The organism is Microcoleus sp. B3-D7 (assembly GCF_036705305.1).
Classification (GTDB): domain Bacteria; phylum Cyanobacteriota; class Cyanobacteriia; order Cyanobacteriales; family Microcoleaceae; genus Microcoleus.
The window spans coordinates 1-54,176 of record NZ_JAUBUE010000016.1 but is presented as its reverse complement, the minus strand read 5'-3'; the positions used below and the strand labels follow the sequence as shown (position 1 = coordinate 54,176).

Annotated in this window: 64 protein-coding genes and 1 tRNA gene; 28 read left to right on the top strand and 37 right to left on the bottom strand. The window is 46.0% G+C overall.

Going from position 1 to position 54,176, the window contains the following annotated elements:
* Nucleotides 1-112: 112 nt before the first annotated feature.
* Nucleotides 113-268 carry a hypothetical protein gene (locus QUB25_RS13585; protein WP_333183726.1) on the bottom strand — a complete coding sequence of 52 codons (156 nt, stop codon included), beginning with the start codon at nucleotides 266-268 and terminating at the stop codon, nucleotides 113-115.
* A gap of 77 nt (nucleotides 269-345) precedes the next feature.
* Here QUB25_RS13585 and QUB25_RS13580 point away from each other — a divergent pair, with 77 nt between their 5' ends.
* The 6 genes from QUB25_RS13580 (at nucleotide 346) to QUB25_RS13555 (ending at nucleotide 4,883) form a co-directional block, all read left to right on the top strand.
* A complete protein-coding gene (locus QUB25_RS13580; RefSeq protein ID WP_333183725.1) occupies nucleotides 346-666 on the top strand; it encodes a hypothetical protein in 321 nt (106 codons plus the stop codon).
* Nucleotides 667-749: 83 nt separating this feature from the next.
* Nucleotides 750-3,578 (top strand): DUF3987 domain-containing protein, encoded by a 2,829-nt coding sequence (locus QUB25_RS13575; RefSeq protein WP_333183724.1) that lies wholly within the window; start codon nucleotides 750-752, stop codon nucleotides 3,576-3,578.
* A 3-nt stretch (nucleotides 3,579-3,581) separates the two neighbouring features.
* Entirely contained in the window at nucleotides 3,582-3,947 is a 366-nt protein-coding gene (locus QUB25_RS13570) for a hypothetical protein (RefSeq protein ID WP_333183723.1), read from the top strand.
* A complete protein-coding gene (locus tag QUB25_RS13565; protein WP_333183722.1) occupies nucleotides 3,948-4,154 on the top strand; it encodes an NblA/ycf18 family protein in 207 nt (68 codons plus the stop codon).
* Nucleotides 4,138-4,602, top strand: a complete 465-nt coding sequence (locus QUB25_RS13560) for a hypothetical protein (RefSeq protein WP_333183721.1) — start codon at nucleotides 4,138-4,140, stop codon at nucleotides 4,600-4,602. The genes QUB25_RS13565 and QUB25_RS13560 overlap by 17 nt, the downstream gene beginning before the upstream one ends.
* Entirely contained in the window at nucleotides 4,599-4,883 is a 285-nt protein-coding gene (locus QUB25_RS13555; protein WP_333183720.1) for a hypothetical protein, read from the top strand. Before QUB25_RS13560 ends, QUB25_RS13555 begins: the two co-directional genes overlap by 4 nt.
* A 141-nt stretch (nucleotides 4,884-5,024) precedes the next feature.
* Here QUB25_RS13555 and QUB25_RS13550 read toward each other — a convergent pair whose 3' ends face one another.
* The gene (locus QUB25_RS13550; RefSeq protein ID WP_333183719.1) at nucleotides 5,025-5,282 is read right to left on the bottom strand and encodes a hypothetical protein; all 258 of its coding nucleotides are present in this window, start codon (nucleotides 5,280-5,282) and stop codon (nucleotides 5,025-5,027) included.
* Nucleotides 5,283-5,476: 194 nt separating this feature from the next.
* Nucleotides 5,477-5,830: a hypothetical protein gene (locus tag QUB25_RS13545; RefSeq protein ID WP_333183718.1), complete on the bottom strand. Its 354-nt coding sequence runs from the start codon at nucleotides 5,828-5,830 to the stop codon at nucleotides 5,477-5,479.
* A gap of 229 nt (nucleotides 5,831-6,059) precedes the next feature.
* On the opposite strand from QUB25_RS13545, the gene QUB25_RS13540 reads away from it, so the two are divergent.
* Together QUB25_RS13540 and QUB25_RS13535 are read left to right on the top strand one after the other, a co-directional pair.
* Nucleotides 6,060-6,686 carry a hypothetical protein gene (locus tag QUB25_RS13540; RefSeq protein ID WP_333183717.1) on the top strand — a complete coding sequence of 209 codons (627 nt, stop codon included), beginning with the start codon at nucleotides 6,060-6,062 and terminating at the stop codon, nucleotides 6,684-6,686.
* Between the two features lie 70 nt (nucleotides 6,687-6,756).
* The gene (locus QUB25_RS13535; protein ID WP_333183716.1) at nucleotides 6,757-7,035 is read left to right on the top strand and encodes a hypothetical protein; all 279 of its coding nucleotides are present in this window, start codon (nucleotides 6,757-6,759) and stop codon (nucleotides 7,033-7,035) included.
* Between the two features lie 114 nt (nucleotides 7,036-7,149).
* On the opposite strand, the gene QUB25_RS13530 is transcribed toward QUB25_RS13535, so the two are convergent.
* The 5 genes from QUB25_RS13530 to alr form a co-directional block, all read right to left on the bottom strand.
* Nucleotides 7,150-8,238: a hypothetical protein gene (locus QUB25_RS13530; protein ID WP_333183715.1), complete on the bottom strand. Its 1,089-nt coding sequence runs from the start codon at nucleotides 8,236-8,238 to the stop codon at nucleotides 7,150-7,152.
* A 76-nt stretch (nucleotides 8,239-8,314) separates the two neighbouring features.
* Nucleotides 8,315-8,403: transfer RNA gene (locus QUB25_RS13525), tRNA-Ser, on the bottom strand.
* A gap of 97 nt (nucleotides 8,404-8,500) precedes the next feature.
* Nucleotides 8,501-9,640: a patatin-like phospholipase family protein gene (locus QUB25_RS13520; protein ID WP_333183714.1), complete on the bottom strand. Its 1,140-nt coding sequence runs from the start codon at nucleotides 9,638-9,640 to the stop codon at nucleotides 8,501-8,503.
* 47 nt (nucleotides 9,641-9,687) lie between these two features.
* Nucleotides 9,688-10,536 carry a mechanosensitive ion channel family protein gene (locus QUB25_RS13515; protein ID WP_333183713.1) on the bottom strand — a complete coding sequence of 283 codons (849 nt, stop codon included), beginning with the start codon at nucleotides 10,534-10,536 and terminating at the stop codon, nucleotides 9,688-9,690.
* A gap of 209 nt (nucleotides 10,537-10,745) precedes the next feature.
* Nucleotides 10,746-11,948, bottom strand: coding sequence for an alanine racemase (alr, locus tag QUB25_RS13510; RefSeq protein WP_333183712.1), 1,203 nt, complete (start codon nucleotides 11,946-11,948; stop codon nucleotides 10,746-10,748).
* 134 nt (nucleotides 11,949-12,082) lie between these two features.
* Here alr and QUB25_RS13505 point away from each other — a divergent pair, with 134 nt between their 5' ends.
* A complete protein-coding gene (locus QUB25_RS13505) occupies nucleotides 12,083-13,663 on the top strand; it encodes a peptidoglycan-binding protein (RefSeq protein WP_333183711.1) in 1,581 nt (526 codons plus the stop codon).
* 95 nt (nucleotides 13,664-13,758) lie between these two features.
* Here QUB25_RS13505 and QUB25_RS13500 read toward each other — a convergent pair whose 3' ends face one another.
* The 4 genes from QUB25_RS13500 to QUB25_RS13485 form a co-directional block, all read right to left on the bottom strand.
* On the bottom strand, nucleotides 13,759-14,778 hold the full coding sequence (locus QUB25_RS13500; RefSeq protein WP_333183710.1) for an S-layer homology domain-containing protein: 1,020 nt from the start codon (nucleotides 14,776-14,778) through the stop codon (nucleotides 13,759-13,761).
* 182 nt (nucleotides 14,779-14,960) lie between these two features.
* Entirely contained in the window at nucleotides 14,961-15,842 is an 882-nt protein-coding gene (locus QUB25_RS13495) for a hypothetical protein (protein ID WP_333183709.1), read from the bottom strand.
* Nucleotides 15,843-15,974: 132 nt separating this feature from the next.
* Complete coding sequence (locus QUB25_RS13490; protein WP_333059882.1) at nucleotides 15,975-16,580, bottom strand: DUF1517 domain-containing protein; 606 nt, start codon at nucleotides 16,578-16,580, stop codon at nucleotides 15,975-15,977.
* Nucleotides 16,581-17,047: 467 nt separating this feature from the next.
* On the bottom strand, nucleotides 17,048-17,593 hold the full coding sequence (locus QUB25_RS13485; protein WP_333183708.1) for a hypothetical protein: 546 nt from the start codon (nucleotides 17,591-17,593) through the stop codon (nucleotides 17,048-17,050).
* Between the two features lie 357 nt (nucleotides 17,594-17,950).
* Here QUB25_RS13485 and rfbB point away from each other — a divergent pair, with 357 nt between their 5' ends.
* The 4 genes from rfbB (at nucleotide 17,951) to hpsJ-A (ending at nucleotide 21,822) form a co-directional block, all read left to right on the top strand.
* Nucleotides 17,951-19,057 carry a dTDP-glucose 4,6-dehydratase gene (gene rfbB / locus QUB25_RS13480; RefSeq protein WP_333037318.1) on the top strand — a complete coding sequence of 369 codons (1,107 nt, stop codon included), beginning with the start codon at nucleotides 17,951-17,953 and terminating at the stop codon, nucleotides 19,055-19,057.
* A 386-nt stretch (nucleotides 19,058-19,443) separates the two neighbouring features.
* Nucleotides 19,444-20,295, top strand: coding sequence for a cyanoexosortase A (crtA, locus tag QUB25_RS13475; protein ID WP_333183707.1), 852 nt, complete (start codon nucleotides 19,444-19,446; stop codon nucleotides 20,293-20,295).
* Nucleotides 20,295-20,963, top strand: coding sequence for a cyanoexosortase A system-associated protein (locus tag QUB25_RS13470; RefSeq protein WP_333059886.1), 669 nt, complete (start codon nucleotides 20,295-20,297; stop codon nucleotides 20,961-20,963). The genes crtA and QUB25_RS13470 overlap by 1 nt, the downstream gene beginning before the upstream one ends.
* A gap of 178 nt (nucleotides 20,964-21,141) precedes the next feature.
* Nucleotides 21,142-21,822, top strand: coding sequence for an HpsJ-like protein, cyanoexosortase A-associated (gene hpsJ-A, locus QUB25_RS13465; protein ID WP_333037321.1), 681 nt, complete (start codon nucleotides 21,142-21,144; stop codon nucleotides 21,820-21,822).
* Between the two features lie 578 nt (nucleotides 21,823-22,400).
* Here hpsJ-A and QUB25_RS13460 read toward each other — a convergent pair.
* Complete coding sequence (locus QUB25_RS13460) at nucleotides 22,401-23,048, bottom strand: cofactor assembly of complex C subunit B (RefSeq protein ID WP_333183706.1); 648 nt, start codon at nucleotides 23,046-23,048, stop codon at nucleotides 22,401-22,403.
* 97 nt (nucleotides 23,049-23,145) lie between these two features.
* A complete protein-coding gene (gene rpaB, locus QUB25_RS13455; RefSeq protein WP_071587789.1) occupies nucleotides 23,146-23,877 on the bottom strand; it encodes a response regulator transcription factor RpaB in 732 nt (243 codons plus the stop codon).
* 164 nt (nucleotides 23,878-24,041) lie between these two features.
* Here rpaB and radA point away from each other — a divergent pair, with 164 nt between their 5' ends.
* The 4 genes from radA to QUB25_RS13435 all read left to right on the top strand — a co-directional run bounded on the left by radA (nucleotide 24,042) and on the right by QUB25_RS13435 (nucleotide 27,760).
* Complete coding sequence (radA, locus tag QUB25_RS13450) at nucleotides 24,042-25,577, top strand: DNA repair protein RadA (protein WP_333183705.1); 1,536 nt, start codon at nucleotides 24,042-24,044, stop codon at nucleotides 25,575-25,577.
* An 84-nt stretch (nucleotides 25,578-25,661) separates the two neighbouring features.
* Nucleotides 25,662-25,835, top strand: coding sequence for a type II toxin-antitoxin system prevent-host-death family antitoxin (locus QUB25_RS13445; protein WP_333183704.1), 174 nt, complete (start codon nucleotides 25,662-25,664; stop codon nucleotides 25,833-25,835).
* Between the two features lie 669 nt (nucleotides 25,836-26,504).
* On the top strand, nucleotides 26,505-27,359 hold the full coding sequence (locus tag QUB25_RS13440; RefSeq protein ID WP_333183703.1) for a TIGR02587 family membrane protein: 855 nt from the start codon (nucleotides 26,505-26,507) through the stop codon (nucleotides 27,357-27,359).
* Nucleotides 27,356-27,760, top strand: a complete 405-nt coding sequence (locus QUB25_RS13435; protein WP_333183702.1) for a TIGR02588 family protein — start codon at nucleotides 27,356-27,358, stop codon at nucleotides 27,758-27,760. The genes QUB25_RS13440 and QUB25_RS13435 overlap by 4 nt, the downstream gene beginning before the upstream one ends.
* Before the next feature lie 344 nt (nucleotides 27,761-28,104).
* Here the strand turns inward: QUB25_RS13435 and QUB25_RS13430 are convergent, their stop codons facing one another.
* The 9 genes from QUB25_RS13430 to QUB25_RS13390 form a co-directional block, all read right to left on the bottom strand.
* A complete protein-coding gene (locus QUB25_RS13430) occupies nucleotides 28,105-28,698 on the bottom strand; it encodes a CPBP family intramembrane glutamic endopeptidase (RefSeq protein ID WP_333183701.1) in 594 nt (197 codons plus the stop codon).
* Between the two features lie 31 nt (nucleotides 28,699-28,729).
* Nucleotides 28,730-29,812 (bottom strand): DUF3326 domain-containing protein, encoded by a 1,083-nt coding sequence (locus QUB25_RS13425; RefSeq protein WP_333183700.1) that lies wholly within the window; start codon nucleotides 29,810-29,812, stop codon nucleotides 28,730-28,732.
* Complete coding sequence (locus tag QUB25_RS13420) at nucleotides 29,809-30,000, bottom strand: hypothetical protein (RefSeq protein ID WP_015175652.1); 192 nt, start codon at nucleotides 29,998-30,000, stop codon at nucleotides 29,809-29,811. Before QUB25_RS13420 ends, QUB25_RS13425 begins: the two co-directional genes overlap by 4 nt.
* A gap of 57 nt (nucleotides 30,001-30,057) precedes the next feature.
* On the bottom strand, nucleotides 30,058-30,375 hold the full coding sequence (locus QUB25_RS13415) for a 2Fe-2S iron-sulfur cluster-binding protein (protein WP_333059899.1): 318 nt from the start codon (nucleotides 30,373-30,375) through the stop codon (nucleotides 30,058-30,060).
* 245 nt (nucleotides 30,376-30,620) lie between these two features.
* Entirely contained in the window at nucleotides 30,621-31,166 is a 546-nt protein-coding gene (locus QUB25_RS13410) for a Uma2 family endonuclease (protein ID WP_333183699.1), read from the bottom strand.
* 147 nt (nucleotides 31,167-31,313) lie between these two features.
* Nucleotides 31,314-32,495, bottom strand: coding sequence for a GTPase (locus tag QUB25_RS13405; protein WP_333183698.1), 1,182 nt, complete (start codon nucleotides 32,493-32,495; stop codon nucleotides 31,314-31,316).
* Nucleotides 32,496-32,690: 195 nt separating this feature from the next.
* The gene (locus tag QUB25_RS13400) at nucleotides 32,691-33,230 is read right to left on the bottom strand and encodes a Uma2 family endonuclease (RefSeq protein WP_333183697.1); all 540 of its coding nucleotides are present in this window, start codon (nucleotides 33,228-33,230) and stop codon (nucleotides 32,691-32,693) included.
* Between the two features lie 196 nt (nucleotides 33,231-33,426).
* On the bottom strand, nucleotides 33,427-33,852 hold the full coding sequence (locus tag QUB25_RS13395) for a hypothetical protein (protein WP_333183696.1): 426 nt from the start codon (nucleotides 33,850-33,852) through the stop codon (nucleotides 33,427-33,429).
* Between the two features lie 45 nt (nucleotides 33,853-33,897).
* Nucleotides 33,898-34,341: a hypothetical protein gene (locus QUB25_RS13390; protein ID WP_333183695.1), complete on the bottom strand. Its 444-nt coding sequence runs from the start codon at nucleotides 34,339-34,341 to the stop codon at nucleotides 33,898-33,900.
* A gap of 202 nt (nucleotides 34,342-34,543) precedes the next feature.
* On the opposite strand from QUB25_RS13390, the gene QUB25_RS13385 reads away from it, so the two are divergent.
* Nucleotides 34,544-34,756, top strand: coding sequence for a helix-turn-helix transcriptional regulator (locus tag QUB25_RS13385; protein ID WP_332958465.1), 213 nt, complete (start codon nucleotides 34,544-34,546; stop codon nucleotides 34,754-34,756).
* 78 nt (nucleotides 34,757-34,834) lie between these two features.
* The gene (locus QUB25_RS13380) at nucleotides 34,835-35,092 is read left to right on the top strand and encodes a DUF2442 domain-containing protein (protein WP_333183694.1); all 258 of its coding nucleotides are present in this window, start codon (nucleotides 34,835-34,837) and stop codon (nucleotides 35,090-35,092) included.
* 149 nt (nucleotides 35,093-35,241) lie between these two features.
* On the opposite strand, the gene QUB25_RS13375 is transcribed toward QUB25_RS13380, so the two are convergent.
* The 9 genes from QUB25_RS13375 to QUB25_RS13335 form a co-directional block, all read right to left on the bottom strand.
* Nucleotides 35,242-36,192, bottom strand: a complete 951-nt coding sequence (locus tag QUB25_RS13375; RefSeq protein ID WP_006631110.1) for a F0F1 ATP synthase subunit gamma — start codon at nucleotides 36,190-36,192, stop codon at nucleotides 35,242-35,244.
* Nucleotides 36,193-36,323: 131 nt separating this feature from the next.
* A complete protein-coding gene (gene atpA, locus QUB25_RS13370; RefSeq protein WP_333037344.1) occupies nucleotides 36,324-37,841 on the bottom strand; it encodes a F0F1 ATP synthase subunit alpha in 1,518 nt (505 codons plus the stop codon).
* Nucleotides 37,842-38,032: 191 nt separating this feature from the next.
* On the bottom strand, nucleotides 38,033-38,578 hold the full coding sequence (atpH, locus tag QUB25_RS13365; RefSeq protein ID WP_333183693.1) for an ATP synthase F1 subunit delta: 546 nt from the start codon (nucleotides 38,576-38,578) through the stop codon (nucleotides 38,033-38,035).
* 3 nt (nucleotides 38,579-38,581) lie between these two features.
* Nucleotides 38,582-39,109 (bottom strand): F0F1 ATP synthase subunit B, encoded by a 528-nt coding sequence (locus QUB25_RS13360; RefSeq protein ID WP_006631107.1) that lies wholly within the window; start codon nucleotides 39,107-39,109, stop codon nucleotides 38,582-38,584.
* An 87-nt stretch (nucleotides 39,110-39,196) separates the two neighbouring features.
* On the bottom strand, nucleotides 39,197-39,682 hold the full coding sequence (locus tag QUB25_RS13355; protein WP_006631106.1) for a F0F1 ATP synthase subunit B': 486 nt from the start codon (nucleotides 39,680-39,682) through the stop codon (nucleotides 39,197-39,199).
* A 97-nt stretch (nucleotides 39,683-39,779) separates the two neighbouring features.
* On the bottom strand, nucleotides 39,780-40,025 hold the full coding sequence (atpE, locus tag QUB25_RS13350; RefSeq protein WP_006631105.1) for an ATP synthase F0 subunit C: 246 nt from the start codon (nucleotides 40,023-40,025) through the stop codon (nucleotides 39,780-39,782).
* A 128-nt stretch (nucleotides 40,026-40,153) separates the two neighbouring features.
* Nucleotides 40,154-40,912 (bottom strand): F0F1 ATP synthase subunit A, encoded by a 759-nt coding sequence (gene atpB / locus QUB25_RS13345; RefSeq protein ID WP_333071398.1) that lies wholly within the window; start codon nucleotides 40,910-40,912, stop codon nucleotides 40,154-40,156.
* A gap of 55 nt (nucleotides 40,913-40,967) precedes the next feature.
* Nucleotides 40,968-41,429, bottom strand: coding sequence for an ATP synthase subunit I (locus tag QUB25_RS13340; protein ID WP_006631103.1), 462 nt, complete (start codon nucleotides 41,427-41,429; stop codon nucleotides 40,968-40,970).
* 329 nt (nucleotides 41,430-41,758) lie between these two features.
* Complete coding sequence (locus QUB25_RS13335; protein WP_333183692.1) at nucleotides 41,759-42,211, bottom strand: nitrate reductase associated protein; 453 nt, start codon at nucleotides 42,209-42,211, stop codon at nucleotides 41,759-41,761.
* Nucleotides 42,212-42,376: 165 nt separating this feature from the next.
* On the opposite strand from QUB25_RS13335, the gene moaA reads away from it, so the two are divergent.
* Nucleotides 42,377-43,366, top strand: a complete 990-nt coding sequence (moaA, locus tag QUB25_RS13330) for a GTP 3',8-cyclase MoaA (RefSeq protein WP_333183691.1) — start codon at nucleotides 42,377-42,379, stop codon at nucleotides 43,364-43,366.
* Entirely contained in the window at nucleotides 43,363-44,016 is a 654-nt protein-coding gene (locus QUB25_RS13325; protein ID WP_333183690.1) for a hypothetical protein, read from the top strand. Before moaA ends, QUB25_RS13325 begins: the two co-directional genes overlap by 4 nt.
* On the opposite strand, the gene QUB25_RS13320 is transcribed toward QUB25_RS13325, so the two are convergent.
* Both QUB25_RS13320 and QUB25_RS13315 read right to left on the bottom strand, forming a co-directional pair.
* Nucleotides 43,998-44,171 carry a type II toxin-antitoxin system HicB family antitoxin gene (locus tag QUB25_RS13320; RefSeq protein WP_333154057.1) on the bottom strand — a complete coding sequence of 58 codons (174 nt, stop codon included), beginning with the start codon at nucleotides 44,169-44,171 and terminating at the stop codon, nucleotides 43,998-44,000. The two genes, QUB25_RS13325 and QUB25_RS13320, sit on opposite strands and share 19 nt — an antisense overlap.
* Before the next feature lie 154 nt (nucleotides 44,172-44,325).
* Nucleotides 44,326-44,691 (bottom strand): DOPA 4,5-dioxygenase family protein, encoded by a 366-nt coding sequence (locus QUB25_RS13315; RefSeq protein WP_333183689.1) that lies wholly within the window; start codon nucleotides 44,689-44,691, stop codon nucleotides 44,326-44,328.
* Between the two features lie 768 nt (nucleotides 44,692-45,459).
* Between QUB25_RS13315 and QUB25_RS13310 the strand changes: the two genes are divergently transcribed.
* The 3 genes from QUB25_RS13310 (at nucleotide 45,460) to QUB25_RS13300 (ending at nucleotide 47,543) form a co-directional block, all read left to right on the top strand.
* Nucleotides 45,460-46,401 (top strand): hypothetical protein, encoded by a 942-nt coding sequence (locus tag QUB25_RS13310; protein ID WP_333183688.1) that lies wholly within the window; start codon nucleotides 45,460-45,462, stop codon nucleotides 46,399-46,401.
* A gap of 63 nt (nucleotides 46,402-46,464) precedes the next feature.
* Complete coding sequence (locus tag QUB25_RS13305) at nucleotides 46,465-46,893, top strand: hypothetical protein (RefSeq protein ID WP_333183687.1); 429 nt, start codon at nucleotides 46,465-46,467, stop codon at nucleotides 46,891-46,893.
* Nucleotides 46,894-47,105: 212 nt separating this feature from the next.
* A complete protein-coding gene (locus QUB25_RS13300) occupies nucleotides 47,106-47,543 on the top strand; it encodes a hypothetical protein (protein WP_333183686.1) in 438 nt (145 codons plus the stop codon).
* 288 nt (nucleotides 47,544-47,831) lie between these two features.
* Here the strand turns inward: QUB25_RS13300 and QUB25_RS13295 are convergent, their stop codons facing one another.
* Nucleotides 47,832-48,077: a hypothetical protein gene (locus QUB25_RS13295; RefSeq protein WP_333183685.1), complete on the bottom strand. Its 246-nt coding sequence runs from the start codon at nucleotides 48,075-48,077 to the stop codon at nucleotides 47,832-47,834.
* Between the two features lie 88 nt (nucleotides 48,078-48,165).
* Between QUB25_RS13295 and QUB25_RS13290 the strand changes: the two genes are divergently transcribed.
* Nucleotides 48,166-48,309 carry a hypothetical protein gene (locus tag QUB25_RS13290; protein ID WP_333183684.1) on the top strand — a complete coding sequence of 48 codons (144 nt, stop codon included), beginning with the start codon at nucleotides 48,166-48,168 and terminating at the stop codon, nucleotides 48,307-48,309.
* A gap of 186 nt (nucleotides 48,310-48,495) precedes the next feature.
* Here the strand turns inward: QUB25_RS13290 and QUB25_RS13285 are convergent, their stop codons facing one another.
* Both QUB25_RS13285 and QUB25_RS13280 read right to left on the bottom strand, forming a co-directional pair.
* Nucleotides 48,496-49,677, bottom strand: a complete 1,182-nt coding sequence (locus QUB25_RS13285; protein WP_333183683.1) for a class I SAM-dependent methyltransferase — start codon at nucleotides 49,675-49,677, stop codon at nucleotides 48,496-48,498.
* A 60-nt stretch (nucleotides 49,678-49,737) separates the two neighbouring features.
* Nucleotides 49,738-49,893, bottom strand: a complete 156-nt coding sequence (locus tag QUB25_RS13280; RefSeq protein WP_333183682.1) for a hypothetical protein — start codon at nucleotides 49,891-49,893, stop codon at nucleotides 49,738-49,740.
* Between the two features lie 467 nt (nucleotides 49,894-50,360).
* On the opposite strand from QUB25_RS13280, the gene QUB25_RS13275 reads away from it, so the two are divergent.
* The 3 genes from QUB25_RS13275 to arr all read left to right on the top strand — a co-directional run bounded on the left by QUB25_RS13275 (nucleotide 50,361) and on the right by arr (nucleotide 53,872).
* On the top strand, nucleotides 50,361-53,129 hold the full coding sequence (locus QUB25_RS13275; protein WP_333183681.1) for a phycobilisome rod-core linker polypeptide: 2,769 nt from the start codon (nucleotides 50,361-50,363) through the stop codon (nucleotides 53,127-53,129).
* A gap of 78 nt (nucleotides 53,130-53,207) precedes the next feature.
* Nucleotides 53,208-53,402 (top strand): hypothetical protein, encoded by a 195-nt coding sequence (locus QUB25_RS13270; protein ID WP_333183680.1) that lies wholly within the window; start codon nucleotides 53,208-53,210, stop codon nucleotides 53,400-53,402.
* A gap of 35 nt (nucleotides 53,403-53,437) precedes the next feature.
* Nucleotides 53,438-53,872, top strand: a complete 435-nt coding sequence (arr, locus tag QUB25_RS13265; RefSeq protein WP_333063817.1) for an NAD(+)--rifampin ADP-ribosyltransferase — start codon at nucleotides 53,438-53,440, stop codon at nucleotides 53,870-53,872.
* Nucleotides 53,873-54,176 lie beyond the last annotated feature (304 nt).

The following is a 54,176-nucleotide window of genomic DNA, read 5'->3' as shown; positions in this document are numbered from 1 at the left end:
CATATGTACCGAAAAAATCCCAAGCCAACTCCCTACCGAGGTAGCGGCCGATAACAAGTTTTTCACCCCACCACTGGAGATGCCTATGAAACAGTAAAACCATCACACAGCCTTATCTCATATCTTCGCTTTTAGCGATCGCCCTCACCCAGCGATCGCTTTCTCCCCCCCTAGAAATCCGCCACCACCGAGAAGCGGTCGGCGGGATGCCCATTTCGCTCAGGAGGTGATTGCTATGTAAAACACCTAGACGCGCTGAGATTTTCATTGCATTTGACTAATGGTTTTTGCGGTCGCGTTACAGAGGCGCGATCGCTTTTCTCCCCACTCACCCCAGGACAAAAAATGCACACTAACCCGACTGCCAACACAGAAAACAACGACCTCGCCGATCGGATCGTTCAAGAGCGCGCCTCACTCAGCCACCTCCGGGTTTTACTCAAAGGCTTGAGCTGGCCTCAAAAAATTGCTGTAGCTCAAATTGCCTGCAATCAAATCGGCGCTCGCGAATCCACTCAACTGATCAAACTCCATCCCTTTGCCGAAAGATTTGACGATCAACTTCAGGCCGCCATCATCCTAATGGGTTCGCTATCAGCCGACGCACTCGCAGACATTGGAATTGAAATCCTAGTAACGCTCATTGATGGCTCAAACGACGCTTAACGCCACCCCAAGTCCATCATTTACATCAATTTCCGGATTCCAGCGCCACAAAAATTTAGAGAATTTATCGCACAGGTAGGGCCATGTCACCACACAATCCAGCAGCCAATGCTGCCTCAAGCCAAAAACTTACCAACAGCAGCAAATCTAACCCTTGTCCTGTGTGCGGACGCACTAAGGATGGTGATTGTCGCATCAGCCACGACGGCAAGATGGTTTTGTGCCATCAAAACTTTGACCACGCCAAGACTCAACAGCCCGATGTTTGGCACTTTGATGGCGCAAGCTCAGACAATCGCTGCGGTGTCTATGTTTTCAAGGAACCAACCACTAAAAGCATCCGTCCCAAACAAACCCGTTATTGGGAATATCCGGCTCGCGACGGCTCGCGACTGGTACGGGTTGGTCGTCAAGACGACGGTGCTGGCAAGAAGAGAATCTGGCAAGAACGCTGGGACAACAAGACGCAAAAGTGGGTGAGCGGGTTAGGTGAAAAAGATGACCCAAATAGGGTCAATCGTGCCGATATTCCGATTTACCGTTACGCCGAAGTCAGAGAGGCGATCGCAAAAGGTGAACTCCCTTACATAGTCGAAGGGGAACCGTGCGCCGACATTTTCTGGAAGCTTGGACTTCCCGCAACTACTAATATTGGTGGCGGTGGCAAGTTCACTCAAAGCGATGCCCAGGATTTGCAGGGTGCAAAAGTTGTTGTAATAGTTCCCGACAGAGATAAAAAAGGAATTGAACACGCCGAAAAAGTTGCTGGATACTTCCCTGACACCCTTTGGCTTTACCCATACCCAGAATCAAAAGTTTGGGGAAATTTACCCTCAGACCATGGCTTAGACGTTGCCGACTGGGTAGAACAGTACAAGTTATCGGCAGACGATATCGCAGCGGCGATCGGAGAGAAGAGATTTTTGCAAAGCGTGAAGATTGAGTCAGCCTCAACACTTCAAGAAGCTGCCACTGCAACACTAGATTCAATTGAAGAAGCGATCGACTTTGAGATTAAGTCCGGCGTTACCGGGTCAAGGCTGTCGGTTGGATTGAATAAAATAGCAGCTTTTTCGGGATTCGGAATCCGAGAAATCCGGCAGATTTATACAGAGAGAGTTGGCGAACAGCAGCAAGCGGACTCTCGTGCAGACACAGCCGTTGAACTGAAGCAGTTGCTTGCGTCCAAGTCGGCGAAACTTAGTCTTTTGGAAATATTGCCTAAGTCGTTGGCAGAGCCGATCGAAAAGCTGGCAAAGACATTAAATCTAAGAGCTGAAGGTTATTTGTTAGCGCTTTTAGTTCAGTCGGGCGCTTTGTTAAAAAACGGTACTAGCACAATGCTGTACCCTCAAAGTCAGTTTAAGTGTCGCCCAAACTATTTTGGAGCCCTAGTGGCCGAAAGCTCCCAAAAGAAAACGCCTGTCATTCGAGCAATAATAACAGACCCCATGGAGAGGCTTTTAGCCCGTAGCGAAGCTGAATATAAATTTGCCAAGGAAAACTACGAAGCTAAATTACAGGCATGGTTGAAAGCAAAGGACTCGGATGAACCAAAGCCAGAGGAACCTACTGAGAAAACCTATATTTTTACCAAAGCTACAGGAGAAGGCATTGTTTCTCAAGCTCAAAAAATCCCCGAACAGGGAATGCTTTATCTTTGCGATGAACTCGCCGGAGCATTCAAGTCAGCAAATCAGTATCGCGGGGGAAAAGGAAGTGACGAGGAGGATTTACTCGAATACTGGAGCGGTGGTGGCGCGATCGTGCTTCGTGTTGGTGGCTTATCAGCCAATGTCCGCAATCTAAGTCTTTCAATTTTTGGCAACATTCAACCAAAAGTTCTCGCTGGATTTGTCGGGGATGGTTCCGATGCCAACGGTAAATTTGCAAGATTTGATTTCGTGCAGCAACCGCTTTCAGCAACAAAGCTTCACGAAAATGCACCGTTTATCAGTCTGACCCCCATGCTAACAGCGCTTTATGAAAATTTAGATGCGCTACCAGCAATGCAGTTTGAACTCGATCGAGAAGCGCGAAAACTTTTTATCAATTTTTACAATCACTGCGAAGAGGAAAGGGTAGCGCATCCTAAACAAGGGATGAGGGCAATGCTAGGAAAAGCGGCTGAAAAAGTTGGAAAGCTGGCGACGATTTTGCATTGCATTAATGCTGCACACAACAGCACAGAACCTTTACAAAATATCTCGGCTGATTGTGTTCGGGCTGCAATTAAGTTTGTGATGTTCACAACAGATCAAGCTTTGAGCTTGAACATGGAATCTTGCGAACCAGAAACACTTGCTCCCAATTTAGTCAAAATATTAGACCTGGCAGAAAGAAAAGGAGGTACGGTTTCTTTGCGAGATGTCGGTCAAGTCTTTGGGCAAAAGTATAGACCGACAAGTCAACAAATACAAGAGTGGTTTATTGAATTGGTTGAGCTGCAATACGGAGAGATTGAAAAGAAAGGTCGGAGCATTAGCTTCATGCTTCGCCCACAACCCACAACGCCCACATTAGCCTCAAACCCCCTTCCAGTAAGAAATACAACCGCCCTCAATGATATACCTGCACACCCACAAACACCCACAACAACAACTTCGGCAATCCCCTCTAATGTGGGCGACTGCGGTAATGAGGGTGTTATTGAGGGCGACACCGCCCACACGCTCAAACCCTTGACGGATGAGGGTTTCGACTTCAATGTGGGCGATGTGGGTGAAAATCCTACAGATTTAGATCAATTAGTTTTCAGAGTTCAGTCGGCCCAGACATGGGCAGAGGTTGAGGCAGTCTGGAACGGCAATGAGGAACTGAAAGCCCAGATCAAGGCGGCACTTACTCGCGAAGAACTTGCGAGGATTGGACGACTGTATAAAGCAGCTAACCCTAGTAATAGTGAGGAGTAAAAAATGGAAAAAACCCCTGGCCTTAAAACAATTCTTTCTTTGGTAAAACCAAAAATAAAGTGCATTCATTGCGGAGAAGAATGCCCGCCGACAGACACCGTTTATTCAAATTGGTGTGATGAGTGTTTTCTTAACCCGCCGCTTGGTCATCGGTTCCGGAAAGCCACGCCCGAAGATATTGCACAAATGCTGGATTATCAGGAAAAAAGTAAGGCATCTTTGGCTGCTAAAAAAGCAAAGAAAACTGCTTTTGCAGCAACTAACAATACCATCAGTCAACAACAGGGTACAGGTAAAAAACGGACTAAGACTGTAGACAACAACGATTTAAGCAGTGACGATGATTTAATTTTTAACTGTCAGGATTGAATGAAAGGAGGAATAATGCTACCAAAATTAAACCTTGAGCTGACAATTGAACAAGAATTTAAGCTGCAAGTTTACCAAAAGCAAATCGCAAATCTTTCGACAGAGGAGTGCTGTAAATTGTTGCTCGAAATAATTACTCAAAACATGATCAAAGATAATCTGATTAAAAATTTGTTGAGGTCTGGATCTAATGGAGACATTAAATAATTCAGAACTGTCGATTTCAATAAGTCGCAGCGATAAAAATCAACTGCGTTGGATTGCCTCACAACCAATAGAAGAGGCTCAGAAATTATTATTTGCTTACACAGAAGAACCCCTGTTGTTTCCCGGTCGAAAGTACGATCGCGCAACAGTCGAACTTTGGGCCCAATCTGAACCGCCTGAAATACGCGACACTATCCTCAAACTTTACCGCCACCAGTTTGATGACTGCGAACTGGATTTGGTTGAGTTTGTGCGCGGGGCGATCGCTAGCGGTGATACCGAGACTGCCAAGCAAATTCAAGCAATCCTCAAGGAAGTTTGCAGCAGCGGTCATGCCGATCGGCGCAAAGTGTGGGCAGCGCTGAGCCAGTCGGAGCAATCGGCATTTAAGGCGTTGCTCGCGATCAACTCTAAACCTGATTCAACAAATAAAAGTGTTTTAAAATGAAAAATCCAGAAATTGAACAACTAACCCGCCGTGTCGAAACGCTTGAAGCAATTATCAGAAACTACGGGTTAATGCAGGAATTTCAACCGCTAAAGCTGGCAGCAGTGGCTCTCAACCAATCTGAACCAAAATTGAGAAAAGTTGTGAGTGCTGCTAGGTTAAACCCGCGCAATCATCGAGCTAAAGCTGGTGTTCATTTTAAATTTAACGGTCATCGAATATTAATTAATGTAGTGGCATGGGAAAGGGATATCGACTCTGTTGCACCGGAAAATCGGTGACTTCAGCGATCGCTCTAACTCCCCAGCCGTTACACTAAGATTAATTGGGGTAGCACCCGTTGCCAATTACCAATTATTCATTACCCTTCATTGAAAAACCCCCGGTGCAAGTCGGGGGCTTTTGTTTGGGGAACGATCGACCTAATCCTCCTCTTTTTCCAGAAACTTCCTCAGCGCGGGTATTATCCGCTTAGGCCACTTTGTATCTGGGGGGAGTGATTGTTTCAAGAAATTTACAATTTCCCCCACTTGTTCCGGTAGGTCGATTGCGGGTGCTGGCTGCTGTTCCGGTACTGGCGGTTTAGATTCTAGATTTTGGATTGTAGATTTTAGTTGCTCTATTTCAGTGTCGCGTTCTGCTAGTTGCGATCGCGCTTCCTCTATTTGCTGGTTTAGCACTTTATCTATCACCACAAGAGTCTGGTAGTTCTTTTTTTCCTTAGCTACCTCCTTTTGTAATCGCTCCTTCTCTGCCTGCACTATCGCCAATTGTGATTGCGCTTCTGTTAGTTCGTTTTGGGCTGTGGTTAAGTCTTTTTCGGCTTTGTCTATTTTTTTGTGCCTGAGCGATTCGTCTTCGTTGCGATCGGCGCTCAGGCGGCCACCTCCCCCAGCTCAGCCCTCAGTTGCTCGATCGCGCTTGCTTGTGATGCCTTGATATTTGCTATCTCCGACAACAGAGGCTCGGTCTTACTCTCAATAATTTCTGCAATACGTTGTTCCCAGTTATCTGGTGTGTCACTTGGTCTGGTGTTTGATGTGGTACTAGGTAGTTTATTTGGTGTGGTGCTTTCTACCTCGAAAAATTGTGCCAGCGCTTTGTTTACCGCCGCCGAATACATCAGCCCTTTTTTAGATTCTAAGCCGTGTGTGGTGCAAAACTCAACTAGCGCTTGCTCTACAGCGGAGTCAAGGTATACGGCGATGTGTTTTTTATTGGTTGCCATAGTCTGTTATTCCCTCAGTCGGTACAATATCAATATACCATACCTGATAGTAGAGTAACAGACTATAAGTTATTTAATATGCTTTAGTATCATACTATAAGCTATCTGTATGTTACTGGTATTGTACATGGTATTGTATTGAGCTATGATGGTAGCATACTAAGAAAACAAAGCCACCGCCCAAAGTTTCTCAGGCCTAAGCGGTGGCTGAATCCCAAAGGATCTAATCATGAAAGTAACACAATCTACACCGACGATCGACAACACTACCGCACCCGCAACCTTCACCTGTGCCGAGTGTCCGTTTGCCAGACATATAGATGGAAACCGCTACTGCTGCCAAGTCTCCCAAACCGCCAGCGACGTAAAACGCGGCCACTGGGAAGCGACTGTATCCTGCTACGAAGCACTAGCAGCAGCCGAAGCAGAGAAAGTCACCGCCGAAACTGAAGCGCCGATCGCCCCAGCACCGACTGAAACCGCACCCGCATTGGTAGCAACACCCGCAGCACCCGCACCAATCGCCGCTGGCATTGATGAAGAGCCACCCATCCGAGGTGATGGACGCGGGCGAGTGCAGCCAGCCAAACCGCACGATCGAACCACAGCCCAACTGGCAATTATTCGGGAAGAACTGGCGGCGATTGGTATCAAATTCGGCAAGCTAATCAAGAGCCGGGAAGATATCAAAGGTTGGCGGCTCGACTGGGACGGCGACAAGGCCGGGCTGTACTGGACGATCGGCAACGGCTGGGAAATTGCCTCGCTCAAGTATGAAGACGAGCTGACCGGGAACTGGGAGGGCTTCGACTTGATGGAACACCTCGACTGCAACGGGATAGAGCTTCCCGAATAGTCGATCGCGCTTGGGACTCGCATCCTTCAATCGAGACCCGCAACCAACCAAACACACACAGGACAAAATTATGCAAGCTAAATCACAAAAGGGCTGGGACAAATATCTCGATTGCAAAGCAGCCGAATTCCTTGCAGCCAAACAGATTATCAAATCTCACCCCGTCCCGGGAGACGGCGCTCAAGCCTCCGGATTTGTAACCCTCCGGCAGTGGGGCCAGCAGTACGCAACCCATTTCTACAACGCACAGGATGGTGGCTTCCACCACGGGCATTACTTCCCTAACCTCTCTCAAGCCGAAACCGACTTCGCCTGCCGCGTGAACGGTTACGCACCCATCACCAACTAGACCCGCGCTTTTTGCCCCACTCCAAAACAGTGGGGTTTCTCAAGGTTCTCAAATTTAAAATAATGTAATTAATTTTGATTAGCTATTTATTACCTCAATCCCTCCTGAAAAAGTTTAGTGTCGGGTCGCCCGCTTCCAAGCTTCCTCAAAATCCCGTTTGCTGATGTGCTGGTGATATTTGTCAAAATGAATTTTGAGTGAATGCCCCATCCACCGAGAAACGATCGCCGGATCGATTCCGAGCACAGATCCGCGAACGGCGTAAGCATCGCGCAAGTGGTAAGCCGTCAAATCAATGCCTTGTCCCCGCAAACCGGGAGTAACTTTTGCACCAATATTTTGGTTAGTTCTGCCTTCAGTTTGCGTGTTTGGCAAAACCCCGTTCCAGAGTTGCCACTCCGATCGCCATTTCGGCATCAGCGGCAAAATCAACCGCTCTTTAGTTTTGGTGTCGGGCAACACGCGCAACCATCCCGGTTCTGCGTTTACCTCGGAGCAATCGAGCTTAAAAATTTCGTGAGGTCGCAAACCGTAAGCCGCCAGCATTCCAAAAACCCACTGCCAAGCGGGGTTGCCAATCGATTCGCGCATCGCTTCAATTTCCAAATCCGACGGCAGATCACGCTGAATTTTTGCACCGCACCCCGCTGCTAACTCCGCAAATTTATTCTCAATTCCTGCAAATCTGGCGATCGCCCCGTAAGCAAAACACAATTTTTGCCGGGTGCGGGTTTCGGGTTTCGATTTCAAAATTTCGGTTTTTAGCAATTCTTCTGTCAGCGGTTTGCTCGGATTGAGCCGATCGAACGCTTCTTTGTAGGACGCTTCCCACGTAGAGAGTTTTGCCAGCGATCGCTCCCGCGACTCCCAGTAGTTATTTTCAAACTTGCTCACCCATTCACCGACAGTCTCCGCCGGCTTGTGCTTTCCTTTGAGCCAAGGCGTCCAGTCAAACTTTTCTCGAATTAGCTGCCCTTCAATTTCCAAGGCCTTGGCTTTGGCAAATCTCAATCCTTCGGCGTGCGCTCCGTACCCGGTACTCAGTTCGCAGCGCTTGGGCTTGTCCCCGTCGCCCGGTTTTGGCGGCAAGGTAGCTCGCAAGTACAGCCGATCGCCCTTCTGTCGGATCTGCACTCGATCGAGCGCGGCGTTTGCTTTCCCCAGTGCTTCCCCAAAATTGTGCATACGGTATATCAAATTCATCACGATTCTTTGATATATGGTATGCAATAGGCAAGAGTAAAATCAGTCAAAAACTTGTTGAAAGCCTTATTTAGAACGGAGAGGGAGGGATTTGAACCCTCGAAGGATGTTAACACCCTTAACAGATTAGCAATCTGCCGCTTTCGACCACTCAGCCACCTCTCCAAGATGACAGTAACTAACTATAGCACACACATCTTATTTTTGCCAACCCCTAAGTTAAAAATTCCTCAATCCCTTACTCTGTATACTTTTGGCGACCTCAACCGCCAGCCTCGGCCCCAAAGCCCCTAGCCTTCAAGTGCTTCTCCCAACTAAAATTGGAACTCAAAAAGAACCTCTTAGTATACAAATACCCCAAGCGGTACAGGTTAGCCTTGCGATCGCCATCGAGATTAAAGTCCGTCGTCGTCACCCCAGCTTCAGTCACATCAATATTAATCACTCTGCCCTTATCCATTTCTCGCTGGTGATAGCGGTCTCTTGCTTTCATCATCGTTCTGAACATCGCCGCCAGCATCGACAGGGGAGTATCAATCTTAGCTTTAGTCTCAATTCCGGTATCGACTAATCGAAACCCAAAGGTAAACCAGCGCGGCGTCGCAGGAGTCGAACCGACGGATTGTTTGTCATAAATCCACAGGGGGAAATTGCTCAAAATTCCGCCATCTACAATTAAGTCATCGCCTAGTTTTCCTGGTTCAAAAAATAGGGGAATACTCATCGACAACCGAACGGCTTCAGCCACGCTAAAATGTTCAGCGCTTTGGAGTCGCAACTGCGCGTACAAAGGATCGGAATCCGTCGATTCGCGTCGGTGTAAATCGTCGGGCAGCACCAACATTTCACCGCGAGTGAGGTTAGATATTACTACTTTTAATTCCCGGTCTTTTACGATTTGTTTGACATCGGCAAAAGTGTGCAAGTTACCTCGACCGAGCATTGCTTCCAGCCACTGCCGGAACGGCTGCGCCGAATATTCTCCCATCTGACGGCTAACTGTTAGGAAAAGCAGCGTCCAAGCAGGAGATTGCAAGTCGTCGGCGGGGTCGCCGTTTAAAATTAGAGGACTGTTTTTTTGAGTTAAAAATATGCTGTAATCGAGCTGTCCTAAAATTTCCTCTAAATCATCTATTGACAAGTCGGTTGCCAATACTGCAGCAGTAATTGCACCTGCCGAAGTGCCGGCCAATTTTCGCCACTGGATGCCCAAATCGCTACAGCACCTGAGTGCTCCTAAAAACGCAACTCCGCGCACGCCGCCGCCTTCAAAAACGCCGTCGGCATATATTTGACCGTTTTCGTCGGGAGGCGGAAATTTGCTGAGAATTGTTTGTTTCTCGGTGGCGGTGATTCTGACACCGGGTTCTTGCAAAATTTGCTGCGGATACCACTTGCTCATGCGAAATACCTCCGATCAATTTTGGGTTTTAGATTTTAGATTTATATCTATTGTTCTTGATTGTTGTCGGCATCCATTGCCTCTTTGACGTATTGTTGAACTTGCGATCGCACTTGTTCGTAGGCCACCGACGCGCACCAAGGTCGGAGAGATAAAATAGTTGTATCGGGAGTAATCTCGGCTACCAAACAAGTCGGGGGCGGATTCTCCAGCACCAGCGGGTGAGAGTGGGCAATTTCTAATAACTCAGCTACAGTTGGACGAATTGGCCGATCGCCAATATCAATCTTCAAGTCTACTCGCCTCGTTCCCATTGCCGTTGTATTTTTCAATGTACCGTTAAACAACTGATTGTTCGGGACAATAATTTTTATCCGATCGTCTGTCACCACGGTTGTTGAAAAAATCCCGATACTGTCCACCACTCCCTTAACATCCCCAGCTTCGATCCCATCTCCGACTTCAAAGGGGCGCAAACTAATCAACATTACCCCAGCAGCAAAGTGCGACAAAGTATTTTGCCACGCCAAACCAATGGCCAAACCCGCGGCACCCACCACCGCAACCACACTGGTAGTTTGAATTCCCAACTGACTCAAAGCGGCGACTACTCCCACTACCAAAATCGTAATTTCAGCAGCTTGAACTAAGAATTTCCGCAGCGTGGCTTCGGTGCGACTCAGTGCTCGGCGAGTCACGCGGCCCGCAAAGCCGATCGCAAATCGCGTAATTAACAAAATGCCGATCGCCCACAGCAGTTGAGGTACAATTTTAAACCCCAATTCTACGAATTTTTTCGAGAATTCTTGGGCTACTTCCAAGGCTTGTGTTCTTTCTGCATTTAGCTGAGAATAGAAGGTTTGAGCTATGGGTAAAAACTTCTGAATAACTGTCATATCAATTGGGAATTGGGAATTGGAAATTGAGAATTGCAGTATCAGTCTTATCGCTTATTACGAGAGTCCGACGGGGGTTGAAAACCCCTGTCTCATAGCGGAAGTCCTCTAAAAGAGGACTAAAATCGATAATTTTATCCTTCAAACTCTTGAGTCGGTTTAAACTACTTTTGCTATGAGGCAGGGGTTTAAACCCTGCCGGACTACTGTTAATAGTGTACTGCTACGCGGGGCAATCGGTGTTTAAAACTGCAGAGAATTTCCCACGAAATAGTTCCTAAAATTGCCGCCCAATCGTCAGCAGTAATTTTATTTTCGCCATCTTTGCCCAACAGCGTCACCACTTCGCCGACTTCTAAATTGGGAATATCGGTTACATCCAGCATTAACTGATCCATCGTCACGGCTCCCACTTGCCGCACGAACTGACCCCGGACTAAAACCTGCATTTTATTAGAAAGATTGCGCGGAATGCCATCTGCATAGCCGATACCAATTACGGCAATCTGTGTCTGGCGCTGAGCTATAAATTGATAGCCGTAACTGACGCCGGTTCCTGCTTCAATTGTTTTCACCTGCGTTACCCTAGCTTTTACCTGCATTGCGGGCTTCAAGTTGGCGATCGGCTGCAAGTGAGGTGCTGGATAAAGACCGTAGGTAGCTAAACCGACTCGCACTAAATCGTAGTGCAAAGCCGGGTCAGCGAGGGCGGCAGCAGAGTTTGCCAAGTGGAGGCGAGGGGGGGTAATTCCTGCTATTTTAATTTGCTCGATCGCCTGTTGAAACCGCTGGTGCTGCTCTCTCATAACTGCGGGGTCGGGACTATCTGCTGTCGCTAAGTGAGAGTAAATACTGGCTAATTTTAAATTGGGAAACCGCTTGACTAATTGCACAAATTCTGTAGCTTCCTGCCAGGGCGTACCCAAACGAGACATTCCCGTATCTAACTTAGCGTGAACCGGCAAAGATTGATTAAGATCGGCGAGAACTTCCGAAAAAATTAGGGCTTGTTTGGCAGTACAAATAGTGGGCTGCAAGTGCCAATGGGCGATCGCCTTTACCTGTTGGGCTGTATGGGTTGCCCCCAACAGCAAAATCGGCGCTTCTATTCCAGCTTCTCGCAATTCTATTCCTTCGGGAATTGTCGCCACTCCCAGCCAACTAGCACCTGCTTGCAATGCTGTTTGACTGACTGCAACAGCACCGTGACCGTAAGCATCCGCTTTCACAACTGCCATCAGTTCTGTGTGGGGAGATAAGAGCTTTTTAAGCTGTTTTACATTGTGAGTTAAAGCTGCTAAATCGATTTCTACCCAAGCCCGCTGGCAAAGCCCCCCGTTATCGTCCCACAGCAACGTCTGGCGGGATTCTTTTGTCGTTGATTCTGCGGTTGTTTGTTCCCCACTCCACATTGTCGATCGCTCCTACTTGCTTGCACCATTAAAAACTGCTTGGAGATTTTACGCTAAGTTTGATTATAATAAGATTCTCTCTTTCATCAAAGTTAACTGGTGTATCATAGCACCAAAAATACCCGGTAAAAACTATGGACGGACTGGCCTACCTACATTTAGCTGAAACTTGGGAAACGGCTGCGGGTCAAACTCGATCGACCCACTCAAAAATGCACCGCTATTTAGCCTCTGCTCCTTTACTTTTCTTTACGATCGCTCTCACAATTGTCAATTTAGTCAATCCCGCACTCGCCATCAAAAAAGGTGATTCAGGCCCGGAAGTAGCCGAACTTCAGAAAACTCTACAAAACGCAGGCTATTTTAGCGGTAAGGCTACAGGATTTTACGGTTCTCTCACCCAGGCTGCTGTGAAAAAGTTTCAAGCAGAGAACAACCTGAAAGTTGACGGAATTGTTGGCCCTAAAACCTTGTCAGCACTGAAAGGTAAGCCGGAAGACGCCAGCCTGGAAGCTGCGGAAAAAATCTCGCCAAATGTCGATCGATCTTCGCCATCTCCTAGCGCCACAGAAAACACAAACGAACTCGAAGATCAAACTCAAACTCAGACCCAAGAACCTCTATTTCAAGAACCTTCTTTGCCGCCATTTAAAACTGAAAATTCCGAGGATAAAGAAATTGAGTTACCACCCACAAGGCTCGTAAATCCTCCCGACAATACTCAAGGAAAAATGACCTTAAAAAAAACCATTTACGGTAACATATCGCCCAAATCAATAGTTTATTCGGGAGCGGGTTTGTTTTTTGCTCAAAACATGATGTACCGCCACACAATCACAGTTTACGACAGGAACTTTAAATTAGTCAAGACTATTCCCGATACAGTAAACTTGTCGAAGTTCGGCTTTTCTAAATTCAAAGGCAATTATAAAGGCTCTCCCGTAGAAGCGGCTTTTTCAACCGATGGAAAATATGCCTACGTCTCCAACTACAAAATGTACGGTTCCGGGTTTAGAAATCCGGGAACGGACAGGTGTTCTCCAGCGGCAAAACACGACCAAAGTTTTCTGTACCGCATAAATACCCAAACTTTGACAATAGAAAAGGTAATTCCTGTAGGTGCAGTTCCGAAATTCAATGCTGTTTCGCCTGACAATCGCTTCGCGCTCGCTAGCAATTGGTGCAGTTGGGATTTGAGCGTAGTTGATATCAATAAAAATATCGAAATCGAGCGAGTGAAACTGGGTGCATATCCTCGGGGTATTGTTGTTACTCCCGACTCAAAAAATGCCTATGTTGCTATCATGGGTTCTTCCGATATTGCGAAAGTGAATCTCATCGACTTTTCGCTAGAATGGCTGAAGAATATTGGCAATGCGCCGCGTCATTTGACGATCGAGCCCAATGGAAAGTATCTTTATGCCACTTTAAATGGTGAAGGAAATGTGGCAAAAATTGACCTAAAAACGGGTAAAGTAGTAGACAAAGTTTCTACAGGAAAAGCACCTCGCAGCATGACAATTTCCGATCAGGGAAAACTGCTTTATGTGGTCAACTATTTCTCGAATACTGTTAGCAAAGTTAGGACGAGCGATATGAAAGTGCTGCAAACAGTGAAGGTTAATTCAAGTCCGATCGGGATTACTTACGATCCGGAAACTAATCAGGTTTGGGTAGCTTGCTATTCGGGCAGTATTATGGTGTTTCAAGATTAATTTAGCTGCTTCGTAGTGAAGGCTTGAGTCCTGACTACAAACAAGAGCGATTAAATGTTATTGTGGGGCGGGCTAGGAGCAACGCCCCTAAAATATTATTTGGGCAACTTTAAAGGCTTCACAACATACTCTGAAGACTTAGCAGGGACTTTGCCTTTTTTAGCCATAGCTTGGTAAATCATGGCTGCTACTTCAGCACGAGTTGCTGTTCTATTAGGCTGCAAAAGTGTGCGCTTCGGGTGGTTGACAACAATCCCAGCTTCTGTGGCTGATGCTACTTTGTTAGCTGCCCATTTCGGCACTTTTGCCCTGTCTGTATAAACTTGTAAAGTTTTGGTTGCTTTTGTGGATGGTTTCAGGCTCAAACCGCTGGCTAAAGCTGCGATGACTTCGACACGCGGAATCTGTTTTTCGGGACGGAACTCATTGTTTGGGTATCCTTTAAGATATCCAGTTGTGACGGTGTGGTCGATCGCAGGAGCTACAGGACTCTTGTCTTTTACGTCTTTAAAATCAATTGGTTTTCGGATCGGCTCTTTGTCGTCGGACATTCGTTGAATTAAGCGCGCTAGTTCGGCTCGCGTCATCGATTCCTCGGGACGAAATTTGCTGTCGGTGGGCTCAGCAAAAATTTTCCGATCGACTAAGGCTAAAATGAACGGACGCGCCCAATATTTGTCTGGAACATCGGAGAATCTAACGGGCCCAACTTTGGGTTTATCGCCTTTCGGTTTGGTAATTGCTGGAGCGGGAGTCGATCGCGCAATGGGCTTGGGAGGAACAACGATTACACCCACCGGAGGATTTTGCGGTAAAACCGGCCCTAAAGGTCCCACAGGTGCGGCATCCGGTTCTGAGGGAACGAGCGTTTTAGCGGGCGATCGCAAATCGGAACTTGGCGATTCGGGTGTTAATATTCCCGGACTCGCGGGCGTAACAGCAGGTTGAGAAAAAACGGCTGGAAATTGCCAATTTCTGGCATTCAATCGATCGGGATTTTTACCTGTTACCCAAAATAAAATTGCTCCCATCGTGCCGAAGGCAACCAAGATCGCAATCAATTCATCCAATCCTAGAGGATTTCTTTCCCCTGACGGGGGTTGTGAAGAAGACATATTGTCACCTACATACCAATGTAGAAATTAAATCACATATTTTTTGGGTCTGGGGGAAACAGAGAAAACTAAATCAATTATTCCAAAGTTTTCATTCTCTCTACCTGCAGCTGCGTGACATCGGGAGAATATATAAAATCAACTTTTACCGATGTCAGTTGCTGATTTTTGCCATCTTCAACTCAGCGCCTTCTACTCCCGAAAGAGCGAGTCCGACTCGGTGGACGAGAATTCCTGCCACTACCAAAACTCGGCTGCCGCTTGTATTGATTTTGACGTTGCTGCGGCGATCGCCTCAAAGTGCTGCCACCGTAACCCGAACCGGTCGATCGATTGCCATTTGGCCGTACTGAGGGTCTTACTGGCTGGTTATAGGTGGGCGATCGCAAGCGGCCGGTTGTCCTTAAAACTTGACGGTTTCTCACAGCCGGAGGCGGAGTTCGATACCGAGTTTGATACTGCTGAACAGCTTGGCCGTAAGTATTACCATACCCGCCATATCCTGTCATAATCCCTGGCTGATAGACTGGCGGCATATAATATCGCGGTCTAAATAACAAACTGCCGATCGCCTGACCGGCTATAGCCCCAGCAAACGGTGCCCAGAAGCCTGATTGCTGTCTCACTACTACGGTTTGGGGCTGACCTGTTTGAGGGTTATTGACAGTTTCAGTCACGTTGTGAACGTACTCAATTTTAAAATCTTCTGTCAAATGCAAAACCGCTTGATTGTTATCCAGACTTAGATAACTTTTCTTGCCTGCCGATATTTCTTCATCCGTTAAACGAGCCATTTGCAAATCCGTAGTGCGGTAAACTGGGGGACTGCCGGGGGGAGTATTCAGCAACATTAAACTGTATTCGCCACCCGCATCGTCGTAGGTAGCTTGCTGTACAGGATATTGACCTTCTCTCAAGTTATTATTTGGTGCAGGACGCACTGTGTTAATATTTGGATTGCCAGCAGGATTTGTCGAAGTTTGTCTGCTAGGAGAACCGCAAGCGGTTGCCGTCCATAAAAAAGTTAAAGCCATGAAATAAATTGTCAGTCTTCGCAGCATCATAAGTAGTAATTTTTAATTTTTAATTTGTAATTGGGCATGGGTTGTTTTATAATTGCTCCTTCTTCCTTCTTCCCGACATCAGTTACATCAATTACACCCGTTACTGAATCCGTTGCCGAACTTCTTCCTTCCTTAAATGGGAATAAGTTCGGGGAAATTGACTAACACTTGGTCGTTGGTAAGTTCGTCTCCCAACTGTGCGGGAGAAAAGTGAACTTGCACAGCTCGGAGCCTTTCTTGGTAATGTAAATTAATCAGGGCTTTTAAACCGACTTTCAGCGTGCTGATGTCAGCGAGGTCAGTTTCTAGGGCAGGAACTTCCCCTTCATACGCAACTGTCAGCATCACTACGATATTTCTAGTTATCGGCAAAGACAAGGGGGACTTTTGATCGTAAACAGATGTGCTGTATTGAGGCTCACTGAGATAGCGCTCGGCTGAATCCGTGAAAAGTTCATCCACATAATCGCCGGCTTCCCCTTCATTCCAAAAAACATCGCCTTCATTGGCGGCCGATTGCCAGTAGGTGTCGTATTGCAACAGGTGATTGCAAATTTCTACAAGACCTTCTCCTAAAACTGCTATGTCGCCATCGGCATCAATTGCTTTTCTAGCGGTGCGGTTGAGAACTCCTAACAGCGGTGCAACTTCTTCGCCTGTTAGGTGAACGAACACCCGGCAAACTGCCAATCTAGTTTTACCTGTAAATTGATTGAATCGATCGCGCCAAGCATTCATAATAACCTATAGTTGTCATCTGTAGGGCTATATTTCCCACCATAGCAGGGGATTTGAACTCTTGCCGTCTACCCTCAGATTGATCTGGAGAGTATTTTTAGCGATCGCCTAGGCAGCGTACTGTCTCGCTTTGACTCATCTAATTTTATAGCAGTTTTCAATCGGATCAAATACAGTTAAATTACAGTAGGAAAACCGCACAGCCTTGTCCTGACTGGGAGCAGCGATTTTTAATAATTGCTATGAGATTGATGATGGTAGCAAGAGTTTTTTTAATTGATATTAATTCAGCGCTCGTTTGCTTAGCCGGAATATGATATTGTGTGCTATCGATTCATCTGTCTATTGTTGGCAGTGCTTCGCGATCGCCATGACAAGAAATTGTAGGGGTAGATAATTTCAACTCAAAAAACCTCCAATCTTGCAAGATTGGAGGTGCGCTAAGCGAATACGTTGGTTTGAGATAACTATTTGACGATCGCGCTTTGGACTTGTTCGATCGCAATTTCAGAACTCAACTCGGCAACTGGCGAAACTGGCAAATCCAGCTCACCGCCAGGAGCTTCTGGGTGTTCGCGAACGGCTGCAACCGCATCTGCTGACTCAGCTACAGCACCCGCCGCCGCCAAATCGAGCAACGCCGGAACTTCCATGTGTCCAGAAACACCTGCATCTGCGATCGGATCGAGCGACTCTTCAAAAACTTCAAAATTATCGGTCATCGCAGCGCAAGCAGCAGAAGCGCGCTTGCCGGCACGGTAGCTCATGTAGGCCGCACCTGCGCCCCCAAGTCCAGCCAAACCGAGGAAACCGAGAGCTGCTGTTTTGTAAGATTTCCACGGATTCATGCGCTCCGAGCCGCCGGAACCTAGGATTGTTGTCGCAGAACCAGATTTAGCCGCCCCAGATTTGCTGTAGGAACAGGGGAAAGCAGATGCAGCGTCACAAACAGCGATACTGCTTGCGATCGCGACGACGGAAGCAATGCCAGCTAACACTTGAAACTTCTTCATGGTGCTCTGGAGATTGTAAAGGATAATTAAAAAATTAATGGTAACAGCTCTTTACAAATGTATCAACTCTGTGCGCCGCCCATATCGCGGATCGATCGCAAAAGTCAGCTATAGCCTCACGCCATTCAAATTTAAAATTGCCAGCTTAAACAGATGAAATGCTTACTGTGTAAGCGTTTTAGCTAACCGATCGGTAGAATTTCAAGTTTTGTGAACCAATACTTTGATCGCGCCCAAATTAGAAAATCTGAGGTGAGACAGTAGAAAATTTAGTTACAGACTGGCAAACAGTTGGTGACAAACTACTTTTAAGGCTACTTTTGTAAAGGCTTAGTTATTGGAATAACTCTTATTTTTATGACAGACAACGCGAATCAAGGCATTGAGCGATTCCCTCGCCGATTGTTGGTGACGGGCGGGGCTGGATTTATCGGCTCGAATTTTGTGCATCACTGGTGCAGCAGCTATCCGGGCGATCGAGTAGTGGTACTGGACGCTTTAACCTACGCCGGAAACCGACAAACCCTGGCAACTTTGGAAGGAGGCGAAAATTTTCGGTTTGTGCAGGGGGATATTTGCGATCGTACCTTAGTCGATACCTTGCTCAAAGAAGAAAACATCACCACAGTCGCCCACTTTGCCGCAGAATCCCACGTTGACAGGTCAATTATCGGGCCTGCCGCCTTTGTTCAAACAAACGTTGTCGGAACCTTCACACTGTTAGAAGCCTTCCGCAAGCATTTAGAAGCAATTGATGAGGCATCTCTCAAAGCACAAATGCGCTTCCTCCACGTTTCTACCGACGAAGTTTACGGCAGTCTCGGCCCCGATGACCCAGCCTTCACAGAAACAACTGCCTACTCGCCCAACAGTCCCTACTCAGCCTCCAAAGCTGGCAGCGACCACCTCGCCCGCGCCTATTTCCACACCTACGGCGTCCCGACAATTATCACCAACTGTTCCAACAATTACGGCCCCTATCACTTCCCAGAAAAGCTCATTCCATTAATGTGCATCAATATGCTATTGGGCAAACCGCTGCCAGTATACGGCGACGGTCAAAACGTGCGAGATTGGCTTTACGTTCTCGACCACTGCCGCGCTTTAGATGCTGTTATTCACCGTGGTCAGCCTGGGGAAACCTACAATGTTGGCGGCAACAACGAGGTCAAAAATCTCGATTTAGTAAAAATGCTGTGTCAGCTAATGGACGAATTAGCTGAGGATTTACCCGCCCGTCCTTGCGAACAATTGATCACATTTGTCAAAGACAGAGCCGGACACGATCGGCGTTATGCTATTGATGCCACCAAAATTAAAACAGAGTTAGGTTGGACTCCCTCAGTAACAGTTGAAGAAGGTTTGCGGCAGACTGTAGAATGGTACTTAGCCCATCGGGATTGGTGGGAACCCCTGCTTTCTGAGGAATATCAAACTTACTACCGGAAAGTCTACTCTAACTAATCTACTCCTGGACGCACGGGCTACCAAAAACCAGAACCAGTAAAAAACTGGTTTTCCCGCTCAAGAGTGCGTCCAGAAAGGTTTATGTCTTGCCTTCAAGCTTTACATTTAAACTCCCGGCGCAGAAACCGGGTTAGAGAAAAGAAAATGTTTAGTTGAGTGCGATCGATCACAGTTAAAAAACCTGTTTTCTTTAATCTTTGCGCCTAACTTCAGATTTAATTAGGTGGAGGTAAGTATCACACACATTCGCCCTTGTCAATCATTGTGAAGATTTAGTTAAAAATTATCTGAAACGCATAAATTTAAGTGTTTGTAGCTGATAATTTTAATAGAGTTACAAGATTAAGCATTTTAGAAGCTTTTAGGAAAAACAAAAAGCAGCAATGACCGAAATAAACTGGCTCAAGCACGTCCAAGAACCTAAATACTGGCTGTTAGGCATCGCCTCCGGTTTGATTGTCCTACACCTAACTCTAACTTCCAGAACCAACGACACAGACCTGTTCGGTACAATGTTACTGTTTTGGGGAGTCGTAGCATTTCTCATTTGGGAAAGGCACGAATCCTTAACTTGTGAAAGCGGAGTTTTCGCCAGCTTCTTTGGGACATCGTTAATTGCTTTAATATTGCTCAAAAGCTCGTCGATATCTGGATACGACTTTTTTATCAGAGCAACGCCTTTTTTGTCTGCAATTAGTCTCGCATTGCTGGCTTCCGGCACAAAAGGACTGAAACAATATTGGCAGGAACTTCTAATTCTTGCGTATACAGCTATTCCTCCCGGATTGATCGGAGTATTCGTTGATGTCCCCAAACTAACAGCTAAATTTTCAGCTTTCCTCCTCCACTATCTAGGATTTGAAGTGGTGCAAAAAGGGGTTTTTCTAATCCTGGAAAAAGGCAGCGTGGAAGTGAATCACGGCTGTTCCGGGGTGAATGCGATGCTACAATTGTTAGGACTAGCTCTGGTTTTCTTACTGATGTTTCCTACCACTAGGGGTCAGAAAATGGTATTGCCATTCGTGGCAATAATTACTGCATTTGTAGTGAATGCCGCGCGAGTTGGTCTCCTGGCCGTGCTGGTATCGCTATCTCAACCAGAAGCATTTAAATACTGGCACGAAGGAAATGGTTCGGTAATATTTTCTATGATTGCTGTATTTATTTTCGGTTTATTCTGCTGGTTTGCAATTTTGAAAGACCAACCCCCAAATCAGGAAGGACAGAATTGCTAATGGCTATTATCTCTTGGAAACCACTTAGGATTTCCCTGTTGGCTGTTACTTTGGGAGGCGTTTTGTTGGTTGCCGGAAAATTGGTTTTCTATCCATCGGACGGCAAGAATGTGGCAACCCCGTTTGAGTTTCCCGAGTCGGTGCCTCTAGCCGAGTGGAAACTCAACAAGAGCGCGCTTCTGAAAATTAAGGAAAATTCAGAATTCAAAGCTGCCAGGAAATATGAATATCAAAAAAATAGCATGGCTCTAGACATAGAGATGCGCTATGCCGTAAACACCATTGGGGATGTGGAAGGTATGATGAGGGGACATACTATTCTCAAGTCGTATCCTGGTAAACTAGCATTAGTAAACACTCAAGGCGCGGGGTTTCACGGAATTGTGCAACAGCAAAATCGACTGTATTTGAGTTCGTGTATCAATCCTCATGGCAGTCCTACAGTAACTTCCCAACAGTTTAGATATAATCGAAATACTCGCGATTGGCAGCCCAACCGTATTCTGTTTTGGTTGTTGGGTAGGGGAAATATTCAAGACCGGCGCTGTTTGTGGACTCAGATGTCTGTGCCTTTGGATAAAACAACTCCAGAAGATGCCAAAAAAATTCTAGAGAATGCTTGGGTTTCTTGGTATGAGTGGTGGCAGCCGCGATTCCCCGAGCCTTGACTCGATTCAGTCGATTTTAGCTTTTAGCTTTTAGCTTTTATATTTACTCCACAGGTGAATCTGGAAGCTGGAACAAGAGTCTAAAATTTTTGACTCTCCACGACTGTTGTCGGGGGCTTGTATCCGTTCTTGGGCGGCGTCAAGACAGATTTTTCTTAACAACAACTCTGATTATTTTATGAATGACTTACAAGGCGAACAAGGTTTTTCTATCTACAGACTGCGTTGGATTGGCTACGGTCTATTAATTTTGTCTGTATTAGATACAATTGCAGTTCTTATACCAGCAAATTTTGGCAATCGCCTCTGGGAATTGCAAACAATTGGGGCTATAGTGGAACGGGTACCCGTTCCTTTACTGGCAATGGCGCTGATATTTTTTGGCGAAGGGTACGACCGCAGAGGTTTGGAAGACGTTTTTTTGAAGGTTTTGTCTTGGGTTTGTCTGCTGCTAGGTCTGGTTTTTCTGTTGATGCTGCCTTTGGGAATTTTTGGCACTATCTACGTCAATAACCAAAACAACCAGCAAATTACTACTCAAGCAAACCAACAATTAGCTCAGTTGCAGCAGGTGGAAGAACGGCTCAATAAGGGTAGTCCTGAAGATTTAAGGAATTTGGCGGGGGAACTTACTCGTTTGGGGGTACAAGCGGATACGCAAAACCCACAGCAATTGAAAGAGCAAATTCTTTCGAGAATTACTCCGGCTAAGGAACGGTTACAGACGCAAAGTGCTGCGGTTCAGCAAAGTCAGCGTGTGGGGTTATTTAAAAATGCTGTTAAGTGGCTGCTGGGCGCGCTGATTTCTAGTGTTTTGTTTTTTACGCTGTGGCGCGGTACTGACTGGGCTCGCGAGTAGTTTTGAGTTTTGAGTTGCGATTTGTGAGCTAGTAAGGTGCGCCTAGCGCACCCGGAGATTCTTGTTGAGGACTAAGGTGCGCCCTGTACACGCAGCCCGCGTCTTGGTGGTTAAGAAGACCCTCAAACCCTGGAAATTTCGTTGGGGGGAGCGCTGGCTCTTCTTCTTTTCAAAAGATATCGGTAACAATACTCCGGACAGTTTTGGGAACCAGACTACAAGCTTTACACGGCAAGGATCATAAATAAAGTCGAATTAAATGCCGCGTAGGGGTGGAGCTGACATTGATTTAATTATCCACAGTGGCTCAAAGTCCTACAGAATAAGCCATTGGGCTATATAAAAACTGTCCGGACTATTGCGGTAATAAATCTTGTTTATTGCCGATAGCCAACACCGAGAATGAGGCAAATCGGTCGTTAGCGCAGCCCTCAAAGAGGATCGCACCTTGACATGGCTGGCATTGTGAAATCCACAATCTCAAATCCACAATCCACAATCTCAAGTCTCAAATCCACAGTCCAGAATCTCAAATCCACAATCCACAATCTCAAATCCACAATCCACCATCTCAAATCTCAAATCTCAAATCGATTGATGGTATTTTCTAGTTTGTCGGCAATGCCTTCAACCCAGTTTTCATCTTGTTTGGTGTAGCTGCGGGGGGCGTTAGCACCTAAGATTAAAACGCCTTGGCTGCCGATGGGCTGACAGATGACTCCTTGAGTATTTTCTGGCAAATAATCAAATTCAATTCGCCCGGGATAAATATTGAGATTTACTAAATAAACTGGTTTATTTTTGTCGAGGACTCGCTGCAAAATCGGCCCTGGTTTGACTTCGGAATTGATGCCTAAAATGCCGCGCCGCAATAAAACTTTTCCCTGATACACAACAACGATCGACCTTGTGGCGGTATTTGTCAACAGCAAACGCGACGCCCAGGCTAATTCTATTTTCACAGCCTCCGGCAAATCCGGCGCAAATTCAAAACCTTCTTCGCCGATAAGTTTTACGGAATCGGGCGATCGCGCTTGCACCTGCTGCCACAGCAAACCGGTTAAAATCAGCAAAGCGCTGATAATTACTCCCAAAGCGTCCGATCGAGCTTGAGAATCTGTAATTTGCTCTGTCAGCAAGCGGTTTACCATTAGCAGCGTACCTGCTAACCCTCCTGCAACTAAGGGCAATTGCCGCAAAACTCTATTGGGATCAGATTTAGTCATTAGTCATTAGTCATTAGTCATTAGTCATTAGTCATTGGTAATTGGTAGTTGGTAATTTAACTAATGCCAACTGCCAACTGCCAACTGCCAACTGACTTTATCCTACTTCTCCAATTTCGACAATTCGCTGGAAGAGATAGCCGGTGCCGCGGGCGGTGAGAATTAATTCGGGATTGCTGGGGTCGTCTTCCAACTTTGCCCTAAGCCGCGAGATGTGAACGTCCACTACGCGGGTGTCTACGTGGCGTTCTGGGGTGTATCCCCAGACTTCCTGCAAAATTTCCGATCGCGAAAAAGGCTCTCCAGAACGGCTGACAAGCAGTTCTAACAGGCTGAATTCCATGCCCGTGAGGCGAATTCGTTCGTCGCCTTTGTAAACTTGGCGCTTGTTGGTGTCAATCCTAATATTGGTGACGTGGATGACTCCGGAGCTGGGAATGCCCGATGCTCCGTTTTTGTCAACCCTCCGCAGTACCGAACGGATGCGGGCTTCAAGTTCTTTGGGAGAGAAAGGTTTGACGACGTAATCGTCGGCGCCCAATTCTAAACCGGTGATGCGATCGGCTACGTCTCCCAAAGCAGTTAGCATGATGATAGGCACGTCTGACTCTTTACGCAACTCCTGACAGACGCCGTAACCGTCTAGCTTCGGCATCATCACGTCCAAAACCACTAAGTCGGGTTCGGTGTTGCGAAATGTTTCGAGAGCTTCTTCGCCGTCAGCAGCGGTGACGACATCGTAGCCAATCATGGAAAGGCGAGTCTCCAGAATGCGGCGGATACTGGCTTCGTCATCGACTACCAGAATTTTTTCTTTATGGTTTTCCAAGTTACCGAGCACTCCTTAAGTTACATTTCAGATAATGTTAATTTTTTGTACCCTATCATAGAAGACACAAATTGAATCATGTGTGGGGATCGGTCTGAAAGCTTGATAATTGCTTTAACTCAGACTTTTCTAAATGTTAGGGTGACTATTTATCATAGTAAACAATGCCTAAGCCTCGAATACAATATATTTGTCGGGAATGCGGGTATGATTCACCACAATATTTTGGCAGGTGTCCTAGCTGTCAGAAGTGGGATTCTTTTGACGAGCAGTTAGAACAACCTACTGCTGCTGTGTCGCGGGCTGGTTTAACTGGGGTGACAACTAAGACAGTGGGCGGTTCGCCCCCTGATAAGTCGAAGGGTCAACCAAGGGTATCTTTCAGATTATCGCAGATTTCCGACCAAACTCAGTCTCGCTGGCCTTCTGGTTACGGGGAACTCGATCGAGTTTTGGGAGGCGGGATTGTTCCCGGATCGCTGGTGTTGATTGGGGGGGAACCGGGAATCGGGAAATCTACGCTGCTGTTGCAGGTGGCGAATATGTTGGCCCGCAAGGATCGGATACTGTATGTCAGTGCGGAGGAGTCCGGCCAGCAGGTGAAGTTACGATCGCAGCGTTTGGGCGTGGCTAATCCGGTTGATTTGTCAAGCAACGGCGGGCATAAATCCAGCAGCAACGGGGAAGCTAAAACCGATTCCGAGGACAATTCAGCGGAGAATTTCTATTTGCTTCCCGAGACGGATTTAGAAGTTGTTTTGCGGGAGTTGGAAGCGCTGAAACCGAATGTGGCGGTGATTGACAGCATCCAAACTATTTATTTTGCTAGTTTAACATCGGCTCCGGGTTCGGTGGCTCAGGTGCGGGAATGTACGTCTGCTTTGATGCAGGTGGCGAAAAGGGAAAATATTACTTTATTTATTGTCGGTCACGTTACGAAAGATGGAGCTTTGGCTGGGCCGAGGGTTTTGGAACATTTGGTAGATACTGTACTGTATTTTGAGGGCGATCGCTTTGCTTCTCATCGACTTTTGCGATCGATGAAAAACCGTTTTGGCGCGACTCATGAAATCGGTGTTTTTGAAATGGTAGCCAACGGTTTGCGAGAAGTAGATAATCCGTCGGAGTTGTTTTTAGGGAATAGAGATGAATTTTCTCCCGGTACTTCGACGACTGTTACTTGCGAAGGAACTCGACCGATTTTAGTGGAAATTCAGGCGTTAGTCAGCCCTGCAAGTTTCGGTTCCCCGCGCCGCACTACTACTGGTGTGGACAATGCTAGATTGCAGCAAATTTTAGCTGTTTTGGAGAAAAGGGTGGGGATTCCTTTATCTAAATTAGATGTGATTTTGGCGACGGTGGGCGGGTTGAAGGTGGACGAACCGGCGGCGGATTTGGCAGTTGCGATCGCAGTTGTGGCTAGTTTTCGCGATCGGGTGGTTGATGCGCGCACTGTTTTGCTTGGGGAAGTGGGTTTGGGGGGACAGGTGCGGCCGGTTTCGCAATTAGAGTTGCGGCTGAGAGAAGCGGCGAAATTGGGTTTTAAAAGGGCAATTATTCCGAGGAATCAACCGGTGCCGGAGTTGGGGATGGAGATTATTCCGGTTGCTAAGGTAATCGATGCAATTATTGCGGCGATTCCGGCTACACCGGCTCAGTTGCAGTCGGTTGATTTGGAGGAAGAGGATTTGTTTAATTGAGTTAAAATGGTGAGGTTGGAAATTGAGAATAAGGAGGCACCAATTAGGTATCAAGGAGACATTTATGAGACCAAATAAAAGCTTTTGAAATTAATCGTCGAAGCTGCAATGAGAGGCGAAGAAGTTGCGCTTACTCAAGATTACCAGCCTGTGGTAAAATTGGTAGGAATTCCCAAACAAGCTAAACCCAATCGGCAAGCAGGAAGTGCTAAAGGAAGGGTTTGGATGTCCGACCATTGTGACGAACCCCTAGAATAGTTTAAGCAGTACATGGAATGAGGTTGTTGTTGAACAGTCATGCCTTTATTTTGATGCTTATGCGCGGCTGTGGTGAATTAAGTTAGTGTACAAATAAAGAGACGAAGATAAAACAATTTAGAATCATCATTCAAAAACAACCCGACGGTTATGTAGCCTCTCCCCTTGGCCTCAAAGGTGCCTTAGTGGGTGAAGGTGACACCTATGAGGAAGCCTTACCTGATGTCAAGTCAGCTATTGGCTCCTACATCGAGATATTTGGCAAAGAGATTATGGAAGATGAATGAATCATTCGCTGTCCTGATTCTTTTCGTAGAGGCATAGGTGGCTATTTAATGTCTAAGTTTCCTGTCGATACTCCTAAAAGATGAGTCCTTAGAACATTTCAGTTTTTGGGTTTTCGGATTATTAGAGAACGCTAAGATCTGGTCATAGTGCGATAAAATCAGGATGGCACTGAGACTCCGCTGGTAATGCCTAAACACGATCACATAACATTAGGGACAGTGAGAGCAATTTGTACTTAGGCGGGAATCTATAGAGAGGAATTTTTAAGAGCTTATGCGCCGCAAATTTGAGTGGAGATACTATGTATCATAACACTTGAAATCTGTCAAATTATCTATCTCCAGAAGTTTTTAATTTTTCAATTTGCTTTTTAGCCGAAACATGAACAAATCAAAAAGACGCAAAAATCAGTGGTCAAATGAACTAAACGACATCATTCGAGGTGCATCGGGTGGCTTTTTATTCGGAATTCCGCTGCTTTATACGATGGAGGTTTGGTGGATCGGTTCGTATACTAAACCAGCGGAAATGTCGATCGCGATCGCAACTACCTTTATCGTCGTTTTCTTGCTGACTCGCACTGAAGGTTTTCGCAAAACTAAAGACATCCGCTGGCGAGATGCTGCAATCGATACCGTAGAAGCAATCGCCATCGGCATTGTCTGCGCGGCTTTTGTCCTGTTTTTGCTCAGGGAAATTACCCCGGAGACTCCGCTGCAAGAAACTTTGGGAAAAATCATATTTGAAGGCCTGCCGTTTGCCTTGGGAGTTGCTCTGGCAAGCGGTTTCTTGAGCGGCGATCGCTATCAAAGCTCAGACAGCGAAAAGGAACCTACCATCAATCCAACTGTAGCAGATATCGGCGCTACTTTAATCGGCGCGATGATCATTGCTTTCAACATCGCCCCAACTGACGAAATTCCCATGCTAGCTGCAGGTATTTCGCCACCTTGGCAATTAGCAATTATCGCTGCTTCGCTGCTAATTTCCTACGGTATTGTATTTGTAGCAGGCTTTACTTATCAAGCCAAACGGCAGCAACAGCAAGGGATTTTTCAGCGTCCCCTCAGCGAAACTGTCATGGCATATTTAGTGTCGCTGGCGGCTTCTGCATTTATGATGTTTTTCTTCCAAAAACTGAGTTTTGACGACCCGTGGTCGATTTGGTTGAGCTATACGTTAGTATTAGGATTGCCGGCGACTATTGGCGGCGCGGCGGGGAGGTTGGCGGTATGAGTGAAAGTAAAAACGAACAGCAACCAAAAAGAACTTTTGCTGAATGGGCGACATTTGCGATCGCCTGCTTCATCCTTTTTACCCTCACCGGACTGGTAATCTACAACTGGGTGACTAAAAAGCAGGAACCTCCGGTTATTTCTGTCACTCGCAACAGGCCAATTCGCGAAACTCAAGGGCAATTTTACGTGCCGTTTACAGTGGCAAACACTGGGGGCGAAACGGCAGAGTCCGTGCAAATTATTGCCGAATTGCGCGTCAATGGCGAAGTGGTAGAATCCGGCGATCAACAAATTGATTTTTTGTCAACCGGCGAAACTCAAGAAGGAGCTTTTATCTTCAGCCGTAACCCCAGTCAAGGTGAGTTGATTGTGCGATCGAGCAGCTACACACTCCCTTAATATCAATTCCGGCTGCGCCGGAATGATATCAAATCCGCGCTTCTAAGTCGGGCGTAAAGTCGAATCAAGCTCGCAACAAATAATTCGCGCAATTTTCATTTTTTTGACCCGCCCGTCAACAGTCAACAGTCAACAGTCAACAATGATAAGGAGTGCAACCGGAATCGATATAACACAGATAAAACTAGGTGGTTAAAACCTTTTCACCTCTGTGAACTCTTCCTCTTCCTTCGCGCCCTTAGCGTCTTCGCGGTTCGTTCAATCTAAAAACCCGCTTGCGCGTTGGCATTTATTGCTATATTCCGCGCAGGCGCGATTTCAATCCCTTTGGAATTGCGATCGAGCTACCGTTTCACCAGATTGTGTTCCCACTTCCAAACACAGCTAGAAATCAAATTCGTACAGATATGAGCCGTAATTGGCACTAACAAATTCCCAGTAGCTAAAACGCTGTAACCCAACAGCAACCCGACAGCCGTTGCCCAAACAGCATAAGGCCACTGATCGATGCCTCCCAAGTGCAGAATGCCGAAACAAAAACTCGATAAAACTAAACTGGTAACATTCAATCCTAAAGCAGACAGCATCACGCCTCGAAATAGCAATTCTTCGCTAAGTCCCGGCAGCAGTCCCAGCCAAATCAAATCCGGCCAAAACAAAGGTTTGAGAACTACTTCCAAGTAAACATCAGCACTCCGGCGATAACCCGGCCAGAGGCGATAAACGATCGCACTACCGCCTGTAATTGCCAGTCCGATCGCACATCCTGTGAGCAAGTCGATTCCTATCAATTTGACTGGCAAAAGCGATACCGATCCAAATAGCAACCACAATTTAGCTACCGCCAGCAACATAATTGCTGTCACGCCCATTGCTACTAAAATTTGGGTGCGCGTCAAGGGTTCAATTTCAGGATTTCCGGGAAGTTTTTCTGCCACTTAATCACTTTTAGATTTGATGTTTGAGATTTTAGATGTGTCTTGTTGAGTCAGACAAACAACGCAGGGAGGAGATGTCTGCACCCAAGGAAGCTGGACTGATGCCGGCCCGCAAAGCGACCAAAACTCCGATCGCCTCTAAATATGAGTTTACCTGTAAAGCTTTGATTCCGAGTTTTTCTGGAGTCGCCTGCATCTGGGTTTTGTTGTCGCCCACAGCGATGATTTGTACGGACGATCGCCCACTCAAACTCAGAATAGCACTGCCGCCGCAGGCTGTGGCGGGTATCACCACCGCATCGACTCGATCGGCGGTAATTGATAATTGATTGTGCTGCTGGCTTTCTGGCGCTACCAATTGGGGAGCTTTGCTGAGGCCGGCAAGGACGCAAGGTAGGAAAGTATAGCCGATTTCCTCAGCAGCCGATCGCGGGGACAGGTGCGGATCGAGGGGAAGCGCAGACAGCGCGGGGGCGTGGGCGCAGGGGATTTTAAACGTCCTGACGATGAGGTGGCTGATCACAGCTTCCGCGCCGGCGAGGGGGTCAACTCCTTTGCCGCGGCGGTAGTTTTCGAGGGCGAGGCTGCCTTCATCGTCGGGAAATCTGGCCACAACTGCGATCGCGTCTACTCTTGCTTGTTCGATTAATTTTTCTGCAGCGCGCAATAAACTGTCGGGATTGCCGATGGTTCCCCAGGATGCCCCAGATTCAGAAATACGCAATTCTACTTGCAGGGGGCGATCGGTTAAAACACAATCAGTTATATTCAAACCCAATGTAGCTCTCGCTGCATCAGCCGCTTGCAAGTGGCGCAACTGCAAGTCTGGTTCAATGCCAGCATCGAGGATTAAGCCGATGCGATTTTGATGTACCGGTTGCAGTCCCCAGCATCCGGCAGCAAATTTGTCAAGGGCGTAACCTTCAACGTAGAGAGCGTTAGGTATCGGCCAATAAAGTTGAGCGCCGTTGAGGACGTTGGGGTGAGTGATCAGGGTGTCTGAAATTTGGGCGATCGCCCTAGCCACCGGCAGCGCATCTCCTGCAAACCCACCTATCGATGCTCCAACGCCTGTGGGGACTATCAAAACCACTGTCAAAGGGCGGGGGTTCACGGTGTTGCGGGGGATGCTTCCACGAGCACGTAGCCTTCTACCACAGCCTTTTGCCGATCGACATCCACGTCTGTGACTGCCCACCGCAGGGGTTCGCCGTACTTTTGAAGTTCAATTTCAATAGCCGAGTGCAGTTGCTCGGCAGTCTCGTGGAGGTCAACTTCTGCGGAAATGAAATGGGTGGTCATAGGGCGATCCATAGTGGTTTTACCGCTAACGGTACTTAGGTCAATTTTAGCTTAGTCCTAGGATTTACCGAATTGGCGATCGTACACAATGTCTTCTTTTTCGGTTTCTATCTTCAAGTTCGATCGGGGATAAGCAACACACAGCAACACATAACCTTCTGCCTGAAGATCCGGACTAACGCCCATACCATCAGCTTGATCGACCTTCCCTTCAATAATTTTACCAGCGCAAGTAGTACAAACCCCCGCATTGCAAGAACTAGGCAACTCAATGCCGGCGTCGTTAGCGACGCGGAGAATTTGTTTATCTTCGGGTACTTCTACGGTATAGGTAGAGCCTTGGTGGATCAATTCAACAGTGTAAGTCTTAGACATATTTCAATTATTGGTTTTAATTCCCCAATTGGAATTTACGCTAGATTTGGAAACAAAGCAATCAGTATTTTACCGCTGTTTGTGCTTTTGTGCAAATTTACAACTGCTGTTTTTATTGATAATTTTTTTTATTAATTGCCTGGGGCGAGCGAGCGGCATTTTGTCAATGACTTTTTCACAAATTATTACAAGCCTCACGGCGGAACTCTGCCACAAAGCACTTATACCTAATTAATTTTTTGCCTTCAAACCAACAACTCATCAACCGCCACACTAAAACCGGGCAGCACTAGCTGAGTGCTGAGTGTAGAACCCAGGTTAAAAGTTAACTTTTGAGTTTGAGTCATTATCAATATCCAGCGACTTTCTGGAAAAATAATCCAAGCTTCCACACAACCTGAATCTAAATATTCTTGTGCTTTTAGAAATATTTCTTCCGCAATATCAGTAGGAGAAACTATTTCTGCAATTAACGGCGGACTTTGAGGCAAAGTAGGAACATCAGCATATTGTGAGACTAATTCAGGAGTCAGATAAGCTACATCAGGACGGCGCACTCGCCTGTCAGTACAACAAGGAACTTCTGTATACACTTCGCCGCCTTGTCCGCTAGAATCTTTGTAATTTCCCCAAGCACGATCTAGTCTTGATTGGATTCGACTGTGTTTTACTGTCATGCCATTTTTCTCCGAGATTTGCCCGTCCACCCATTCCATATCATCGGCGGGACAGGCTATAAAGTCTTCTAGAGAAACATTTTCTGATAAAACGGCTGCCATTACCATAGCCATTTACTCCCTTTTGCAGAATTCACTCATATTGTAGCAATCAATTGGTAATGGGTAATTGGGAATTGGTAATTGGGAATTGGAACTAACAAATAACCTATGCCCTATGCCCTATGCCCTATGCCCCATTCCCAATACCCAATGCCCAATTTACTCAATATCAATTTGATTGGGAGGCTTAGGTTGATTCTGTTTGTCATCGTTCAAAGTTTTACGCCCAGAACTAGCATAATCCTTATAAAAATCCACAAACATCTTTGTCAACTGCTGCAAAGAAAGTTGTTCCCCATTAATTTGAGCTTTCATATAAGCTTTAAGCACTTCAATGTAAGCCAAACCGAGGGCAAGCGTGAGAGTTGCTGCGGTTGCACCGGAGATAGCACCGCCGACAACAGTACCCGCACCAGGAATCATTTTAATCAAATTAGTAACAATACTTCTACCAACAGCAGTCACACCACCAGCGCCGCTAATAGCAGACAGCATCGCCGAAATAAAGCCCTTATCAAAGGGCATTCCAAAAATTACAGTAATATTAGCAATCATTGCCGTTTGCATCGTCATCAAAATCGGCGCATCAGCAAAGGGTACAGGAGTCGCGCCGACAATTGCAGAACCTGCAACATAAGCACTTAGATACTTAAATGCCATATCGGATTTAAGCGCAATATTGGCAATTTGTTCTTTAACAAAAGCTTTTTTAGCTACTTCCGGCAGCAGTTGAAACGTTGCATCTACCAACTTATCTAAACCGTGAGATTTTACTGTATAATCCTCATCAATTTCTTCCGGCTCAGCCATGACGGGGATGATTTGACTGACAGGCAAATTCATGTGTTCCAGTTGCTTGAAAAACTCGCTGGGCTTTTTAGATGTAGTTTGAGTCAAAACTAAAATCACTGGTACATCTTTGACTTCCATTTCTTTTAGCCAGCTTTCTTCCACAGATTCTATTCTATTGGCGCTGTGATTGATGCAGTACCAGATGACGTGAATGTGTTCTTTGGGGTGCAGGAGTCTTTGGTCTTCAATCAGTTTAGCAACGTTTAATTGAATAACTTTAATTTGTTCGGCATTGAGTTCGAGTCCGGGAGTATCGTAGACGGTAATTGGGCAATTCGGTTTGGTATATTGGCGAATGCCTTGAGTGATGGGGCGGCCGACTCCGGTTTCTGCTAAGCGTTGGCGAAAAACGGAATTTATCAGGGTACTTTTGCCGACGCCGGTTTTGCCGATGACTAAAACATTGCACTGTCCCACTTGGTTTTCTGCGTCTTTGAAAGCGTAGTAACTTCTATTTAAAAGCTCGTCTAAGGAAAAGTCGTCTGACATGGCGGTTTGCTCCGATAATGGTGGGATATTAATTCAATACCACCGAATAGAATTCCGATGCTCTACAAACGAAGTCCGCGAAGGCGGACTGAGGATTCTTAAACATATTGTAGCAATTTGATTTCAGAACTGGTGCAACGGGTAGAGGAGAGTTTTGTGTTGCGTGCTGCTAAATGAAAGGTTGTAGAATTTAGTTTAAGCTAGCAATCGATCGACATCGATGCTAAAACCGATCAGGATTTGTTGGGTGCGGGCGGTATCGTCGGCTCGAAATGTCAATATTTGATTTTGAGTCATGACAAATATTAAACGACTTTCTGGAAAAACTAGCCAGACTTCATGACAGCTAGATTCTAAATATTCCTGTGCTTTGAGAAATACATCTTCAGCGATATCGGTGGGTGAAACTATTTCTGCAACTAAAGGGAAACTTTGGGGTAAAGTGGCAAGATTGCCAAATTGTGCAACTAATTCGGGTGTGAGATAAGCGACATCTGGGCGGCGAATTTGTCGGTTAGTGCGGCCAGGTGGTGAAATATAAACTTCTCCTCCTTGTTTGCTGGAAATCATGTAATTTGCCCAAGCACAACCCAGGCTTGATTGAATTTTACCATGCTTGAGCGTGGCTCCATTTTTCTCCACGAGTTGTCCATCCACCCATTCCATGTTGTCGGGGGGATTGGCCATGAAGTCTTCTAAAGTAAAATTCTTCTGTGCAGCAGTAGCAGTGACCATAGTTATTTATTCGCTTTTAGTAAACTTACTTGTTACTATTATGGCTGATACGGTGAGAAGTTATTGCGTGATGAGTACCCGCACTTTTACGGTAGTTTCTCCTGCAGGGAAAGCCAACTGTTGAGATGTTCATCTAAAACATATTGATCGCTGTCAGCGAGTGCTGCGATAACTTTCAATCGATTTTTAAGTTGTCTTAACTCGCGAATTTCTGCAATGGGTAGCGTTTTCCAATTAGCTGCTTTTTTTCCACATCTTCGCACGACTCTTTGATATTGTTCCAAAACCATTGTAGAATTAAGTTAACATCGAGAACAGGATGACCGGAAATTACTCCGTGTTTTTCTATCGCCCCAGCCCTCAGCATCATTGAGGAAATCGTAAAAGACTCGCCACTACATGGTTTTTTGCGATCGGCATCATTGGCTAGGCGATCGTAAATTGCGGTTGCTACTTCTGCCCATGTGCGATCGGGCAAACCTGAATCCTTTTGACTTTTTCGAGCCTTAGCGGAGAAAACATCGGCTAACAAAAGCCAGTTAAAGTCTTCCGGTGCGGTGGTTTTAGGCGACAATTTATTTTTCACCCAAGGCAGTACGAATTCAGCATCTTGTTCTCGCATCTAAGCAGGAAATGAGTTCGTCATTCTAGTTTAAAAAAACAGCAGTTAGAAATGTTCCAGGAGAGATTTCTCTTGTGTGTAAACCTTTCGCAGCGACTCCAGGGCTATCGATCGCAACATAAACTTAATCACGCCCACCATTTCCCCCCACTCCAACAATTCAGAAACACAAACAGCTTTCTGAAATCTCGCCGCATAGAAATCTACCCAAAAATCCGGTGCGTGTCTCTGTTTCTGACTCGCTATCCGGCGCTTCCAATAACCAAAATCTAAACCAGAGGGCGATTCCACTCCCAAAACAGGCGGAAAGTCGGCATAACTAACAAACCGACTCATGCCTTTGGCGTGCACGTACAAGATATGCGCCCAGCACTCGAAACGATATATTTGTTCTACCTTGATTTTCAGCAGCCGCGCGATCGCCTCTTTCGTCACAAACCGGCTCAATCTGTGTCTGGGGGTTGATTTTGGTCGAAAGCTTGCTAACATAGTTGATAAGTTTCCTGATTTGAATAGATCGATTCCTGATTTGGATAGATCGATTCCTGATTTGGGAATTTGATAGATAGATCAGTCCCTTATATGGGATTTGAACTTTGATAGGCGATCGTCTTTAAGTTTTCCAGACGTTGGGGCGATCGCTTTTTACAATAAAATTGTATGACTTATATTAGTCAACTGTCAAGAGGTTATGGGATTAATTAAGTTGCGGGTTCGAGAATTTGCTGCCGAGAAGGGCTGGACGCTGAAAGAAGTTTCAGAGCGATCGGGAGTAGTCTACAGCACGCTCAGAACCTATGCCCGATCGCCCGGATTAGCAACAGTTGATGTGACAGCCTTGCACAAGTTGGCGAGGACTTTTGATTTGTCGATCGAAGATTTGTATGAGATTGTGCAGGAATAGTCGATCGCAGTTATTAGCAGGTTGAAATGACTTCTTTAATGGTTGAGTTGCTAGAAATCCCCCAAGCACAAAACGTAGTTGTTACAGACGACATTGCTAACAGTCGATCTATCCGATGGTCGTACTATTTCTGTTCCTTTAGCTTGGTATCCTCGGCTATTGCATAGCACACCAAACGAACGCAATAATTGGCGATTTATTGGTGGAAATGATGGAATCCACTGGCCAGATATTGACGAAGATATTAGCATCAAAAATATTATTCTCGGTAAACCATCTGGAGAAAGTCAGAAGTCATTTCAGCGGTGGTTAGAGGAACGCGGGAAGATAGTCTAATAACAAATCTGGCTTAAATACCCTTCTTAGTCTCAAGCGAGAGGGACTTCGTTTGTGTAAAAGCAGTTTCAACCGCCGAATTATCTTAAAAAAAGCGCCTGAGTTCCCCCAGACGCATACCATAAAATCAACAAATTGTCAACTCAAACTTAACCGTTCAAAGCCTCAGCACCGCCGCAAACTTCCAAGATTTCCTGAGTAATTGCCGCTTGCCGCGCCTTGTTATAAGTCAGCGTCAAACTACCGATCAAATCGCTAGCATTCTCACTAGCATTGTTCATCGCCGTCATCCGCGCCGCCAACTCGCTAGCAGCAGACTCTTGCAAAGCTCGCAGCAATTGGTTGTTCAAATACAAAGGCAAAAGAGCCTCCAGAATTTGCGCCGGATCTTGCTCGAAAATCATGTCCCTGGGCAAACTCTTCGTAGGTGAAGCAACCTTCTCCCGCGATACTTGAAACTGTCCGCCTTGCGATGTCAAGCGGAAGATTTCATCATCGGGAGTTTCCAAACCTTGGGGGTCGAGGGGCAGCAAGGTTTGAATTACCGGACGCGAACTAATTAGCGACACAAACTTGGTGTAAATTAGCTCAACTCTGTCCACAGTTCCCGACAGGAACAAGGAAAGCAATTCGTCAGCAATTTGTGCCGCTTCCGGTGCTGTGGGAATTTGTTCCAAGTTAGCGTAAGTAGCATCAATCGGCTGTTCGCGGCGCTGGAAGTACTGAGTAGCTTTGCGTCCTACCAACACGTATTTATAGTCTAAGCCTTCAGCTTTGATTTCCTTAGCGCGATTTTCGGCGTATCTGATGATGTTGCTGTTGTAGCCGCCGCACAAACCCCGATCGCCGGAAACTACCAACAGTCCCACCGATCGCACTTCGCGTTTTTTCAGCAGCGGCAAATCCAGGTTTTCAAACTGCAAGCGTTCCGCTAAACCGTACAATACCTCTGCCAGTCGATCGGCAAAAGGCCGAGTAGCAGTCACCTGTTCTTGAGCGCGGCGCACCTTTGCAGCGGCCACCAAACGCATCGCTTCTGTAATCTTTTTAGTGTTCTTGACCGACTTAATGCGATCGCGAATAGTTTTCAGATTTGCCATAACTTTCTCCTTACATCCTTGCCCGCATCTTCTTAATTAAAACCGCAGATTAACGCAGAGTAACGCAGATTAACTTCAGATTATCTGCGTTAATCCGCGTTCATCTGCGGTTCAAAATTCCTACTTGTCTACTACGCAGAAACTAGAAAACTTTGCTTGTATTCAGTGATGCCTTCTTTCAGCAGCTTTTCAGCTTCATCAGTCAAAGCTTTTCCGCCTTGAACAATTTCACCGTACTTCGGCTTGCTAGTCCGCAAATAGTCGCGCAAACCAACAGTAAACTTGCTGACTTTTTCCACAGGAATGTCATCCATATAGCCGTTAATACCGGCATAGATTACAGCAACTTGTTCGTTCATCGGCAGAGGCGAACTTTGGGGCTGTTTCAACAGTTCCCGCAAGCGCTGACCGCGCGACAATTGATTCTGAGTAGCTTTATCCAAGTCAGAAGCAAACTGAGAAAATGCTGCCAGTTCTTCAAACTGTGCCAATTCCAGTTTCACCTTACCGGCTACTTTTTTCATCGCCTTAGTTTGAGCCGCCGAACCTACCCGCGATACCGAAATACCGGGGTTTACTGCCGGACGCAAACCAGCGTTAAACAAGTCAGAAGAAAGGAAGATTTGACCGTCGGTAATCGAAATTACGTTCGTCGGAATGTAAGCAGAAACGTCACCAGCTTGGGTTTCGATAATTGGCAAAGCAGTCATGCTGCCTTCGCCCAAATCGTCGCTCAATTTAGCAGCGCGTTCTAGCAAGCGAGAGTGCAGGTAAAACACGTCTCCGGGATAAGCTTCGCGACCGGGAGGACGGCGCAGCAACAGAGACATTTGGCGATAAGCTTGTGCTTGTTTGGAAAGGTCATCGTAAATGACCAAAGTGTGCTTGCCTTTGTACATGAAATACTCGGCTAAGCTAGCACCTGTGTAGGGAGCCAAGTATTGCAGGGTTGCGGGGTCGCTAGCGTTGGCTGCTACTACGATCGTGTAGTCCATCGCGCCCTTTTCTTGCAGGACGTTGACGATGTTAGCTACTGTAGAAGCTTTTTGACCGATCGCTACGTAAACGCAGATCACGTTTTCCGATTTTTGGTTAATAATCGTGTCGATCGCGATCGCAGTTTTACCGGTTTGTCTGTCACCGATAATCAGTTCCCGTTGTCCTCTTCCCACCGGAATCATCGCATCAATAGCGGTAATTCCTGTTTGCATGGGTTCGTAAACAGAACGGCGAGAAACAATCCCCGGTGCCGGAGATTCAATCAAGCGAGATTCAGTAGTTTTAATTTCTCCTTTGCCGTCAATCGGACGGGCCAAAGCATCAACTACCCGTCCCAACATTGCTTCACCAACGGGGACTTCAGCAATTCTGCCAGTAGCAGTAACTGCCGAACCTTCTTGAATGCCGAGGCCTTGACCCATCAACACTGCACCGACGTTATCTTGTTCCAGGTTCAGTGCAATACCCACGGTGCCGTCGGCAAATTCTAGCAATTCTCCAGACATGGCTTTATCCAAGCCATAAATCCGAGCAATGCCGTCGCCTACTTGGAGAACAGTACCGACGTTAGAGACTTTTACGTCTTGGTCGTACTGCTCAATTTGCTGGCGAATAATGCTGCTAATTTCGTCAGGTCTGATTGCTGCCATGTTAGTTATTATGTGTCAGTTGTCAGTTGTTAGTTGTCTGTCGATGTTTTCCGCAAGAAAGAATAGGGATTTGGTAGTAAGAATTTGGGACTAACAACTCAAAAACAGAAATTAATTTATTCCTGCTTCCTGTTTGATTCTTCCTGCTTCCTTTTTCCTGCTTCCTTCTTCCTTCCTCCTGCTTCGTTAAATCAGGAGTTCAAGCGAATTCCCAGACGGCGCAATTGTCCCCGCAGGCTGGCATCAATTACTTGAGAGCCTACTTTGATTACCACACCGCCGATTAAATCTGCGTCTATTTTGGTTTCAATTTCTACTTGACTAGCGCTGGTCATCGCCTGCACTTTCTCGCGCACAGTCTGCTGTTGAGCGTCTGAAAGCGGGACTGCCGATGTAACTTCAGCCAATACTGTTTGGTTGAGTTCTCGGAGCCTTGCCAAGTATTGTTTGCCAATTCCTTCTAAAAAAAGAATTCTTCCTTTGTCTACTAATAGCTTCAGAAAGCTGTGCATCAAGGGGTTCATTTCTTCACCCGCTATTTGCTGAATCACGGCTTTTTTAGCATCCGGTTTTACCAGCGGATTGGCTAAAAATTGACGCAAGTCTTCCGAACCTTCTAGCAGGCTCAGCAAGGAACGAATATCTTCGCCAAACTTCTCTGAGAGATTGCTGGACTGAGCCAGTGACATCAAGGCAGATGCGTAAGGCTGTAAGACTTCTGTGCTGACTGTACTCACGTTTTAGCCTCCCAGTAACGCAATGCTGCGATCGATTAATTGGTGTTGAGCGCTATCGTCTAAGCTAGTTTTTAGCTGGCTTTCCACCTTTGCTAATGCCAGAGATACAACCGCCGATCGCAGTTGGGCGATCGCTCTTTCCCGCTCCGCTTCCAACTCTTGACCTGCTGTTGCTCTCATTCTTTCAACGTCTTGCGCTGCCTGAGCTAGAATTGCTTCTTTTGCTTTCTTGGCAGTTTCTTCAGCCGCGGCCCGAATTCGTTCCGCTTCTGCTTGCGCTTGAGTCAATTTTTGCTGTTGCTCTGCTAGAGCTGCTGCTGCATCTTTTTGGCGTTTTTCTGCTTCTTGAATCGCCTCTTGGATGCCCGAACGCCTCTCAGTCAGGATTTTACCTACAAATCCGCGCCCGAAATAAAACAGCACTGCAATAATAATGACCAGGTTAATCAGGTTGGTTTCTAAAATATCGAAATTTAAACCGAAACCACCTTCGCCGCTAGCTTCTGTGGCTAGCAATAAAACAGTCCCCATGATACTCTTCCATAATTGCGCGTGCAGATTGGGTGAAGCGATTTTAGATTTAAGATTCCATCAAAAATCTAAAACTCTTCGGTCTCGCTATTTGGCCAGCGACTGCCCTAATAGCTTTTCGAGAATTTGGCCGCTGAGCGCGTCTACTTGTTGTTCTAGTGAGCGCATTGCTTCTTGCTTTTGCTGCTCTATTTCTTGCCCAGCCTTTTCTCGCGCGACTTGAGCTTCTTGTTGAGCCTCAGCTACTTTGGCTGCCCCAATTTTTTGGGCATCAGCTTGAGCAGCAGCAATTACTGATTGAGACTGTTTGCGAGTTTCTCCCAGTTTTTGCTCGTACTGCTGCGCTAGTTGCTGAGCTTTTGCCAAGCGTTCTTGGGCGGAGACTTGAGTGTTGCGAATGTAATCGGCGCGATCGTCAATTGACTTGCTGAGCGGCTTGTAAAAAATTACATTCAAGACTGCGACTAGAATTAAAAACTGCACCGCCATCAGAGGCAGCGTAGCATCTATATCAAACAGTCCCCCTTCCTTAGCCGCTTCTTCAACTGCTAGTAATACTGTCCAGTGCATCATGATTTTTTGACGGCTTCCATCTAATTCGCTTAATCGATTTTAGATTTGAGATTTTGGATTAGAATCGCCAAAACCTCAAATCTAAAATTTCAAATTATTATGCGAAGGGGTTGGCAAACAGCAGCACTAGGGCTACGACCAAACCGTAAATTGTGAGCGCTTCCATGAACGCCAAACTCAACAGCAAGGTGCCGCGAATTTTACCTTCTGCTTCCGGCTGACGGGCAATCCCTTCTACAGCCTGACCTGCTGCATTTCCTTGACCGATGCCAGGGCCGATTGCAGCTAAACCTACTGCCAAAGCGGCGGCAATTACGGAAGCGGCAGCAACTGTTGGGTTCATGATGATTTTCCTTATCTAAAGTACAAAATTGAGAACAGATAGTCTACAGAATTGTCCGATTTAACGGGAGTAAGTTTGAGTTCAGAATTTTTCTTTTTCCTCCTTCATTCTTCGCCGTTTATCGTTAGTTAATCGTGGTGTTCTTCGCCGTGACCGCCTTCTAGAGCTTCACCTATGTAGGCTGCGGCTAAGGTTGCAAAAATCAAAGCTTGAATTGCACTGGTAAATAGTCCCAGAACCATCACTGGCAGAGGAACAAATAAAGGCACTAGCAACACTAGCACTCCGACCACCAATTCGTCCGCAAGAATGTTACCAAACAAACGGAAACTTAGGGACAGAGGCTTAGTGAAATCTTCTATGATTTTGAACGGCAACATGAAAGGCACCGGTTCAACATAGTGGGCGAAATACCCCAAGCCGCTTTTGCTGAGACCTGCATAAAAATATGCTAGAGAAGTCAGCAGTGCAAATGCTACCGTCGTATTGATGTCAGCGGTAGGAGCTCCCAATTCGCCTGATGGCAGCTTAATTAGCTTCCAAGGAATTAGAGCGCCAGACCAGTTTGACACAAAGATGAACAGAAATAATGTACCAATAAACGGTACCCAAGGGCGATATTCTTTTTCCCCAATTTGGTTTTTAGCCAAGTCCCGAATAAATTCCAGCGCATACTCCATAAAATTTTGCATTCCGCTGGGAATTCGCTGGATTTTGCGGGTTCCTAAAATCGAAACTACGACTAAAACAGCAATTACAAACCACGAGGTTAGAAAAACCTGCCCGTGCACTTTCAGATTGCCGAGTTGCCAGTACAACTGCTGGCCAACTTCCAATTCGGCGAGGGGGAAACGATTAAAGGTGTTTAGAACGTCAAGCATTGCCATTCAACGGGCTTCCCCATACAAATCGATGAGTTGAGTTTTGCTCGAATTGCCTGACTTACCTGTAGTCTAGTGCTAATGCACTTCGGATCACGTAAACCAACAGCGCAGCTTTGTAAGTCAGAAATCCCAAAAATATCGGTAAAATCTGTAGCTGATTCCACTGTGTTCCTACTATCATCACCGCTAAAAACACACCGAGCCGTGTCTTGCTGATGCGTTGATTTTGGCTGCCGATTCGTTCAACGTCTCTAGCCAACATCTTTAAGTAAACCACACCTGTGCTCGCCCCAAGCAAATAATTCAGGGCAATGTTGAGGGAGTAAAAAATCCAAACGGAGATAAAAATAATCGCCGTAAAAGCAAGGGTGTACGCCAACAACTCTTGTTGGAGGCGATAAAAGTCTTGCATGGGATTGCTTGTCTCGGACGAAGCTGTCGAAACTGTCGAGACTGTGCCAGCTTGAGGAATATCCTCGTTTGCTGCTGCGGGTTCGGTGGGTGTGTTTTGCGTGTTCACGAAGCTCAGAAACTAATGCAGGTAGCAGGCGAGTGCTTTGCAAACTCAGAAAAATCATACCACGCTGCGGTAACAATACTTAAAATAAAATTAATCATATTTTCGGAATTTGGTGTCTGGCGCTTCGGAAACCTCAAGCCGTTAAATGTCCGATCGACCTTACCCTAAATCTTCCACCGCCAGATAACACTTTTTTACATATTGTTCTCTTGCCTCTCACTAAGTAAGTCTCACTTAGTGAGAGGGTACAGAGGACGATCGCGCGAATCGATGAGGTAACTCTCCCTTGTCTGCCTCTGCGCCCTACAAGAGTTAATTCAAATTCGATATCATTCAATAACCTTAAACTCTTGAAGCGCCGGGATGAAATTTTTATTCTCGTGGCTCGATCGACTAAGCTTAATCAAAGCAAATCGCTGTAGAGGCTGCAAACTCGCCCACTGGGCCAAAGAAATTGTCACGCCGAGCTCTTGCGCTTTTGCAGAAACCGACTCCGGTACAGTTGCAGCATCCATCCACGGGGGATTTTCATCAACAGCCAAATCAGTTCCCGGTTTGCCTGTCTGTTGAATTAATATTTGATTTAGCTTTTCTCGGTAATCAATAATTTCTGCTTCTGTCAAGCAAGATAACTCTACAAGACTTTGCCGTTCTGCTTGGTTAAAATGATTCCAATCCTGCAACTTCAATTTAATGCCGCAAGTATCTAACTTGAGACGTACTTGCATCGGGATGCAGCGCAAAGCTTCGACAAAATCAGCTTCAAATTCAAAGAATGTCATAGATGTATAGACTTGCAAACTAGATTTTTTTTATTAACCGCAGAGGACGCAGAGAGCACAGAGTAAGAGAAAAGAGAGAAATCGATGCAGGTTTTTTGCTTTCTATCAATAATTGCAGAAAATGCGATCGCCATTTATAATTAAATAATATTACAAACTATTGACATGGATGCCGTAGACTACCTTCGGATTAGCTTGATAGACCGCTGCAACTTCCGCTGTCTCTACTGTATGCCGGAAGGTAGCGAGTTGGACTATGTATTGCAGCAGCAGTTGTTAACTCACTCGGAATTGCTAACTCTGCTGCGGGAAGTTTTTATACCCGTGGGATTTACCAAGTTTCGGTTGACTGGTGGGGAACCGCTGCTGCGGCCTGGGGTGGTGGAATTGGTGAGGTCGATCGCATCTTTGCCGGAAACGCGAGATTTGTCAATGACAACCAACGGCTTTTTGCTGGCGGGAATGGCGGAAAATCTCTACAATGCTGGTTTGCGCCGGATTAATATTAGTTTGGATTCCTTGGAACCGGAGACTTTTGATAAAATAATTGGCAGTCGGGGACGATCGCGGTGGACGCAGGTTTGGGAGGGAATTCAAGCGGCTTATCAAGCTGGATTCGACCCGCTGAAACTGAATGTTGTGGTAATTCCCGGTGTGAATGACGGCGAAATATTGGATTTAGCGGCGTTAACAATTAACCGTAATTGGCACGTTCGTTTTATTGAGTTTATGCCGATCGGGAATGGGGATTTATTTGGCGATAAAGGTTGGGTAGCCTCAGCCGAATTACGGCAACAAATTAACGACAAATACGGGTTAGCCGAGTCGGGAGTTCGCGGAAATGGCCCGGCGGATGTGTTTCAAATTCCGGGGGCGAAGGGCACTTTAGGCTTTATCAGCCAAATGTCCGAGTGTTTTTGCGATCGCTGCAACCGGATGCGTTTGTCTGCTGACGGGTGGCTGCGGCCTTGTCTGCTGAACGAAACTGGTCAAATTGACTTAAAAACTGCTTTACGGAATGGGGTGTCTACAAGCGAATTGCGCGATCGAGTGCGGCACATATTAGAGATTAAACCGGAGATTAATTTCAAGCAGCGAGATTCGGGAACTACTCAAGGAAATTACAGCCGCACAATGTCTCAAATCGGCGGGTGAACAACCCTTCGTCGATCGCTCTTTTTGTTATGTGGGCCAGAGGGGCGATTCCCTACGGGATAGCTGCGCTTCAGGTACTGGGGCAAAAATGGGCGATCGATCTTTGTCAACTCTGTATCGATAATTTATTTGGTACACTTAAGACATCATCCAATTTTGTAAGTCAGATGAACACCATCTCGATCGCCATTTCAGACGTGCTGATTCTGAAGCTACAAAAAGTTGCTGCCGAGATGAATGTATCGATCGAAGAATTAATCTTGATGAGCATTGAAAGCTCGATCGCGCAACGAGAAAATCCCGCAGCAAATACCGATCGAGATATTTGCAATCAAAATGCTGAAATTGCGATCGAGGTAATTGACAAATTTTATACTCTTGCTACGGAATGGGAAAGTGAAGTTGGGGGAATGTCTTCGACAGCTCAAATGTCTCAGCATCCTGCATATCAGGAAATTATTAATATGGGTTTTCAAGTCGTACCGCTGTTGCTATCGGAACTGAAAAAAAATCCCCTTTACTGGTTAGCTGCATTGAATGAAATTACGGGTGAAAATCCCATTAAACCGGAACAAAGGGGAAGGGTAAAACTGATGGCATCAGCTTGGATAGAGTGGGGTAAATATCGAGGCTACGCGATTGCTTCATGACTATTAGCAACATCGAGCCAACCGACCATCGCATCTTTTAAATTAGCTATCACTTCTTCCATAGTATCTCCTTCGGTAATGCACCCAGGAAGTGCGGGAACTTCAGCCCAATAGCCACCTTCTTCTGCGGGATGGATGATTGCTCTAATTTTCATACATTTATTCAGTCATTTGTTAAGGATATTATAACTATTATTAATAAATACAGGAAATTATAGTCGCCGCACAATGTCTCAAATCGGCGGCTAATTATCTCTTGTCAGCGATAAGTCAGTCTGAAGTAACGCCCTCGCCTTGGGCGCGGATCGATCATAAGCTGGCGTTGCCTGTCCTAGGTCGCAGGAATTCGACATTCAACTCTAGTTTCTCTCCTAGCCACAAAGAATGTTTCGTGTGGTCTGCCACATCGTCGCCTGTTTCAGGGTGAATGAGAATATTGAGCCCCTCACGATTCAGCATTAACCAGGGAACCACTTTGCCAAATTGGTCTGGTAAAAATGCAACTTGATACATTGCTTGGGGGTGGGGGCCAATGGGTTTGTCATGCCAACGCCCAAGCTGCACCTCAAACTGAGTCAATCCTTCTCGTACACGCGCTGCGGCATCGCGATTATCAGCGTCGAAGTAAATATGTCCATGAAAACCAACGATGTTAATGGTATCTTCTTTCATCATTTTCAGTGGATTATTGAGTGGTAGTTCATAAAGCAATATTTTGTACTAATAAGCGTAATTATAACGGCAAATAATCCTGGTTTGTTTAGGTCAGGATTTCAGGTTTGAGCAAGTAGGGATAAAAAAAGAACCCTGACGTTGAAAGTAGCCAAGGCGGATCAGTTTTCTCATGGTTTGCGGCAAAAGCAAGACAGGCTTTGATGTCTGCCGAATTTAGTAGGGTTTTCCACCAATAAGACTCCAAAATTGGCGGCAGTCCGATCGACAGGGGGCGATCGCCCCGACACCACAAGCAAGGCTACAAAATGCACCATCTGGCGGGGTCTAGCGGGTTTTGGGATGATTACCTGTGGCAGTAGCAAGGCTGGCAGAGTTGCATCACAGGCAAAGTTTGCGGGTCTAGCGTGGGTCTAACGTCTGGCAAGGTTGCCACGGTCGGAGCGATCGGATTGGAGCGGTGGCGGTCTAGCTTTTTTGCTTCACACTTGCACGTCATAACCCACAGCTTTTTTAAAAACTGGATGTGGTGGGAGGGGGTGGCACGGTCGGAGCGGTGGGAGTGTGGCGGGTCTAGTGTGGTCTGTTTAGCGTGGTTGCGTCATGGCTGAATAAATGCAGAAACCGTCTTACAGATATAGTTCATCTGATTTTATGGGTCTTCCTTATGTCAATAGTTGACGTTTAATATAGATATGTTATTATAGGGACTTGATGTTCTGGATATACAAATCTTATAAATTAATCAATAAAAATAACTATTTAATTTTTATGAAAACTGCTTTTTCCATGTCCTTAAATAAATTTTTTACAGCGGATGACGATGCAATTGATTATCAATCCTATGATGTTTTATATCTAACTTGTTATCTGTGTAATGAAAGTGTTTTTTTTAAGAAGGGAAGTGATTTAAATAATTTAGGTGTGAGAAGATCGGCTCATTTTTCACATTATAAAGATACAGGGAAAAATGATTGTCATGAGAGAACCGAGAGTAATACAAGTTCACAATATAATGATTCAGAGGGGAAAAAGCAAAGTTTAGAAAAGTTTCAGAATAAAATTCAAGATATCCTTAACGAAGGGATAACTTACTTTGAAAAGATTAGTAATCCCGAGCTTGAATATCGTATAAAAAGAGGTGAACAATTGGTTGTTGAATATAATATAGATATTAATGTATGGCTAACTACGTTTTATAAGAAGAGAAATGATATTAAAAATATCTCATTAAATTTGTATCATAATAAATCATCTCAAAGTCAGTGTAACTTTTTTTCAAATATAGTTCTTTATTTGTGCCTGCCTGTTAATGAAAATATCTTAAGAAAAATCCTTTACTATGTGTTTATTTTTAATAAAAACATTTTTATTGATAATGATTCGGATAAAGTTTTTACTAAAGTCATTGAATTAATAAATTATATTAAGTTGGGAGAAGAATATCAACGAGGAAAAATTTTAACTGATTCTAATGGCGATAATATTACAGAGGTTTTACTACCAGAACAAACTAACTCAGAAATAGAAACGATTAAGCCTAAGATGGTGAAAATACATACTCCTTACAGCAGCTTTTTTAAAGCTTGGTATGGCATAAGTGATGAAGCTGAAGTTTTAGAAAAAGTAGAGTTAGAGTATTATTTGTGCCGTCCTAAAGAACAAGGCAAATGGCGTCATATAGTTTACAAACCAATAGCAAGAAGACCTTGAGAAAAAATCAGCATTAGTTGGCATGAAAATAAAGAGGGTGAATATTTGAATATATTGCACAATATGTCAATTGTTGCAATTTTTCATTTAACGACAGATAGGACTATTAAATGGGAACCTTTACCTGAGTATTTTGTAACTCAGAATATTATAGCTCAACCAAAAAATATAATTCTCAAACCCCAAGAACATATTTTTAGTGATAATTTATCTGAATTTTTTAGTAAATGGCTTAATATATGGTTTTTTAAAGGTTTTTTTAATCAGAATGCTCTCGTATTAATTCATCCTCCTTATTTTGTTAAGTTGTTGTTTCTTTTTAGAGCGTTTATAGGCGATGGGTTAACCGTAGGAGTAAATGTAAACCCTGAAGATATAGATAGAATTTATAAGGAATCATTACTTGAATTACTAGGTGATTCTAAATCACTGAAAAAGAAATATTTGATCTCGAACACACCTATAAAAAAATTAAAAATTAGTCATTTATAAACCCTCAAATTAACATTTTTAGTACCTTAAGCGTGTGTGGTATGGCTGCCTCGGTCGGAGCGGTCACAGCGCGGTTGAAGCGGTTCGGAGTGTGAAAAAGTAGCGGTTCGGAGTGGTTCGGGGTTGTGTTGGTCTAGCTTTTTGTGTTAAGTAGCCACATAAACATTTGATGTACTACAATAGAAAACGTTTGTCTCTTAAGGTATTTTGTTATGAGTATTCCTCAACCTCGTTATTATGAAGGCACTGTTGACTTTGAACCACTCAGTCTAAACTCTTACTGCGGAAAGCTTTCCTATAAACCAATAGTAGCAGGAAATGTCGTATCCAAAGATTATTCTGTGGCTGGAGGTAAGTTTAGAGAATATAAAACTACACCCTATAAAACTCCAGAGGAAGTTTTTATTCATATAATGGGATGGGTGGATTGTATGCTTCTTTTTATTAGTTCTGGAGAGATTCCAAATGATAATGAAGATTCTTACAAAAAGAAATATGAAGAACTATTAGATACACTTGAGAATAAACGTCTTGAAGAAGATATTAATAAGTCACAGACTTCTAAGGAGGATCGAGAGTTAGCCTATCAAGAAGGTTGGAAAAGTAAGTCAGAGGAATTAAACAATATGGAAGTTATAAATCCTAAGTAGGATACTTATAACATGAAGTAGCTATAAGGGTTACAGGGCTTAGGCGGGGATATTGGAGTATCCCCGCCTAGCTTGATTTATAGATGTTTCAGCCTCTAAATCAGGATATGCTCTTATCCTGATTTAGTAAAATAACGTGCGTGATATTTGTCTTATTAACTGGTTCCCAGGCTGTAGCCTGAGAACCGAGATCCAGAGGCTCTGCCTCGCTAACGGATAAAAATAAAAACAGGAGGCAGATGCTCATGGAATGTGTTCCCAGGCTCTAGCCTGGGAACGAGCAAACACCTACGCTTTGCGCTTCCGACGGCGAATCAGCACACTCATCACTTGCTTCGGATTAGCTGCACGCTGTACGGGACTCCAATCGCCGGTTTCGGCAAATCCCAGGCGGTACAAGGTGAGTATGGTTTCCCTGACACCCTTGGGCGAACCTGTCACCGTTACACACACCACATCCTGTTCCGATTCTGCTGCTGAGTCGTCATTTGGCCGTGCAAATTTGTTGTCGTCAGGCAAGAATTCCTGTGACATAATATGTTCTCCTGGTTTTGGGTTTTCTAGAAAAACCCAAAAACCCAGCCGCCCCGCATTTCAAGACATAGCAGGGCGGCTACAGAGGATGTTAAGATACTCCGTTAGCCTCCAGACTGCTTTGATCAGTTTGGCGGTTAGCTGTCCATTGCTGTTACCAGCAGCTTTGGGCAGTGCAACTAGATTTTTGGGCGACGCGGGCTACTTCCTCTACAAGCAAAGCAACCTCTAACTTCAAAGCGTAGCCGCAGACGGGGGCCTGTGTCAATCCATTTCGGATTTTACCGGGAGTCAGTAATTGAGTAAGATAAAATGAACCGCGAAGGCCCGAAGGACGCGAAGGAAGAGAAAGAAAGAGATGCAGTTCTTCCTTCGCGCTCTTGGCGTCTTCGCGGTTCGTTCAAATAATGAAAAAGCCCTATAATTTCGGTGTTAGCAAAATTAGCTGTTTTGATAAGATCGATCGCACTTCATCCAATCCCATCTCCACATCCGCCAAAATCTCTCCCACAGTTTTGGTATTGCAAGCTTGCAAAAACTCAAATTCCGCACTTGACAAATTGAGCAATTGGTAGTTGCAATCAAACACTTGTTGACTCGGCCAACCGTGCATACAACCACTCAACTCTGGAATTGCCGCCAAAAGAGCCTTATCGTCCGACCAATCAATTTTATTAACAGGCTTTTTGCCCAAGAAAAACTCGTAATGAGTGATTTCCGTATCCAACAATTCAATTAATCGATAAAGCTCCCGTTCCGTCAAACCCTGAGCTCTTTCTATCAATTCCGGCGCTTTACCCAAAAGTCTTTCTAACTGCCAATATCCCGGATTTGAAAAACCAATAAATTCCAATCCCGAAGCGTCAATTAACTCGAACAAAGTCTCAATATTGTAGTCAATTTCCTGCGGGTGAACGTACATATCAGCAAAACATTCGTCCCGCTGATTTTCTCCTGCCCAACGCTGTTTTTCGTACTTGACAAGACGGTTGTTTTCTGGTAAAGAAGCAAAGATTTGACGGCCGACTTTCACACCATCGGGATAGTCACCTTTTTGCGGGCCTTGGAGAAGTGCGATCGCCCTTTGCATCAATTGAATTTCCCAGCGTCCGAGCTCAGCATACACAAAAATGTGCATCAAACCGCCCTCGGCCAACTTCGCCGCCAGCGCTTGAATGCCACGGATCGGATCGGGTAAGTGGTGCAGCACGCCCACGCAGTTAATCAAATCAAACTCGCCCTCTAACTCGGCGGCATCGTACAGGCTGAGGTGGCGAAAATCAGCTTCGCGCGCTCCCGATCGCCGACACCGTTCTTGTGCTACTTTCAAAGCACCTTCACTCAGGTCGATCGCCGTCACCGAAGCTTCAGGATTGAGGTGAATCAGATAATCGGTGCTCGAACCAGTGCCGCAGCCAGCATCTAAAATCCGAATATCGAGTTTTGGCGGCTTTTGGCCGGTGCAAAAATTGTAAGCATCAGGCCAACTCCAGCGCCAGTTGTACCCAGGAGGCGGTTCATCTGACAAAGGATCGGGCGGGAAAGGGAAAGTATCGTAAAGCCGCCGCACGGCAGCGCTGATATCAGGCGTAGTATCCATAGGTGAGGTAATAGGGCGTGGGTTTTGAGATTGGTTGTCAGTAGCTACGGGGTAACAGCGCTAGGCCATGCACTTCTGTTGCTGCGTTACTCGCAACCACAGAGTCGCTTCGCTGGCCTTGGGCAAGCCTGAAACAGAGGGATCGGGCGATCGACTAAACCCTGATAGCCAAGCCCTGACAGCTTCTGCGTAATAAAACTTATCATTTTTTCTCATATACGCTCTCTTAAATCTATACAATAAATGTCGGCAGGCTTTTTAACAAACGAGGACTGTCAATAACCCACCGCGGAGCTTTCGGGTGAAGCGGAGGCGTCTTTCCGCAGAAAGTCACAGATCCAGAAAAAGGCAGAAGAAAATTTTTGATTTTCTTTTCCCTTAATTCACGGCACTTGCTGCAATCGCCCAAAGGCAACTCTCCTGCCGAGTCTTTTTTTCCACGGGTATGCCGGCGGAGCGCAGCGGAGGGAGTACCCCGTGCCTGCCTTCGGATCGGACATTTCCCCGCTGGCAGAAAGATGAAACCAAAACATTTTAATCTAAGAAAGTAAGCGCGCCCGAACCTCGTGACAGGTAAAGGCAAAAAGTAAACAAAGCAAAAATACCTACTTTGACCTGCATGAGAAGGCAAGGTTAGTCGGGTTAAATGCTGCAACTATTTGGATAGGGAGCGAAAGAGTCTAATGACTGTAAAAGCAAGTGGTGGAAGCTCGGTTGCGCGTCCGCAACTATATCAAACTGTACCGGTCGCAACAATTTCGCAAGCAGAACAGCAAGACCGCTTTCTACAGCGGGGCGAACTCAGCGAACTGGCAAGTTATTTCAGTTCAGGGGCTCTTCGGATCGATATCTCTGCGACGCTGACCCAAAACTCGGAACTGATAGTATCCCGCGCAGCCAACCGGATTTTTACCGGCGGTTCCCCGCTGGCATTTTTGGAAAGACCACAAGAACCTGCGATGGCTGTAGCAGGCGCGGCTCGCGGCGGTACGGCGAATGTCTCTGAAGGCATGAAACTGGGAAATGTCACCTACGTAGAAAGCCGCTCTGGCGGCAACGGCGGTGGCGGCGGTTTCTTGGGGCTAGGAAATCTATTTTCTGGCAACGGTGGCGGCTACAGCGGCCCAATCCCAGCAGGATTTCAGCCGATCAATGTCTCGCGCTACGGCCCGGGCAACATGACCAAATCTCTGCGCGACTTGAGCTGGTTTTTGCGCTACATCACCTACGCGATCGTAGCTGGCGACCCGAACATTATTTCGGTGAACGTGCGCGGATTGCGGGAAATCATCGAAAATGCTTGCTCTTCGGCGGCCACAATTGTGGCAATGCAGGAAATGAAGGCAGCATCTTTGGGCTATTTCAGAAATAATGCAGAGGCCGCGGCGATCGTCGGACAGTATTTCGACGTAGCAATTACCGAATTCAAAGCTCCCACACCTTCAGACAAGGTGCGGCAGCGCGAAAGCAACGACCAGCAAGGCTTGCAACTGCCTCAAATCTACTTCAACGCAGCCGAGCGGCGATCGAAATTCGTCATGAAAACCGGTCTGTCTGCGGGGGAAAAGCAAGAAGTAGTTAAAGCAGCTTACCGCCAAGTATTTGAGCGCGATATTACCCGCGCATACAGCCAAAGCATTTCTGACTTAGAATCCAAGGTCAAAAATGGCGAAATCTCGATGAAAGAGTTTATTCGCCGTCTTGGCAAATCTCCTCTGTACCGTCAGCAATTCTACGAGCCGTTTGTCAACAGCCGCGCTGTAGAATTAGCCGCTCGTCACTTCCTAGGTCGCGGTTTGAGCTCGCGGGAGGAATTTAGCAAGTATTTTGCGATCGTCAGCAAAGGTGGCCTGCCAGCCCTCGTAGACGCGATGGTCTATTCGCAAGAATATTCCGATTACTTCGGCGAAGAAACAGTGCCTTACCTGCGCGGTTTGGGCCAAGAAGCTCAGGAGTGTCGCAACTGGGGCCCCCAAATTGATTTGTTCAATTTCAGCGCTCCGTTCCGCAAGGTTCCTCAGTTCATCACCTTGTTTGCCGGCTACAACCAGCCTCTGCCAGACCAGCACGTTTACGGTGTTGGCAATGACCCCCTAGAAATTCAGTTTGGCGCGATTTTCCCGAAAGAAACTCGCAACCCCAAGAGCCGTCCGGCTCCCTTCGGCAAAGACACTCGCCGTATCCTGATCCGTCAAGGTGCGGGGATTGACAATCAGTTGAGCAATCCGGCGGCTCGCGGTGCTGCTCCTGGTTCTCTGGGCCCCAAGGTCTTTAAATTAGACCAGTTACCGAGCAACTATGTTGCTTCCAAGAAAACTGCCCGCGGTGCCTCCAGCAGCTACAGCAATGCTTCCAGTGTCAAATATACCGAAAGTTCCACACAAGCTGTGATTCGGGCTGCTTACCTGCAAGTGTTCGGTCGCGACGTGTTCGACGGCCAGCGCCAAAAGGTAGCGGAAATTAAGCTGGAAAACGGCGAGATTCCGATGCGCGAGTTTATTCGGATGTTGGCGAAGTCGGACGTGTTCCGCAATATGTACTGGAGCAAGCTTTACGTTTGTAAGGCGATCGAGTACATTCACCGCCGACTCCTGGGACGCCCTACCTATGGCCGCCAGGAAATGAACGCTTACTTTGACATTTGCGCCAAGAAGGGTTTCTACGCGCTGGTCGATAGCATCATGGACAGCACGGAGTACAACGAAGCTTTCGGGGAAGATACAGTGCCCTACGAGCGCTATGTGACTCCGGGTGGTTTGTCGATGCGGACGATGCGATCGGGTTCCGTCGCTGAGCAAAATGTCCAAGCTCAGACGCCAGAAACTCCTCGGTTTATCGAACTCGGCACTGCGCTCGATCGGGGCGATTTCGAGTTACAAAATAGCCTCGCTCAAGGTGTCAGCAAGCGGCGCGAACAAACTAAGGTGTTCAAGCTGACGACTACTTCGGACAAGGTAGCTTTGAAAACTTTAATTCAAGCTGCTTACCGTCAAGTTTTTGAACGCGACTTGAATCCCTACGTTGTGAAGAATGAATTCACGGCGCTGGAAAGCAAACTTGGCAACAATGAAATCAATCTCAAGGAGTTCATTGAAGGTTTAGGTTGTTCCTCGCTGTACGTCAAACAGTTCTACGCACCTTATCCCAATACTAAGGTGATTGAGTTGGGAACGAAGCACTTCTTGGGCCGCGCTCCCCGCAATCAAGCGGAGATTCGGACCTACAACCAAATCTTGGCAAGTAAAGGGATTAAGGGCTTTATCAACGCGATGTTGAACAGCGTTGAATATGCCGAGGCGTTTGGGGAGGATACTGTTCCTTACCGTCGCTTCCCGACTCTGCCGGCTGCGAATTTCCCGAATACTGAAAGACTGTACAACCAGTTGACTAAGCAGAATGGTGAGATTGTGGTTCCGAGTTTTGAGCCTGTGGCTGCTATTGACAGAAGCTAATAACAAACTGCAAGAAAGTTGATTTTGTAGGTTGACAAAAATCCTCCGTTACGGTAATGCTGTAGCGGGGGATTTTTGGTGATGTTACCTTTAACACCTGAAGATGTCTGGATGAAAAAGGCTCACCGCCTTGCTCCATGCCTAGCTTCCTTTGGTGGTGATGAAAATGCTGATCAGGAGTGGCTAGCTACTCAGTCGGAGAAAGCGCAGGCTGAATCGAAATCGGCAACGGAGTGGCTCAAGACTCAAGAAAAACAGCCTGCTGAGGTGTAGTAAAAGAAAATACATTCACAAAGAATATAACGACAATGATCACAAACAGAAGTGAGGACAAGTCAATAGACCTAAGTTCACAAAGGTTCTATCATGGCACTAAGGCAAATCTGAAGCAGGGAGACCTGATTGAACCCGGCTTTAATTCAAACTACGGTAAGAGGAAGAAGGCATCCTATGTCTATCTAACCGCCACCTTGGATGCTGCTATTTGGGGAGCTGAACTTGCCTTGGGCGAAGGACCAGACAGAATTTATATAGTACAGCCGACTGGTCCGATTGAAGATGACCCCAATTTGACGGACAAGAAGTTCCCTGGAAACCCAACAAAGTCATACCGTTCTCGGAATCCGCTACGGGTTTGTGGTGAGGTTACAGATTGGCAGGGACACACCCCAGAACAGCTCAAAGCCATGAAGGAGCATCTTGAGCGACTTAAGCAACTTGGTATTGAGGCAATCGAGGATTGAGCAAAAATGTGAAAATAAAGTCGCAATTCACTTTTCCCCGCGAGGGGATTAAAACTTTATAGACTTATTGAAATTTGCAAAATTCTAACATCCGTTTGATTTTTAGCAACTGTCTTTGAGATTTCCCAAAAGCCAGCCAGATACAATTGTTAACAGCCTATTCAGGTTTGGGGACAAGTGTCAAGCGATTTTCTTTCACCCGATCGCCACAGTAACCCCCCCATCTCATACCAATTTCCTAAAGTTCTGCTACAGATAAGGCATCTAAAATGAATTGCCATCCCGTCAAAGAAGCAATGACTTC

Excerpts from the sequence above, each read along its gene's own strand:
- QUB25_RS13565 (WP_333183722.1), top strand. The coding sequence starts at position 3,948 with ATGAAAGGAGGAATAATGCTACCAAAATTAAACCTTGAGCTGACAATT.
- QUB25_RS13500 (WP_333183710.1), bottom strand. The coding sequence starts at position 14,778 with ATGTCTTCTTCACAACCCCCGTCAGGGGAAAGAAATCCTCTAGGATTG.
- QUB25_RS13570 (WP_333183723.1), top strand. The coding sequence starts at position 3,582 with ATGGAAAAAACCCCTGGCCTTAAAACAATTCTTTCTTTGGTAAAACCA.
- QUB25_RS13575 (WP_333183724.1), top strand. The coding sequence starts at position 750 with ATGTCACCACACAATCCAGCAGCCAATGCTGCCTCAAGCCAAAAACTT.
- QUB25_RS13495 (WP_333183709.1), bottom strand. The coding sequence starts at position 15,842 with ATGATGCTGCGAAGACTGACAATTTATTTCATGGCTTTAACTTTTTTA.
- QUB25_RS13400 (WP_333183697.1), bottom strand. The coding sequence starts at position 33,230 with ATGGTCACTGCTACTGCTGCACAGAAGAATTTTACTTTAGAAGACTTC.
- hpsJ-A (WP_333037321.1), top strand. The coding sequence starts at position 21,142 with ATGAATGACTTACAAGGCGAACAAGGTTTTTCTATCTACAGACTGCGT.
- QUB25_RS13405 (WP_333183698.1), bottom strand. The coding sequence starts at position 32,495 with ATGTCAGACGACTTTTCCTTAGACGAGCTTTTAAATAGAAGTTACTAC.
- atpB (WP_333071398.1), bottom strand. The coding sequence starts at position 40,912 with ATGGCAATGCTTGACGTTCTAAACACCTTTAATCGTTTCCCCCTCGCC.
- QUB25_RS13540 (WP_333183717.1), top strand. The coding sequence starts at position 6,060 with ATGAAAGTAACACAATCTACACCGACGATCGACAACACTACCGCACCC.
- QUB25_RS13355 (WP_006631106.1), bottom strand. The coding sequence starts at position 39,682 with ATGATGCACTGGACAGTATTACTAGCAGTTGAAGAAGCGGCTAAGGAA.
- QUB25_RS13275 (WP_333183681.1), top strand. The coding sequence starts at position 50,361 with ATGACTGTAAAAGCAAGTGGTGGAAGCTCGGTTGCGCGTCCGCAACTA.
- QUB25_RS13320 (WP_333154057.1), bottom strand. The coding sequence starts at position 44,171 with ATGAAAATTAGAGCAATCATCCATCCCGCAGAAGAAGGTGGCTATTGG.
- QUB25_RS13410 (WP_333183699.1), bottom strand. The coding sequence starts at position 31,166 with ATGGCTATGGTAATGGCAGCCGTTTTATCAGAAAATGTTTCTCTAGAA.
- QUB25_RS13305 (WP_333183687.1), top strand. The coding sequence starts at position 46,465 with ATGTCAATTGTTGCAATTTTTCATTTAACGACAGATAGGACTATTAAA.
- QUB25_RS13420 (WP_015175652.1), bottom strand. The coding sequence starts at position 30,000 with ATGACCACCCATTTCATTTCCGCAGAAGTTGACCTCCACGAGACTGCC.
- QUB25_RS13520 (WP_333183714.1), bottom strand. The coding sequence starts at position 9,640 with ATGAGCAAGTGGTATCCGCAGCAAATTTTGCAAGAACCCGGTGTCAGA.
- arr (WP_333063817.1), top strand. The coding sequence starts at position 53,438 with ATGATCACAAACAGAAGTGAGGACAAGTCAATAGACCTAAGTTCACAA.
- QUB25_RS13460 (WP_333183706.1), bottom strand. The coding sequence starts at position 23,048 with ATGACTAAATCTGATCCCAATAGAGTTTTGCGGCAATTGCCCTTAGTT.
- QUB25_RS13300 (WP_333183686.1), top strand. The coding sequence starts at position 47,106 with ATGAGTATTCCTCAACCTCGTTATTATGAAGGCACTGTTGACTTTGAA.
- QUB25_RS13505 (WP_333183711.1), top strand. The coding sequence starts at position 12,083 with ATGGACGGACTGGCCTACCTACATTTAGCTGAAACTTGGGAAACGGCT.
- alr (WP_333183712.1), bottom strand. The coding sequence starts at position 11,948 with ATGTGGAGTGGGGAACAAACAACCGCAGAATCAACGACAAAAGAATCC.
- QUB25_RS13470 (WP_333059886.1), top strand. The coding sequence starts at position 20,295 with ATGGCTATTATCTCTTGGAAACCACTTAGGATTTCCCTGTTGGCTGTT.
- QUB25_RS13285 (WP_333183683.1), bottom strand. The coding sequence starts at position 49,677 with ATGGATACTACGCCTGATATCAGCGCTGCCGTGCGGCGGCTTTACGAT.
- QUB25_RS13280 (WP_333183682.1), bottom strand. The coding sequence starts at position 49,893 with ATGAGAAAAAATGATAAGTTTTATTACGCAGAAGCTGTCAGGGCTTGG.
- QUB25_RS13335 (WP_333183692.1), bottom strand. The coding sequence starts at position 42,211 with ATGACATTCTTTGAATTTGAAGCTGATTTTGTCGAAGCTTTGCGCTGC.
- QUB25_RS13530 (WP_333183715.1), bottom strand. The coding sequence starts at position 8,238 with ATGAATTTGATATACCGTATGCACAATTTTGGGGAAGCACTGGGGAAA.
- QUB25_RS13395 (WP_333183696.1), bottom strand. The coding sequence starts at position 33,852 with ATGCGAGAACAAGATGCTGAATTCGTACTGCCTTGGGTGAAAAATAAA.
- QUB25_RS13585 (WP_333183726.1), bottom strand. The coding sequence starts at position 268 with ATGAAAATCTCAGCGCGTCTAGGTGTTTTACATAGCAATCACCTCCTG.
- crtA (WP_333183707.1), top strand. The coding sequence starts at position 19,444 with ATGACCGAAATAAACTGGCTCAAGCACGTCCAAGAACCTAAATACTGG.
- radA (WP_333183705.1), top strand. The coding sequence starts at position 24,042 with ATGCCTAAGCCTCGAATACAATATATTTGTCGGGAATGCGGGTATGAT.
- moaA (WP_333183691.1), top strand. The coding sequence starts at position 42,377 with ATGGATGCCGTAGACTACCTTCGGATTAGCTTGATAGACCGCTGCAAC.
- QUB25_RS13435 (WP_333183702.1), top strand. The coding sequence starts at position 27,356 with ATGAGTGAAAGTAAAAACGAACAGCAACCAAAAAGAACTTTTGCTGAA.
- QUB25_RS13440 (WP_333183703.1), top strand. The coding sequence starts at position 26,505 with ATGAACAAATCAAAAAGACGCAAAAATCAGTGGTCAAATGAACTAAAC.
- QUB25_RS13580 (WP_333183725.1), top strand. The coding sequence starts at position 346 with ATGCACACTAACCCGACTGCCAACACAGAAAACAACGACCTCGCCGAT.
- QUB25_RS13515 (WP_333183713.1), bottom strand. The coding sequence starts at position 10,536 with ATGACAGTTATTCAGAAGTTTTTACCCATAGCTCAAACCTTCTATTCT.
- atpE (WP_006631105.1), bottom strand. The coding sequence starts at position 40,025 with ATGAACCCAACAGTTGCTGCCGCTTCCGTAATTGCCGCCGCTTTGGCA.
- QUB25_RS13560 (WP_333183721.1), top strand. The coding sequence starts at position 4,138 with ATGGAGACATTAAATAATTCAGAACTGTCGATTTCAATAAGTCGCAGC.
- QUB25_RS13290 (WP_333183684.1), top strand. The coding sequence starts at position 48,166 with ATGTTAAGATACTCCGTTAGCCTCCAGACTGCTTTGATCAGTTTGGCG.
- QUB25_RS13485 (WP_333183708.1), bottom strand. The coding sequence starts at position 17,593 with ATGAAGAAGTTTCAAGTGTTAGCTGGCATTGCTTCCGTCGTCGCGATC.
- QUB25_RS13315 (WP_333183689.1), bottom strand. The coding sequence starts at position 44,691 with ATGATGAAAGAAGATACCATTAACATCGTTGGTTTTCATGGACATATT.
- atpA (WP_333037344.1), bottom strand. The coding sequence starts at position 37,841 with ATGGCAGCAATCAGACCTGACGAAATTAGCAGCATTATTCGCCAGCAA.
- QUB25_RS13310 (WP_333183688.1), top strand. The coding sequence starts at position 45,460 with ATGAAAACTGCTTTTTCCATGTCCTTAAATAAATTTTTTACAGCGGAT.
- QUB25_RS13545 (WP_333183718.1), bottom strand. The coding sequence starts at position 5,830 with ATGGCAACCAATAAAAAACACATCGCCGTATACCTTGACTCCGCTGTA.
- QUB25_RS13390 (WP_333183695.1), bottom strand. The coding sequence starts at position 34,341 with ATGTTAGCAAGCTTTCGACCAAAATCAACCCCCAGACACAGATTGAGC.
- QUB25_RS13295 (WP_333183685.1), bottom strand. The coding sequence starts at position 48,077 with ATGTCACAGGAATTCTTGCCTGACGACAACAAATTTGCACGGCCAAAT.
- QUB25_RS13385 (WP_332958465.1), top strand. The coding sequence starts at position 34,544 with ATGGGATTAATTAAGTTGCGGGTTCGAGAATTTGCTGCCGAGAAGGGC.
- QUB25_RS13375 (WP_006631110.1), bottom strand. The coding sequence starts at position 36,192 with ATGGCAAATCTGAAAACTATTCGCGATCGCATTAAGTCGGTCAAGAAC.
- QUB25_RS13490 (WP_333059882.1), bottom strand. The coding sequence starts at position 16,580 with ATGAATGCTTGGCGCGATCGATTCAATCAATTTACAGGTAAAACTAGA.
- rfbB (WP_333037318.1), top strand. The coding sequence starts at position 17,951 with ATGACAGACAACGCGAATCAAGGCATTGAGCGATTCCCTCGCCGATTG.
- QUB25_RS13415 (WP_333059899.1), bottom strand. The coding sequence starts at position 30,375 with ATGTCTAAGACTTACACTGTTGAATTGATCCACCAAGGCTCTACCTAT.
- QUB25_RS13360 (WP_006631107.1), bottom strand. The coding sequence starts at position 39,109 with ATGGGGACTGTTTTATTGCTAGCCACAGAAGCTAGCGGCGAAGGTGGT.
- QUB25_RS13555 (WP_333183720.1), top strand. The coding sequence starts at position 4,599 with ATGAAAAATCCAGAAATTGAACAACTAACCCGCCGTGTCGAAACGCTT.
- QUB25_RS13535 (WP_333183716.1), top strand. The coding sequence starts at position 6,757 with ATGCAAGCTAAATCACAAAAGGGCTGGGACAAATATCTCGATTGCAAA.